The organism is Streptomyces sp. B15, from assembly GCF_018070605.1.
Lineage (GTDB): Bacteria > Actinomycetota > Actinomycetes > Streptomycetales > Streptomycetaceae > Streptomyces > Streptomyces smyrnaeus.
Genome location: NZ_JAGPXJ010000060.1, coordinates 1 through 48,251, shown reverse-complemented (window position 1 = coordinate 48,251; position 48,251 = coordinate 1). Strand labels below are relative to the sequence as shown.

The 48,251-nt window shown below is 72.2% G+C and carries 37 protein-coding genes and 4 pseudogenes; 25 read left to right on the top strand and 16 right to left on the bottom strand.

Translation table 11 applies throughout. The features are described from left to right. A pseudogene (locus KBY19_RS37600) lies at positions 1–133 on the top strand (quercetin 2,3-dioxygenase); the annotation flags it as partial. Continuing rightward, positions 111–377, top strand: a complete 267-nt coding sequence (locus KBY19_RS24400) for a prolyl oligopeptidase family serine peptidase (protein WP_307843606.1) — start codon at positions 111–113, stop codon at positions 375–377. The pseudogene KBY19_RS37600 and the gene KBY19_RS24400, both read left to right, overlap by 23 nt. Before the next feature lie 83 nt (positions 378–460). Here KBY19_RS24400 and KBY19_RS24395 read toward each other — a convergent pair whose 3' ends face one another. From KBY19_RS24395 to KBY19_RS24375, 5 genes are all read right to left on the bottom strand, one after another. Beyond that, positions 461–1,240 (bottom strand): succinate dehydrogenase iron-sulfur subunit, encoded by a 780-nt coding sequence (locus tag KBY19_RS24395; protein WP_099883580.1) that lies wholly within the window; start codon positions 1,238–1,240, stop codon positions 461–463. Continuing rightward, positions 1,240–3,003, bottom strand: a complete 1,764-nt coding sequence (sdhA, locus tag KBY19_RS24390) for a succinate dehydrogenase flavoprotein subunit (protein ID WP_099883581.1) — start codon at positions 3,001–3,003, stop codon at positions 1,240–1,242. The genes KBY19_RS24395 and sdhA overlap by 1 nt, the downstream gene beginning before the upstream one ends. 31 nt (positions 3,004–3,034) lie before the next feature. Then, on the bottom strand, positions 3,035–3,538 hold the full coding sequence (locus KBY19_RS24385; protein ID WP_221506027.1) for a succinate dehydrogenase hydrophobic membrane anchor subunit: 504 nt from the start codon (positions 3,536–3,538) through the stop codon (positions 3,035–3,037). A 6-nt stretch (positions 3,539–3,544) separates the two neighbouring features. After that, complete coding sequence (gene sdhC / locus KBY19_RS24380) at positions 3,545–3,925, bottom strand: succinate dehydrogenase, cytochrome b556 subunit (protein ID WP_099883582.1); 381 nt, start codon at positions 3,923–3,925, stop codon at positions 3,545–3,547. 229 nt (positions 3,926–4,154) lie between these two features. Further along, positions 4,155–4,679, bottom strand: coding sequence for a 2-oxo-4-hydroxy-4-carboxy-5-ureidoimidazoline decarboxylase (locus tag KBY19_RS24375; protein WP_210966718.1), 525 nt, complete (start codon positions 4,677–4,679; stop codon positions 4,155–4,157). A 164-nt stretch (positions 4,680–4,843) separates the two neighbouring features. Here KBY19_RS24375 and KBY19_RS24370 point away from each other — a divergent pair, with 164 nt between their 5' ends. Next, positions 4,844–6,508: a glycoside hydrolase family 20 protein gene (locus tag KBY19_RS24370; RefSeq protein ID WP_210966717.1), complete on the top strand. Its 1,665-nt coding sequence runs from the start codon at positions 4,844–4,846 to the stop codon at positions 6,506–6,508. 106 nt (positions 6,509–6,614) lie between these two features. Beyond that, positions 6,615–6,863 (top strand): SCO4226 family nickel-binding protein, encoded by a 249-nt coding sequence (locus KBY19_RS24365; RefSeq protein ID WP_099883584.1) that lies wholly within the window; start codon positions 6,615–6,617, stop codon positions 6,861–6,863. A 40-nt stretch (positions 6,864–6,903) separates the two neighbouring features. Here KBY19_RS24365 and KBY19_RS24360 read toward each other — a convergent pair whose 3' ends face one another. Next, positions 6,904–8,217, bottom strand: coding sequence for an SMI1/KNR4 family protein (locus KBY19_RS24360; RefSeq protein ID WP_247691364.1), 1,314 nt, complete (start codon positions 8,215–8,217; stop codon positions 6,904–6,906). Positions 8,218–8,702: 485 nt separating this feature from the next. On the opposite strand from KBY19_RS24360, the pseudogene KBY19_RS24355 reads away from it, so the two are divergent. Next, a pseudogene (locus KBY19_RS24355) lies at positions 8,703–9,462 on the top strand (RNA polymerase sigma factor). Further along, positions 9,462–10,889 carry a hypothetical protein gene (locus tag KBY19_RS24350; RefSeq protein ID WP_210966716.1) on the top strand — a complete coding sequence of 476 codons (1,428 nt, stop codon included), beginning with the start codon at positions 9,462–9,464 and terminating at the stop codon, positions 10,887–10,889. The pseudogene KBY19_RS24355 and the gene KBY19_RS24350 overlap by 1 nt, the downstream one beginning before the upstream one ends. A 237-nt stretch (positions 10,890–11,126) precedes the next feature. On the opposite strand, the gene KBY19_RS24345 is transcribed toward KBY19_RS24350, so the two are convergent. After that, positions 11,127–12,014 carry a L,D-transpeptidase family protein gene (locus tag KBY19_RS24345; RefSeq protein WP_210966724.1) on the bottom strand — a complete coding sequence of 296 codons (888 nt, stop codon included), beginning with the start codon at positions 12,012–12,014 and terminating at the stop codon, positions 11,127–11,129. Between the two features lie 171 nt (positions 12,015–12,185). On the opposite strand from KBY19_RS24345, the gene KBY19_RS24340 reads away from it, so the two are divergent. Both KBY19_RS24340 and KBY19_RS24335 read left to right on the top strand, forming a co-directional pair. After that, positions 12,186–13,796 carry a methylmalonyl-CoA mutase gene (locus KBY19_RS24340; RefSeq protein WP_210966715.1) on the top strand — a complete coding sequence of 537 codons (1,611 nt, stop codon included), beginning with the start codon at positions 12,186–12,188 and terminating at the stop codon, positions 13,794–13,796. A 150-nt stretch (positions 13,797–13,946) separates the two neighbouring features. Beyond that, positions 13,947–15,404 carry an amidase gene (locus tag KBY19_RS24335; RefSeq protein WP_099886737.1) on the top strand — a complete coding sequence of 486 codons (1,458 nt, stop codon included), beginning with the start codon at positions 13,947–13,949 and terminating at the stop codon, positions 15,402–15,404. Positions 15,405–15,429: 25 nt separating this feature from the next. Here the strand turns inward: KBY19_RS24335 and KBY19_RS24330 are convergent, their stop codons facing one another. Next, entirely contained in the window at positions 15,430–16,905 is a 1,476-nt protein-coding gene (locus KBY19_RS24330; protein WP_210966714.1) for an FAD-dependent oxidoreductase, read from the bottom strand. A 175-nt stretch (positions 16,906–17,080) separates the two neighbouring features. Between KBY19_RS24330 and KBY19_RS24325 the strand changes: the two genes are divergently transcribed. Then, positions 17,081–17,743 carry a TetR/AcrR family transcriptional regulator C-terminal domain-containing protein gene (locus KBY19_RS24325; protein ID WP_247691365.1) on the top strand — a complete coding sequence of 221 codons (663 nt, stop codon included), beginning with the start codon at positions 17,081–17,083 and terminating at the stop codon, positions 17,741–17,743. Between the two features lie 6 nt (positions 17,744–17,749). Here the strand turns inward: KBY19_RS24325 and KBY19_RS24320 are convergent, their stop codons facing one another. Both KBY19_RS24320 and KBY19_RS24315 read right to left on the bottom strand, forming a co-directional pair. Beyond that, positions 17,750–19,096: a polysialyltransferase family glycosyltransferase gene (locus KBY19_RS24320; RefSeq protein WP_210966713.1), complete on the bottom strand. Its 1,347-nt coding sequence runs from the start codon at positions 19,094–19,096 to the stop codon at positions 17,750–17,752. Beyond that, complete coding sequence (locus tag KBY19_RS24315) at positions 19,096–20,220, bottom strand: glycosyltransferase family 2 protein (protein ID WP_210966712.1); 1,125 nt, start codon at positions 20,218–20,220, stop codon at positions 19,096–19,098. The genes KBY19_RS24320 and KBY19_RS24315 overlap by 1 nt, the downstream gene beginning before the upstream one ends. 286 nt (positions 20,221–20,506) lie before the next feature. Here KBY19_RS24315 and KBY19_RS24310 point away from each other — a divergent pair, with 286 nt between their 5' ends. The 4 genes from KBY19_RS24310 to KBY19_RS24295 all read left to right on the top strand — a co-directional run bounded on the left by KBY19_RS24310 (position 20,507) and on the right by KBY19_RS24295 (position 25,953). Then, the gene (locus KBY19_RS24310) at positions 20,507–21,997 is read left to right on the top strand and encodes a DUF6716 putative glycosyltransferase (protein WP_210966722.1); all 1,491 of its coding nucleotides are present in this window, start codon (positions 20,507–20,509) and stop codon (positions 21,995–21,997) included. 146 nt (positions 21,998–22,143) lie between these two features. Further along, the gene (locus KBY19_RS24305; RefSeq protein ID WP_210966711.1) at positions 22,144–23,451 is read left to right on the top strand and encodes an acylneuraminate cytidylyltransferase; all 1,308 of its coding nucleotides are present in this window, start codon (positions 22,144–22,146) and stop codon (positions 23,449–23,451) included. A 180-nt stretch (positions 23,452–23,631) separates the two neighbouring features. Further along, the gene (locus tag KBY19_RS24300) at positions 23,632–24,603 is read left to right on the top strand and encodes an N-acetylneuraminate synthase family protein (RefSeq protein WP_180289737.1); all 972 of its coding nucleotides are present in this window, start codon (positions 23,632–23,634) and stop codon (positions 24,601–24,603) included. A gap of 267 nt (positions 24,604–24,870) precedes the next feature. Next, positions 24,871–25,953, top strand: coding sequence for a hypothetical protein (locus KBY19_RS24295; RefSeq protein WP_210966710.1), 1,083 nt, complete (start codon positions 24,871–24,873; stop codon positions 25,951–25,953). A 57-nt stretch (positions 25,954–26,010) separates the two neighbouring features. Here the strand turns inward: KBY19_RS24295 and KBY19_RS24290 are convergent, their stop codons facing one another. Beyond that, positions 26,011–26,658, bottom strand: coding sequence for an NADPH-dependent F420 reductase (locus KBY19_RS24290; protein ID WP_210957165.1), 648 nt, complete (start codon positions 26,656–26,658; stop codon positions 26,011–26,013). A 172-nt stretch (positions 26,659–26,830) separates the two neighbouring features. Here KBY19_RS24290 and KBY19_RS24285 point away from each other — a divergent pair, with 172 nt between their 5' ends. The 8 genes from KBY19_RS24285 to KBY19_RS24250 all read left to right on the top strand — a co-directional run bounded on the left by KBY19_RS24285 (position 26,831) and on the right by KBY19_RS24250 (position 36,233). Then, complete coding sequence (locus tag KBY19_RS24285) at positions 26,831–27,217, top strand: helix-turn-helix domain-containing protein (protein WP_099883596.1); 387 nt, start codon at positions 26,831–26,833, stop codon at positions 27,215–27,217. A gap of 127 nt (positions 27,218–27,344) precedes the next feature. Continuing rightward, positions 27,345–28,688, top strand: a complete 1,344-nt coding sequence (locus KBY19_RS24280) for an amidohydrolase (protein WP_210966709.1) — start codon at positions 27,345–27,347, stop codon at positions 28,686–28,688. Positions 28,689–29,001: 313 nt separating this feature from the next. After that, entirely contained in the window at positions 29,002–30,033 is a 1,032-nt protein-coding gene (locus tag KBY19_RS24275) for a BMP family protein (RefSeq protein WP_099883598.1), read from the top strand. A gap of 230 nt (positions 30,034–30,263) precedes the next feature. Further along, positions 30,264–31,982, top strand: a complete 1,719-nt coding sequence (locus KBY19_RS24270; protein WP_210966721.1) for an ABC transporter ATP-binding protein — start codon at positions 30,264–30,266, stop codon at positions 31,980–31,982. Beyond that, positions 31,979–33,214 (top strand): ABC transporter permease, encoded by a 1,236-nt coding sequence (locus KBY19_RS24265; RefSeq protein WP_210966708.1) that lies wholly within the window; start codon positions 31,979–31,981, stop codon positions 33,212–33,214. Before KBY19_RS24270 ends, KBY19_RS24265 begins: the two co-directional genes overlap by 4 nt. Next, complete coding sequence (locus KBY19_RS24260) at positions 33,211–34,506, top strand: ABC transporter permease (RefSeq protein WP_099883600.1); 1,296 nt, start codon at positions 33,211–33,213, stop codon at positions 34,504–34,506. Before KBY19_RS24265 ends, KBY19_RS24260 begins: the two co-directional genes overlap by 4 nt. A 1-nt stretch (position 34,507) precedes the next feature. Continuing rightward, positions 34,508–34,915 carry a cytidine deaminase gene (locus tag KBY19_RS24255; RefSeq protein WP_099883601.1) on the top strand — a complete coding sequence of 136 codons (408 nt, stop codon included), beginning with the start codon at positions 34,508–34,510 and terminating at the stop codon, positions 34,913–34,915. 43 nt (positions 34,916–34,958) lie between these two features. Then, complete coding sequence (locus KBY19_RS24250; protein ID WP_210966720.1) at positions 34,959–36,233, top strand: thymidine phosphorylase; 1,275 nt, start codon at positions 34,959–34,961, stop codon at positions 36,231–36,233. Positions 36,234–36,426: 193 nt separating this feature from the next. Here the strand turns inward: KBY19_RS24250 and KBY19_RS24245 are convergent. The 3 genes and pseudogenes from KBY19_RS24245 to KBY19_RS24235 all read right to left on the bottom strand — a co-directional run. Then, positions 36,427–37,233: pseudogene (locus KBY19_RS24245) on the bottom strand (type IV secretion protein Rhs); the annotation flags it as partial. A 34-nt stretch (positions 37,234–37,267) separates the two neighbouring features. After that, on the bottom strand, positions 37,268–41,353 hold the full coding sequence (locus tag KBY19_RS24240; RefSeq protein ID WP_210966706.1) for a non-ribosomal peptide synthetase: 4,086 nt from the start codon (positions 41,351–41,353) through the stop codon (positions 37,268–37,270). Between the two features lie 123 nt (positions 41,354–41,476). Continuing rightward, positions 41,477–42,850, bottom strand: a complete 1,374-nt coding sequence (locus KBY19_RS24235; RefSeq protein WP_210966705.1) for an MFS transporter — start codon at positions 42,848–42,850, stop codon at positions 41,477–41,479. A gap of 178 nt (positions 42,851–43,028) precedes the next feature. Here KBY19_RS24235 and KBY19_RS24230 point away from each other — a divergent pair, with 178 nt between their 5' ends. Together KBY19_RS24230 and KBY19_RS24225 are read left to right on the top strand one after the other, a co-directional pair. After that, complete coding sequence (locus KBY19_RS24230; protein ID WP_099886742.1) at positions 43,029–43,952, top strand: LysR family transcriptional regulator; 924 nt, start codon at positions 43,029–43,031, stop codon at positions 43,950–43,952. Continuing rightward, positions 43,949–44,866 (top strand): class I SAM-dependent methyltransferase, encoded by a 918-nt coding sequence (locus tag KBY19_RS24225; RefSeq protein ID WP_210966704.1) that lies wholly within the window; start codon positions 43,949–43,951, stop codon positions 44,864–44,866. The genes KBY19_RS24230 and KBY19_RS24225 overlap by 4 nt, the downstream gene beginning before the upstream one ends. A gap of 16 nt (positions 44,867–44,882) precedes the next feature. Here the strand turns inward: KBY19_RS24225 and KBY19_RS24220 are convergent, their stop codons facing one another. Together KBY19_RS24220 and KBY19_RS24215 are read right to left on the bottom strand one after the other, a co-directional pair. Beyond that, on the bottom strand, positions 44,883–45,653 hold the full coding sequence (locus tag KBY19_RS24220) for a hypothetical protein (protein ID WP_185017977.1): 771 nt from the start codon (positions 45,651–45,653) through the stop codon (positions 44,883–44,885). Between the two features lie 87 nt (positions 45,654–45,740). Beyond that, positions 45,741–46,568, bottom strand: coding sequence for a S9 family peptidase (locus KBY19_RS24215; RefSeq protein WP_210966703.1), 828 nt, complete (start codon positions 46,566–46,568; stop codon positions 45,741–45,743). 86 nt (positions 46,569–46,654) lie between these two features. Here KBY19_RS24215 and KBY19_RS24210 point away from each other — a divergent pair, with 86 nt between their 5' ends. Next, positions 46,655–47,785 carry an adenosine deaminase gene (locus KBY19_RS24210; protein ID WP_099883607.1) on the top strand — a complete coding sequence of 377 codons (1,131 nt, stop codon included), beginning with the start codon at positions 46,655–46,657 and terminating at the stop codon, positions 47,783–47,785. A 208-nt stretch (positions 47,786–47,993) separates the two neighbouring features. Then, positions 47,994–48,251: pseudogene (locus KBY19_RS24205) on the top strand (hypothetical protein); the annotation flags it as partial.

The window sequence follows — 48,251 nt, the reverse complement described above, 5'->3', positions numbered from 1 at the left end:
CACCGAGGGCGAGCAGCAGGAGAAGCTCCTCACCCCGGGAGACTTCGGCTTCGTCCCCAAGAACTGTCCGCACGCCTACCGCATGGAACGCCACCACAGCGTCGTCGTCGGTGTCGCCGCGGGCCAGGGCGGGGACGGTCGCCGGCCCGCTCGCCCAGGTGCACGCCGCTGCCCCACCGTTCTTCCTCGCCCACGGCACGGCGGACACCATGGTGGACTCCTCCCACACCGAGGACCTGGCGACCGCCTTGCGGGCCGTCGGCGTCCCGGCCGAACTCCGGCTGGTGTCCGGCGCCGACCACGGCTGGTACGGCGCCTCCGAAGCGGAGGTCGCCGCCGTGTTCGGCGCATCCCTGGAATTCGTCCAGGGATGCTGAAACCCCCGCCGACGGCATCGGCGGGGGTTCCGGGCTTAAGCCCTGAGGACCGTGAGGGGGCCCGCGGCCGGGCCCCCGACAGGTCAGAAGCGGCGAGTGATCAGCGCGCGCTTGACCTCCTGGATCGCCTTGGTCACCTCGATACCGCGCGGGCAGGCGTCCGTGCAGTTGAAGGTGGTCCGGCAGCGCCACACCCCGTCCCGGTCGTTGAGGATCTCCAGCCGCTGCTCCCCGGCCTCGTCCCGCGAGTCGAAGATGAACCGGTGCGCGTTCACGATCGCGGCGGGCCCGAAGTACTGCCCGTCGTTCCAGAAGACGGGGCAGGAGGACGTGCACGCCGCGCACAGGATGCACTTGGTGGTGTCGTCGAACCGCTCCCGGTCCTCGGCGGACTGGTACCGCTCACGGGTCGGCTCGTTCCCCGTCGTCACCAGGAACGGCATCACATCGCGATAGGCCTGGAAGAACGGCTCCATGTCGACCACGAGGTCCTTGAGTACCGTGAGCCCCTTGATGGGCTCCACGGTGATCGGCTTCTCGGGGGAGATGTCCTTCAGCAGCGTCTTGCAGGCGAGCCGGTTGCGCCCGTTGATCCGCATGGCATCGGAACCGCAGATGCCGTGCGCGCAGGAGCGGCGGAACGTCAGCGTCCCGTCCAGCTCCCACTTGATCTGGTGCAGCGCGTCCAGGACGCGCTCCTTCGGGTCGATCTTCAGGGTGAAGTCCTGCCACTGCGGCTCCGCGGCGACCTCCGGGTTGAACCGGCGGATCCGCAGCGTGACGGTGATCAGGTGCGCGGCGGCACCGCCCTCGGCGCCCGAGGGGTCGGCGGCGTCGTTCTTCTCCAGCGTTGCAGTGCTCATCAGTACTTACGCTCCATCGGCTGGTAGCGGGTCTGCACGACCGGCTTGTAGTCCAGCCGGATCGACTCGGTGCCGTCGTCGCCCACCTCGCGGTACGCCATGGTGTGCCGCATGAAGTTGACGTCGTCGCGGTTGGGGAAGTCCTCGCGGTAGTGGCCGCCGCGCGACTCCTTGCGGGCCAGCGCGGAGACCGCCGTCACCTCGGCCAGGTCGAGCAGGTTGCCCAGCTCCAGGGCCTCCAGCAGATCGGTGTTGAACCGCTTGCCCTTGTCCTGCACGCTGATGTCGCGGAAGCGCTTGCGCAGGGCGCCGATCTCCTCGACGGCCTCCTTGAGCGTCTGCTCCGTGCGGAAGACCATGACGTTCTTGTCCATGCACTCCTGGAGCGCCTTGCGGATCTCCACCACGCGCTCGCTGCCGGTCGCGTCCCGCAGGTTCTCGATCTCATCGAGAACGAACTTGGCGGGCTCCTGAGGCAGCTCGACGTAGTCGGCGGTGGAGGCGTACTCGGCAGCCGCGATACCGGCCCGGCGGCCGAAGACGTTGATGTCCAGCAGGGAGTTGGTGCCCAGCCGGTTGGCGCCGTGCACGGAGACGCAGGCCACCTCGCCGGCCGCGTACAGCCCGGGCACCGGGGTGTTGTTGTCCTGCAGCACCTCGCCCAGCACGTTGGTGGGGATACCGCCCATCGCGTAGTGCGCGGTCGGCTGGATCGGCACCGGGTCGGTGTACGGCTCGATGCCCAGGTAGGTGCGGGCGAACTCGGTGATGTCCGGCAGCTTGGCGTCCAGCTGCTCGGGCGGCAGGTGGGTGAGGTCCAGGAAGACGTGGTCGCCCTCGGGGCCGCAGCCCCGCCCCTCGCGGATCTCGGTGTAGATCGCGCGGGAGACGACGTCACGGGAGGCCAGGTCCTTCATGACGGGCGCGTACTTCTCCATGAAGCGCTCGCCGTCCTTGTTGCGCAGGATGCCGCCCTCACCGCGGGCGCCCTCCGTGAGCAGGATGCCCATCTTCCAGATGCCGGTCGGGTGGAACTGGAAGAACTCCATGTCCTCCAGCGGCAGCCCGCGCCGGAACGCGGCGGCCTGGCCGTCACCGGTCAGGGTGTGCGCGTTCGAGGTCACCTTGAAGAACTTGCCGTTGCCGCCCGAGGCGAACACGACGGCCTTGGCCTGGAAGACGTGCACATCCCCGGTGGCCAGCTCGTAGGCGACGACGCCGGCGGTCTTCTTGACGCCCTCGTCCTCGCTGAGCAGCAGGTCCAGGACGTAGAACTCGTTGAAGAACTCCACACCCTCCTTGACGCAGTTCTGGTACAGCGTCTGGAGGATCATGTGGCCCGTGCGGTCCGCCGCGTAGCAGGAGCGGCGCACCGGGGCCTCACCGTGGTTGCGGGAGTGCCCGCCGAACCGCCGCTGGTCGATGGTGCCGTTCGGGGTGCGGTTGAAAGGCAGGCCCATCTTCTCCAGGTCGAGGACGGAGTCGATGGCCTCCTTCGCGAGGATCTCGGCGGCGTCCTGGTCGACCAGGTAGTCGCCGCCCTTGATCGTGTCGAAGGTGTGCCACTCCCAGTTGTCCTCCTCGACGTTGGCCAGGGCGGCGGCCATGCCGCCCTGCGCCGCGCCGGTGTGGGAGCGGGTGGGGTAGAGCTTGGTCAGCACCGCGGTGCGGCTGCGCTTCGTCGACTCGATGGCCGCGCGCATACCGGCGCCACCCGCACCGACGATGACGGTGTCGTACTTGTGGATCTTGACGTTGTTCATCAGGAAAACCTCAGCCTTCAGCCCCGGTACGTCAGCGGATGTTCGGGTCGAAGGTGAAGATCACCAGCGTGCCCAGCAGGACGGTGAAGACGGTGGCCGTGTACAGCAGCATCTTCAGCCAGAAGCGGGTGTTGTCGCGCTCGGCGTAGTCGTTGATCACCGTGCGCAGCCCGTTGGCGCCGTGCAGCATCGCCAGCCACAGCATCAGCAGGTCCCACACCTGCCAGAACGGCGAGGCCCAGCGGCCCGCGACGAACGCGAAGCCGATCTTGCTCACACCGCCGTCCAGCACCAGCTGGATCAGCAGATGGCCCAGGACCAGTACCACCAGCACGATGCCCGACAGCCGCATGAACAGCCACGTCTGCATCTCGAAATTGCCGCGGGAGGCCTTCGGCGTCTTCGCGGTCCGCTTGCGCGGCGGCTCGATCACGGGGGCCGGGTGGTCCACGTCGATCCGTGCCACCTCATCGGTGGGGTCGGCGGACCCTCCGGCCTCGTTCTTCGCGGCCTCGGTCGTCTCGGTCGTCGACATCAGACATCAGCTCCCGAACAGCTCGCGCAGCGTGTGCTGCAGGACCGGGTAGAAGGCACCGGCCATGAGGACGGTCCACACGCCCAGCACGGTCCACAGCATTTGCTTCTGATACCTCGCGCCCTTCGACCAGAAGTCCACGGCGATGACCCGCAGGCCGTTGAGCGCGTGGAACAGGATGGCGGCCACCAGGCCGTACTCCATCAGATTGACGAGCGGAGTCTTGTAGATCGCGACAGTGTCGTCGTACGCCTCTGGCGAGACGCGGACGAGCGCGGTGTCGAGCACGTGCACGAACAGGAAGAAGAAGATGAGGACGCCGGTGACTCGATGAGCCACCCAGGACCACATTCCTTCCCGGCCGCGGTACAGCGTTCCAGCCGGCACGGATAAACCCTCCGGGAGCGGATATTGGGGCCTGCCGGCTTCGGTAGGTCGGGCGGGCCCGGCCGGGTACGGTCCACCGGCCTCGGTCATCGTAGCGACGGGCTGTCGGCACGTTCGCCCAGGGGTATGCAGGTGTGATCAATCAGGCACGGACGGACTATCTGCGATGTGAGGGGCGACACACGGTGTGCTGCTGCCGCGATGCACCGTTCGGCCCCTTGTGCGGGGGCTATCGCGGTGAATCGGAGGTCACCAGCCGCCCCAGCCGACCCCGCGCGAGCCGCCGCAGCTCCTCGGCCGTCACCGCCCACTCCTCGTCCGCATCGTTCTCCAACCGCAACCGGATTCCCGCCAGCACCTGATCCAGCCGCTCCTGGACGGCGAAGCCGTCCACACAGCACAAGAACGCGTGCCCGAACTTCCGCTCGTACGCCCCGTGAGCGGCCCGCAGTGCCGTGTGCGCGGCGAGCGCCCCCAGCTGCGGCTCCCCCTCCAGCGGGTGCGCCGCCGACTCGCAGACCAGCGCCTCGCGCAGGTCCGCCGAGGTCAGGTCGTAGCTCGCCTCGTCGGCCGCCGCCAGCAGCGCTTCCCGGTCCGGATAGGGCCGGTGCGCCACGATCCGCCGCGCCCAGCGGCGGCTGCCGCAGCAGCGCAGCAGCAGGGGCTCGACCGTGGTGACGGCCGCGGTGTTGAGCCGGTCCAGAGGTATCCGCTGTGTTCGCGGCTGCGACTGGGAAGGAGTGGGAAGGCTCATGCGCTCCGTAAGGTCCGAAGGATCCCGATGTCGGCCCGGTGTCGTCACCGTAGTCGCGGCCGAGGGAGGATCGGCCGTCCGAAGCGTGTTTTTCACCCGGAAGGGAACGCGCGGGAGCGCATAGCTGACGGGGAAGGGTTGAGAAGGGGAAATACCGTAGTCGTATGGGACGAAACTGGTCGAAGAAGTCCGGACGGGCCGACACCGGGGCAGCAGGCCGCTCGGGTGCTCTGTTGGCGCTCACCCTCGCCGTCGGCCTCACCGGCCTGACCGCCTGCGGCGCGAACGGCGACGGGGGCGGCGGGGGAGACGCGCCCTCCGCCTCCGCGTCCACGAACGACCGCGGCCAGCAGCCCCCCAAGGGCCCCGACCGGCTCGGCCCGACCCCCGCCGCCGTTCCCTCCGTACGCGAATGGAAGGCCGTGCGCGGTCCCGGGTGGCAGCGCACGGAGCACACCCGCGTCGTCACCGGTAGCGACTCGCTGCGTGACGAGGCGAAACTCCTCGCCGACGAACTGAAGGTGAAGGTCGCCAAGGGCCCGTCCCGCACCGGCGACATCGAACTCAAACGCGACAACGGTGACAAGAGGGATGAGAAGGGCAAGGGTGGCGAGCCCGGCAGTGGGCCGGAGGGCTACCGGCTGGTCAGCCGCGACGGCAAGGTGACCATCACCGGCAGCGACGACGCCGGGGTCTTCTACGGCACCCGCACCCTGCTCCAGACCCACCGGGCCCAGGGCCGGTTCGCCGAGGGCACCGTGCGGGACGCGCCGGACCGCCCTCAGCGCGGCTTCTCCCTCGACATCGCCCGCAAGAACTTCAGCGCCGACTGGATCAAGAACCGGATCCGCGAGATGGGCGACCTGAAGCTCAACCAACTGCAGCTGCACCTCTCCGACGACCAGGCGTTCCGCGTCGAGAGCGACACCCACCCCGAGATCGTCTCCGACCCCCATCTGACCAAGGAGCAGATCCGCGACATCGTCGAGCTCGCCGCCTCCCGGCACATCACCGTCATCCCGGAGATCGACTCACCCGGCCACCTCGGCGCCGTACTGAAGGCCCACCCGGAGCTCCAGCTGCGCAGCGCCTCCGGCCGGACGCCGCGCGGCGCCATCGACATCAGCAAGCCGGCCGCGGCCGACCTCGTCGACGACCTGCTGGTCGAGTTCGCCGAGCTGTTCCCCGGCAGGTACGCGCACGCGGGCGGCGACGAGTACCAGGCGCTGATGACGCAGAACCCCGAGCAGACCTACCCCGGCCTCGCCCAGGAGGCGCGGAAGCGGTTCGGCGAGAACGCCAAGGTCCAGGATCTGGCGACCGCCTGGCTCAACGACCGCGCCGCGACGCTGCGCAAACACGGCAAGATGCCGCAGGTGTGGAACGACGGCATGCACCGCGGCGGCGTCGTCAAGCCGAACAAACCCCGCCAGGTCGCCTACTGGACCGGGCGGGAGCAGGGGGAGCGGCAGCCCGCCGAGTATCTGCGGGAGGGCTGGGAGGTCGTCAACTTCAACGACGAGTACCTGTACTACGTCCTCGGCCAGCCCAACAACTTCACCTACCCGACCGGCCGCCGCATCTACGAGGACTGGACCCCCGCCGTGGTGCGCGGCACCGAGCCGGTGCCCAAGCAGTGGGCCGGGCGGGACCACATCCTCGGCGGCCGGTTCGCCGTCTGGGGCGACCTCGCGGACGCGCAGACCACCGAGCAGGTCGCCCGCGGGATCCGGCTGCCGCTCGCCGCCACCGCCCAGAAGCTCTGGGACCCCCAGCGGCCCGAACGCTCCTGGTCCGACTTCGTGAAGCTGGCGAACCGGGTGGACTGACCGGCACGCCCCCTCCCCTCCGGGGCCCGCATGGGCGCCGACGTGCGGCACGAAGCTGCCAGGAGCAGCATGGAAGCACGGAGCGTCCACCTCGGGAGCAGCAGCGATGACACGGTTCATGGATGTACACCACGGCATGGAGGGCATCACGGCCGAGCAGCTCAGGGCCGCCCACCAGGCAGACCAGGAGATCGAAGGAGAAGAGGGCGTGCATTTCGAGCGGGCCTGGGCGGACCCGGAATCGGGGACCGTCTACTGCCTCTCCGAGGCGCCCTCGGCCGACGCCGTCCAACGCGTGCACGACCGCGCAGGGCACCCGGCGGACGAGATCCACCCGCTGCCCCTGGCGGTGTGAGCCCGCACCGCGGGGCCGGCGCGCACCATCGGGCGGCCGGTCACCAGTAGGCGGCGTCCGTCCAGGGCTCGAAGCCGATGAAGTCGAGCGGGTCGTCGTCCTCGTCGAGCTCCGCGAAACCGGGCGCGGCGAAGTGCCCGCGAAGCCAGGCGAGCAGGGTCTCGACCAAGGTGTCCTCCAGCGGCGGGCCCTGCGGGGCGTGCCGCGGCCACACCAGCAGCGGCCACCGGTCGGGATCCTCGTCCTCGGTCAGCCAGCCGAGCACATCGCCGTCGATGGAGTTGGCGAACGGCAGAAAGCCGCCCGGCTCGGGCCAGACCGCCAGCGGATACTCCTCGCGCCAGTTGGCGCGCAGCGACCGGTAGGCGTCGTTGGCCTCCTGCACATGCCGGACGAACCCTCCCGCCGTCCCCCGGCCGTCGCCGGAGGACGGCGACCCGGGGGCGCCCTCGGCCCGGCGCAGCGGCGTGTGGAAGCGCAGCCACTGCGACCAGCAGCCCGCCCCGTAGGTGTTCAGCAGCGTGACGTACTCGCGCGGCAGCCGGGTGCCCAGCTCGGCGAAGAGGGGCTCCCAGCCGTCGGCCGCCGCGTCGCCCAGATACGGCTCCGGCGGGGGCGGGACCAGCGTGGTGAGCGCGGCCGTCCCGCTGCCCTCGCTCAGCGCGGCGCGCCGGGCCGGGTCGTGCTCGGGCTCGGGCGGCGGCGGCGTCCAGGGGGCGGCGTCGGGGAGGAACGCGGTGCGCCGGGCGGTGCCGGGCAGCGGTCCGAACCGGCCGCCGCCGTCCATGGGGATGCCCTCGGTCAGCAGCGCGGTGAGGGTTTCGGTCGCGGTGCGGCCGAGGTGGTACCAGGGACGGGTCGTGGGAGCGGCGTCCGGATCGGGGCTGGGGTAGGGGTCCCAGTCGAAGAGGACCACGGGCCACTCGTCCGGGTCGTCGGAGGCCGAGGTGTCCCAGAACAGCTGCGCGCTGCTCCGCGTCTCGCCCCACGCCAGCAGCCCGCCGGGCGCGGGGTGGAAGGGCGGCGGCCCGTCGGGGCCCGCACCGCGCGAGTTGATGCGCGTCTGCCGGTGGGTCTCGCGCAGCCAGTCGCCGTAGTCGAATCTGTCCCGCTGGACGCACGGCGCGTGCACCCAGACGTATTCGCCGATGTCGAGCGGCCCGTAGGCCGTCACCAGTTCCTTGTAGTCGCCGGGCAGCCGCAGCCCCAGCCAGGACTCGACGGCGGGCCAGTCCACCGGGACGGGGGCGGGCGCCTGTGGCGGGGCCGTCCCCGCGTCGGCGTCCGGGAGCGCGAAGTGCCGGGCCAACTCGGTGAGACGCGGGGAGGGACGGGGCGGTGTGGGACCGTTCATGCCGCCGCATCGTGGCACGGGGCCGACCCGCGGGGCCCGACAGGGTGGCGGACGAGCAGCGAGGCGCACGACCTGCGGGCAGCTGCCGGGAAAAAGCCGAAGACGACCGGGGTCGCCACCCCCCACAGGAGAGACCCCGGTCGCCGTCGGACACGGGCTCACTACGCCAGCGGCTTGCCCGTACTCCCCTCAGCGTCGATGCCCCGCAATGTGTTACGCCGGTCACCCGCACCGCCCGAACATCTGTCACCGCGCTGAGCCTGTTTCGCTGACGGCACGTGATTGAATCTTCACATACAGCGCGCTGTCCGCTCGCGCCTGACTCCGGCATGGACGAGCGTGCACATTTGGCCTTAGCGTGCTCCTCGCGTCGCGCCAGGTCGACCGAACCTGGCAGCCGGGAAGCGCATCCTGGCAGTCGGGACTCCGACCCCCGGCAGCGGCGCAGGCACAGACACCTTCGCGGAGTGGGGCGAGACACGAGCGTGCAGGGGGACGACGCGGAGCTGACCGCTGCGGTGCGCGCGGCGCAGGAGGGGGACGAGCCCGCCTTCCGCACCGTCTACCGCGCCGTGCACCCGCGCCTGCTCGGCTACGTCCGGCACGCTGGTGCCGGACGCGGACGCCGAGGACGTGGCCAGCGAGGCGTGGCTGCAGATCGCCCGGGACCTGTCCCGCTTCAAGGGCGACGCGGACCGGTTCCGTGGCTGGGCGGCGCGGATCGCCCGCAACCGGGCGCTCGACCATCTGCGGATGCGCGGGCGCCGCCCCGCTGTCGGCGGTGACGAGAGCGAACTGACCGGCCTGCCAGCGGGCGCGGACACGGCGGACGAGGCGCTGGAGGCGCTGGGCACCAGCAGCACGATGGCGCTCATATCCCAGCTCCCGCGCGACCAGGCCGAGGCGGTGGTACTGCGGGTCGTGGTCGGACTGGACGCCAAAAGTGCCGCGCAGGTGCTGGGCAAGAGGTCGGGCGCCGTACGCACGGCGGCCCACCGCGGACTGCGCAAACTCGCCGAGCTGCTGGAGGAGGGCACGCCGGGACCTTCCGGTGACGCGGCCGACGGCATCGGCGGCCCGGCGACGAGCGGCCCGATGGCCGACGGGTCGGTCGAGGGCCCCGTCGAAGGCTCCGGAGGGCGGGGCGGCGGGCCCAGGCCCGGCGGGGGCGTGACCAAGGGCAGGACGCGCGGTATGGCCCGCGGTGTGACGCATAAAGCCACACGAACGCTGAGGGAAACGTGATGGCGGACGACCGGTACAGCTGGCTGGATGAAGAAACCGCGGAGCGCTTGCTGCGCGGACTGCCGGTCGACGCCTGCGAAGGCGACGACCCGGGTACGGGCCCCGAGCAGGGCTTCGGCCCGGCCGCACCGACCGCACCGGAGCGGTCGAACGAGGCGCCGGAGAACGAGGCGGGGGCCGCCGGATACGAGCCCGGTCCGCCGCCGGAGCACACACCTTCCGCCGCACCGCAGGACCGCGCCCTCCCCCCGGAGCGCCCCGGCCCGCAGCAGCCCCCCGAGGCCGCCGTCGCCGGAGGGTCCTCGGGCCCCGGACGCCGTGGACGAAGAGCCGAGGGCCGTCTCGACGTGCCCTCCCACGACTGGTTCCGCGAAGCCGACCGTCGTACGGCGGCCCGGCTCGCCGCCGCGCTGGACGAACTGTCCACCGCGTACAGCACACCTCCTCCGGCCACCGGCCCCCGTGCCACTTCTCTCGAACTCCCCGGCGAGGCCGCGGCGCTGGACGCGTTCCGCGCCGCCCGCCTCGGCACCTCGCCCGGCGGCGCGCCCGGTCCCGCCCCGGCGACCACGCTCGGCGGTGGCGGCGCACTGGGCGGCGCCCGCGGCCGGGCCCGCCATCTGCTGACCGGCAGGCCCCTGCGCGCCGGCTTCGCCGTCGCCCTCGCGGGCTGCGCGCTCGGCGGTGTCGCGGTCGCGGCCGGTACGGGAGTGCTGCCCACGCCCTTCTCCAGCGGCGACGCGCCCTCGGTCACCGTCTCCCCGGCCGACAGCCCCGACGCCGGGAGCACCGGCAGCGGCGGAAGCGGTGACGAAGGGACCCCCGGCCGCGACACCGCCGGTGACCGGCACGACGGCCGTGACCGGTCCGACGGGAACGGCGAGGGCGGTGACGGGGAGCACAGGCGGGGCGGTTCCCGGGATCTGGCCGACTCCGGCGGCGCCGGTGGCGACGAGAACGGCAGGAACGACAAGGACGGCAAGGGCCGGGGCAAGGGCGACCCGGGCGGCGAACTCCCCGGCGACGGGCACCTCGACCCCTCCAAGAAGGACGCCATCGCCGCCGCCCTGTGCAAGGCGTACGTGGCCGACAAGCTGAAGGCCGACGACCGCAGGAAGCTCGAACGCGCGGCCGGCGGCCGGTCCGTGGTGCGCAAGTTCTGCGCCCAGCACGGCAACGGCGGCTCCGGCGGCGGTGGCGGCCAGGGCAGTTCGGGCGGCGGCGGCCAGAGCGGCGGCAACGGCGGGGGCGGAAACGGCAGCGGTGGGGGCGACGGCGGCTCGACGGGTGGTGACGGCGACCCCCCGGTCCCGGGTGACCCCGGCGGCTCGGCCACCGGCGGCGGCACGGCAGGCGGCAGCACGCCGTCCCCTTCGGCGGATCCCACGACCGACGCGAGCCGCACCGCGGCGTCCGCGCGGCCGTGACGGGCGCCACATCGGACCACTGAACCGACGGTGTGACACTTTCGCCGCGCACGGCGCTGAAGAGAGTGAGCCGACTGGTCATCGGCGGCGCGGTAGGCCCGAGGTTCCCCCCGTACCTCTGGGTTCGCGCGATGGCGCGGGCGGGACACGTTCCCCCGGTCCCGCCCGCGCCCCCTTCTTTCCCCGGAGCCCGCGAGTGCAGCAGCTCAAGAGCTCAGCAACTCAAGAGGCGCACAGTCACCTGTAGACGATGACCTTGTCGCCCGGGCGGATCTCCGCGAAGACCTTCGCGATCTTCTTCCTGTCGCGGACGTTCACACATCCGTGTGATGCTCCGGCGTAGCCGCGGGCGGCGAAGTCCGCGGAGTAGTGCACCGCCTGCCCGCGGCTGAAGAACATGGCGTAGGGCATCGGGGTGTCGTAGAGGGTCGAGTGATGGCGCCTGCTCTTGAAATCGACCTTGAACCGGCCTTCCCGGGTCGGGGTGTACGCCGACCCGAACCGCACGTCCATGGCCGTTCGCACCTTCCCGTCGACCATCCACGCCGCCGTGCGGCTCGTCTTGCTGATGCACAGCGCGCGGCCTGTCGTACAGCGCGGGTCCGGCTTGGCGGGCGGGCGGCTGGTGGGCGGATACAGCTCGGTGCGGGTGGGCTGGTGGGTGCGGGCGCGCAGCGCGCTCAGCACCGCGTCGGTGACCTTGCCCGTGCGGGGCATACCGCGCTGCTTCTGGAACGCGGTGACCGACGCGGCCGTCACCGGCCCGTAGTAGCCGGTCGGATTCCGGCCGAAGTGGCCCAACTGCCGCAGCCGCGCCTGGAGTTCGCGTACGTGTGCGCCGCGCGCGCCGGGCGCCATCCGTACGGCCTGCGCGACCGGCTGCGCGGCCTCGGGCTTCGGCGTCGGCCTGACGGGCTTCACCGGCTTCGGCGGCGTGTTGGTGCGTGCGGACGGCGCCGACGGTTTCGGTGGCTTTTGCGGTGCCTGCTGCGGCGCTTGGGAAATGCGGACAGCCGGACCACTCGCACCGTCCTTGACCTGGCATCCGGCGATCGTGCCGGCGGACAGCAGCACCGCCGCCGAGGCCGCCAGACCGCGCAGGGCCGTTGCTCCCCTCCTGTGCATCCCCACCCCCGGGAGGTTCGACGGATGTACGGGTCCATGACTGCCCAGCGCGCCGCCCTCGCGAACCTGTGGCGCTGCGGGTGATGCTGGGCGGGACGACCGCCGCGCGTCCGCGCGTTCCCAGGTGCGCGGGCTTCCACCTGGTGCGGGGCTCTTCAGGAGGCACTTGCGATGACACGTCCCACCGATTCCGGCCGACAGCTGTCCGAGTCGGGGCTGCCCGTGGAACCGGTCTACGGACCGGAGGCGCAGACGGGGTGGGATCCCGCCGCCCGGCTGGGGGAGCCGGGCGGCTACCCCTTCACGCGGGGCGTCTATCCGACGATGTACACAGGGCGGCCGTGGACGGTGCGCCAGTACGCGGGATTCGGGACGGCGGCCGAGTCCAACGCACGCTACCGCCGGCTGATCGAGCACGGCACCACGGGGCTGTCGGTCGCCTTCGACCTGCCCACCCAGATGGGGTACGACAGCGACGCCCCGCAGGCCGCCGGAGAGGTCGGCAAGGTCGGCGTGGCCATCGACTCCGTGGCGGACATGCGGGCGCTCTTCGACGGCATCCCGCTGGGCGAGGTCTCCACGTCGATGACCATCAACGCGCCCGCCGCCCTGCTGCTGTTGCTCTACCAGATCGTCGCGGAGGAGCAGGGGGTGGCGCCGGCCGCGCTGACCGGGACCGTGCAGAACGACGTCCTCAAGGAGTACATCGCGCGCGGCACCTACATCTTCCCGCCGCAGCCCTCACTGCGGCTGACCGCGGACATCTTCCGCTACTGCGGCACCGAACTGCCGCGCTGGAACACCATCTCCATCTCCGGCTACCACATGGCCGAGGCGGGGGCTACGCCCGTACAGGAGATCGCCTTCACCCTGGCCAACGGCATCGCCTACGTCCGGGCCGCCGTCGCGGCGGGCATGGACGTGGACGCGTTCACGCCCCGGCTGTCGTTCTTCTTCGTCGCCCGCACCACGCTGCTGGAGGAGGTCGCCAAGTTCCGTGCCGCGCGGCGGATCTGGGCACGGGTGATGCGCGAGGAGTTCGGCGCGCGCAACCCCAAGTCGCAGATGCTGCGCTTCCACACACAGACGGCGGGCGTCCAACTGACCGCGCAGCAGCCCGAGGTGAACGTCGCCCGCGTCACCGTGCAGGCCCTCGCCGCCGTGCTGGGCGGAACCCAGTCGCTGCACACCAACTCCTACGACGAAGCGCTCGCCCTGCCGTCCGAGTCGGCGGCCCGGCTGGCGCTGCGCACCCAGCAGGTGCTGGCCCACGAGACGGACGTGACCGCGACCGTCGACCCGTTCGCCGGTTCGTACGCCGTCGAGTCGCTGACCGACGGCGTGGAGGAGGCGGTGCTCGACCTGATGCGGCGTGTCGAGGACCGCGGCGGTGCCGTGGCCGCCGTCGAGCAGGGCTTCCAGAAGAGCGAGATCGAGCGCAGCGCCTACGCGGTCGCCCAGGAGATCGAGAACGGCGACCGCGTCGTGGTGGGCGTCAACCGCTTCCGCACCGAGGCGGCGGACGAGCAGCCGTATGTGCCGCTGACCGTCGATCCGGGTCTGGAGGCGGCGCAGGCCCAGCGGCTGGAGCGGCTGCGCGCCGGGCGCGACGCCACGGCCGTACGGTCCGGGCTGGACGCGCTGCGCCGGGCAGCCGCGCGGGAGGAGGACAACGTGCTGCCTCCGATGAAGGAGGCGCTGCGCGCCCGGGCGACGCTGGGCGAGGTGTGCGACGCGCTGCGCGAGGTGTGGGGCGCTTACGAGCCGTCGGACGCCCTGTGAGCCCGGCCCCGGGCGGAGGGGGTGCGGGCGGGGACCGGTAGCCGAGCAGCCGAGTTGTTACCGACGGGTTTCAAACGGGGTGTGGACCGGGGACAGTAGGCGCAGGCGTGACCGACGAGCGACGACCGACGAGCAGCCTGCGAGGTGTCCATGTCGACCGGTACCGGGACGGGGTCCGCCGAACAGCCGCGGGCCGGCGGCAGCGGAGCGCGGGAGCCGCTGCCCGGCCTGGCCCGCGCCGCGGATCTGCTGGCAGCCGGCGAGGTGACCTCCCGGGCGCTGGCCGAGCGGGCGCTGGCCCGTATCGAGGCGACACAGCCCACGCTGAACGCCTTCCGGCTGCTGCGCACCGAGGCGGCACTGGCCGAGGCCGACGCCGCGGACCGGGCGCTGGCGCGGGGAGAGCGGCGTCCGCTGCTGGGCGTGCCGGTGGCGGTCAAGGACGACACCGACGTGTGCGGAGAGCCCACCGCGTTCGGCTGCGCCGGAGCCTTCCCGCTCAAGACGGCCGACGCGGAGGTCGTGCGCAGGCTGCGGGCGGCCGGCGCGGTCGTCGTCGGCAAGACCAACAGCCCCGAGCTGGGGCAGTGGCCGTTCACCGAGGGCAGCGCCTTCGGAGAGACCCGCAACCCCTGGAGCCTCGCGCACACCCCCGGCGGCTCCTCCGGTGGCGCGGCGGCGGCCGTCGCGGCCGGGCTGGTGCCCGCCGCGCTGGGCTCGGACGGGGCCGGCTCGGTCCGCATCCCCGCCGCGTGGACGCACCTGGTCGGCATCAAACCGCAGCGCGGACGCATCTCGACCTGGCCGGACCCGGAGGCGTTCAACGGCATCACCGTCTTCGGACCACTGGCGCGCACCGTCGAGGACGCGGCGCTGCTGCTGGACGCCGCCGCGGGCAACCGCGAGGGCGATCTGCACCGGCCGCCGCCGGTGGATGCGCGTGCGGCCGTGGGCCGGGACCCGGGGCGGCTGCGGATCGCGCTGTCCACCCGCTGGGCGTTCACCGCGACGCCGAAACAGCTGGACCCCCGCGTCGAAGCCGCCGTCCGCACCCTCGCCGAGCGGCTGGCCGCGCTGGGGCACGAGGTGGAGGAGGCGGACCCGCACTACGGCCCGATAGGACTGACGTTCGTCCCCCGCGCCACCGCGGGCGTCCGCACCTGGGTGCGGCGCACCCCCGACCCGGGCCTGCTGGATCCGCGCACCCGGGCGACGGCCCGCACCGGACGGCTGCTGGGCGGCCCCGTGCTGCGTGCGGCCAGGGCCGCCGAGGGGCCGCTGCGCCGCCACGTCGGCCGGATCTTCCGCCGCTACGACCTCGTCCTGACCCCCACCACCGCCACCCCGCCGCCCCGGATCGGCGATCTGGCGCGGCTCTCCGGCTGGCAGACCGACCGCAGGATGATCGCCCACTGCCCGTACGCCTGGCCGTGGAACGTGCTCGGCTGGCCCGGTATCAACGTCCCCGCCGCGCTCACCGAGCCGGACCGCCTGCCGCTGGGCGCCCAGTTCCTCGGCCCCGCGCACAGCGAGCCCCTGCTGGTCCGGCTCGCCGCCCAGCTGGAGGCCGACCAGCGCTGGCACGAGCGATGGCCGCCGCTGCTGTGAGGGAGCCGTCCGCGCCGGTGCGGCCCTACCGCGGCGACGCCAGGCCGGCGACGTAGGCCGTCACCTCGCCGGGATCCTCGGTGATCAGCGCGAGGTACCCGTCCGGGCGGACGAGGTAGAGGCCGTCGGGCGCGTAAGGGGCGGTCGCGGCCACGGCGTGGGTGCGCAGATACGCGGGGAGGCCGGCGGGTGGCGCCGCGTCGCCCACCGCGAGCAGCGTGAAGTGCGGGCCGCGCAGCAGATCGAACACCCGCCGGGCGTCGCCGGGAGCGGTGTCGCCGGGAGAGGTCAGGGGCGCGTCCGGGGCGCGGTCGCCGGGTGCGAGCGGGCTGGGGTGAGGTGCGGCCGGGTGACGGGTCAGTGAACTGTCCGGGTAGGCGAGGTCCAGCTGCTGGGTCTCGCGGCCGCGGCGTGCGGCCCGCCCGTGCAACTGGGTCGAGAGGCCGAGCACCTGCGCGGCGAGCGGCGCCCGCTCCTCCTCGTAGGTGTCCAGCAGCGCCTCGGCGGCCTGCCCGCGCAGGACGAGGCCGAGCTTCCAGCCGAGGTTGTAGGCGTCCTGCACGCTGGTGTTGAGGCCCTGGCCGCCCGCGGGGGAGTGGATATGGGCTGCGTCGCCTGCCAGGAGGACCCGGCCCGCGCGGAAGCGCTCGGCCAGCGCGGCGTTGACCCGGAACTGGGAGGCGTGGACGACCTCCTTGAGCTGGTCGGGTGACAGATCGGTGCGGGTGGCGAGCAGTCGGCGGAGGATCTCCTCAGGCGGGCTGCCCTCCTCCAACCCGGCGTGCTGGGCGAAGAGCTGGAAGGTGTCGGTGCCCGCCATGGGGCACAGGGTGAGGACCCCGCGGGTGTCGTCCTGCCAGACGTGCCAGTGGCCGCGGTCGAGTCCGGACAGCCGGACGTCGGCGACGACCGACGGTTCGGGGTCGACGGTCGTGCCCGTCATACCGATGCCGAGCGCCGCCCGGACGGTGCTGCGTCCGCCGTCGCAGGCCACGGCGTACGCGGCGCGGACCGTTCCGCCGGTGGACAGCCGGGCGGTGACGGCGGTGGCGTCCTGCGCCAGTTCGGTGACGGCCGTACCGAAGACGACCTCGCCGCCCAGCTCCCGCAGCCGCGTGTACAGCAGTTCCTGGGTGCGCCACTGGGGGAGCATCCACACCTCGGCGTACGGGGAGCCGGCGCTCGGCTCGGCGCGCTCGACCATGTCGTACTCCGCGACGGGCCGGCCGGGGCGGCGTACCAGCATCCGCGGGTAGGGGCCGCCGGCCTCGCGTACCGCCGGGGCGAGGCCCAGATCGTCGAGGACCTCCATGGTGCGCGGCTGGATGCCCTTGCCACGTGAGCCGGGGGCCAGGCGGTCGGCGCGCTCCACCACGCGGACGTCGATACCGCGTCTCCGCAGGTCACAGGCGAGGGTGAGGCCGGTGGGCCCGGCGCCGACCACGAGCACCTCGGTGCTCGGTGCCCCCACAGTGCCCTTAACGTCGTTAAGTGGAGTCATGCCGGAAGGGTGCACTTAACATCGTTAAGTCGTCAAGCCTTAACGGCGATAAACTGGCGGCGTGCCTGTGAAGAGAGAGCCGAGCAAGCAAGCCCCGGAGGCGCCGGGAGAGCCCGGAGAGCCCGGAGAGCCCGGAGAGCCGGGAAGGCCGGGAAGGCGGACAGCGGCTCCCCGGCTGGATCGCACGCAGGTCGCCCAGACCGGGCTGCGGCTGCTGAACGAGACGGGGCTGGAAGGGCTCAGCCTGCGCCGGATCGCCAAGGAGCTGAACGTGAAGGCACCCGCGCTCTACTGGCACTTCGCCAGCAAACAGGCGCTGCTGGACGAGATGGCCACCGCCATGACGCGCGAACTGGGCGACCTCGCCGACCCGGTGTCCGGGAAGGCTTCCTGGGAGGAATGGTTCGCCGAGAGCCTGCGGCAGCTGCGGCGTACGCTGCTGCGCTACCGGGACGGGGCGAAGGTCTTCAGCGGCACCCGGCTGACCACCACGGAGCACGCCGCGGGGCAGGAGCGCTATCTGCGCATGATGACCGAGGCGGGCTTCACCGTGAACGCGGCAGCTCGCGCCTTCGTCACCGCCTTCAGCTACACCATCGGCTTCGTCATCGAGGAGCAGGCCGTCCAGCCCTTCCCCGACGAGCGTGCCCCCGGCTACGACCCGGCCGAACGCGCCGCGCGGATGGCCGCCTACCCGCTGGCCGCGCAGGTCTCCGCTGACCTGTTCACGGACTACGAGGCCCGCTTCGAGGAGGGCCTGCGGGCCCTCCTCGCCGGGCTGCGCGCCACGGTCCTCGCCGAGAACACGACGGTCCCGGGCGGGCAGGGCGCCGGATGACGGCCGTCAGCCCAGGGCCGCGCGCTTGAGGGCGCGGGCACGGCGTGCGACGCGGCGTACCGTGCGGTTGCGGGGGACGAACGCGAACTGCCGTGGCACCGCGCCGGGCAGAGCCAGCGCGGTCAGCCGGCGCCGCTTGAAGTAGCGACGGGTCGCCGGTGACAGGTGGGACGCCAGATAGCGCTCCACCTCCGGGCGCAGCTCCGGGTAGATCTGCGGCTGCATGCAGAAGCCGACGGCGCGCACCAGACCCGTCAGCTCCCGCCCGGAGGGCACGGCCGCCTCGGCACCCGCCGCCTCGTCGTCCAGATCGGGCAGCAGCGCGTCCACCAGTGTCACGGGCACGCGGTTGCTGTTCTGGTACGGCGCCACCCGCTCCAGCAGCAGCTCGGTGCCGGTACGTGCCACGGGCAGGCCGTAGAAGGCGGACGCCGTCAGCAGCGCTGTCGAGAAGCAGCCCACCACCAGCGCCGGGCGCAGCCGCTCGTACAGCGCCTCCGCCAGCACCGGCGAGTCCAGCACCGTCAGGGCGACGCCCAGTTCGCCCGCCTCCTTCTCCAGGGCACGGGACCAGCGCACCGGAGCCACCGGATGCGGCTTGAAGACCACCTCGCGGTGGCCGCGTGCCGCCGCACCGCGCAGCATCCGCAGATGCAGCTGCTCCTCCTCCTCGGGGGAGAGGATCTCCAGCGCGGACAGATACTGCCCCAGCAGCAACGCCGCCCCCCGGGGCGCCGCGGTCACCGACGGCGGCACGTCCTGGGCCACCTCGGCCAGCACCCCGCGGAACGCGTCCGTGGGAACGACCTCGGGCCGTACCCCGAACTCCGAGAGCAGCAACGGCGTCAGGCCCGGCACCAGATCCAGATGGAGCAGCCGGCGCGCCCGCGTACCCACCAGCGGGTCCAGCTTGTTGCGGGTGGGGCCGTAGCTCATCAGCCCGTCCGCGTACACCTCGATCGGCGCGTCCGGGAACAACCGTGCCACCGCCAGCGCGGGCTCGACCTGGATCGACTCCAGAACGAGCGTGACCTCGTCCTCCGGGCCGTCGCCCAGACCCCACAGCAACCGCAGATGCCGCTCCCACAGCGGGGCGTCGTCCCCACGCGGCGACCAGCCGCCCGGGTGGAAGGGACGGATCGTCTCGTTCCACGACAGCACCCGGTCGAAGCGGGGGCGCAGCCGCTCGAAGCCCGGCATGGTGTCGAGCGCCGCCGAGGTCTCCGGGTTGGCGGCGTTGTTGCTGACCAGCAGCAGCCGCTGGTCCGCGGGGCCGAAGTGGTCCGCGTCGACGGCCGCGGCGAGCGTGGCGGCACCGTAGAGGGTCGAGGCGAAGAACAACTGCGTACGCATCAGGCCGCCACCTCCGTGTCGCGATCCTTGCCGGGCCCGCCCGGTGCGGTGCCGTCCGGAGTGCCGGTGGCGCCTTCGGTGCCGCTGGAGCTGGTGGTGTCGCTTTCGGTGCCGGTGCCGGTGCCGGTGCCGGACGCCGGACCGGTCGCGGGCGCGGGCTGGCCCGGACGCCTGCGGAGCCGCCGCAGCCGGGAGGCCCGTTCGCTGTCCATCGAGTCCAGCGCCTCCGACAGCAGATCCGCCGGGAGCCGCTTGAGTGCCGCCGCGCTCATCGCCCGCAGCTTGCGGGCCACCTGCGGCTCGAACCTGCCGCTGGTCAAATGGTGCGAGATGATCGCGCAGTAGGTGCGGATCGCCTTGGGCAGCAACTGCTGAGCGTCCCGGTCCCGTGCGGTCTCCTCGATCACCTGGTCGAAGGCGCGGATGAAGTCCAGCTGCCGCACATCGCCGATCTGGGTGAGCGAGGAGGCGACCCCACGCCGGTAGAAGACGCCCAGCAGCCCCACGGCGGCGAACGAGCGGGCCTCCCGGTGCAGCCGCCAGATCCACGGCCGGTCCTCGGCCGTGCGCAGCCCGTCGGTGAAGTGCAGCAGCCCCTCGTCCAGCAGCCTGCGGTGGTAGATCCCCGCCCAGGCGTAGGCGTAGTCCACGGACGTGCTGCGGGTGGCGGGCAGAATCGCCGCCCGCGGATCCTCCACCACGCCCCGCCGGCCGTGCGGCACCCGCGCCAGGGTGCGGGAGCGCGCCGTGCACTGCACATGATCGGTGCGTACGAAGTCGCAGTCCAGCCGCTCGATGCACGCGAGCAGCTGCTCGTAGTAGCCGGGAGCCAGCCAGTCGTCACCGTCCAGGAACGTGACGTACTTGCCGCTCGCCCGGTCCAGCCCCGTGTTGCGCGCGGTCGCCAGACCGCCGTTGCGCGCGTGCCGTACCCGGACCACCTGCGCAACGTCCTGGAAGTCGTTTTCGGCTCGCTCCAGAATCTCCGGCGTCTCGTCCTTGGAAGCGTCGTCGACCAGAATGAACTCGAAATCCTGGCGCGCGTTCGCTCGGAGACTCCGAAGCGTTTCCGGGGCGTATGACTGCACGTTGTAAAACGGCACGATGACGGAGAGCTTGACCACCCGAGGGACCTTAGGGTTCGCGCCCCGCCCCGTCTTGACCTGCGGCGGACCTCCGGGTGAACGACGCGTGGCGGGATGGTGAACGGGGCGGCGGCGCGGGCCCGTTGGGCATTCGTCGGTGTGCTGTTAACCGGCTGTTGCCTTTACGTTGGGCCGCCTTCCGGAATCCCTTCCTAGCGTCGATGACGTGCCCTCACGAGAAATCCCCTCCGCTTCCACGAACGCACCGGACGCCGGCACCGCACTCGTCTCGCACGAGCGGTCGGCGCCACGCCGGGTAGCCGTTCTGGCGGATTCCGACACCCGGTGGAAATGGGGTGTGCTGACCGCCCGCAGGCTGGCGCCCGAGGCCGCCATCGACGGCCTCCTGCTGCGCGGCCGGGCCACGCCCACCCCGCGCCAGCTCGCCGAGGTCGGCGTCACCGTGGCCACTCTGCGCGAGGTCACCACCGCGGAGTTCCTCCGGGCGGCCGTCGCGCCGGACGCCTACGACGTGATCGTCCTCGCCTGTGTCGGCGGCGCCGTACAGGCCATGCTGCACGGGCTGGGCCGGGCCCTCACCGGCGGAGCGGTTCAGGGCGTCGGGGAAGCGGGGCGGACCGCCGGGGCGAGTGACGCGGAAACCGGCGCAGGCGCAGGCGGCGGGGCAGGCGGCGCGCGAGGTGGGGCGGGCGGCGCAGGAGGGCCTGCGCGCCGCCGCCCCGTGGTCGTCACCGGCTACGTCGGCGTCGTCTACGAGAAGCTGGCCGACGGGCTGCTGCTGCGGCACGGCGCCGACCTCGTCCTCGCCAACTCGCCGTACGACGCCGACCGCTTCCGCGCCGTGTACGAGGGCGTGGGAGCCGACGCCGACAGCGTGGTCGAGTGCGCGCTGCCGTTCCTGGAGGGGACCGGAAGCCCCAAGAAGCCGGCGGAAGGCGCCGCGGACGATGCCGCGGACGGTCCGTTCACGGTCGTCTTCGCCGTGCAGCCCTCCGTTCCGGCCGGCCGCGCCGACCGCGCCTACCTGCTGCGCCGAGCCGTCGGCCACGCACTGCGGCACCCCGAGCGCGACGTACTGATCAAGCTGCGCAGCAAGCCCGGCGAGCACACCACACATATCGAAGAACTGCCGTACCAGAAACTCGTCCGCAAGCTGCCCGGGGGACGCGACGGCGCCGACGGCGGACTGCCGCCCAACTGCCGCCTCGTCTACGGCAACATGGGGGAGATCCTCGACCGGGCACAGCACACCGGCGGCCTGCTGGTGACCGTCAGCTCCACCGCGGCGCTGGAGTCCCTGCACCGATCGCTGCCCACCGCCGTCCTCACCGACCTCGGCGTCCGCGAGGCCCTGGGCAACCACTACTTCACCGGCTCCGGCTGCCTCGCCTCCTGGGACGAACTCGACGACGGCCTGCTGCCGGAAGCCGACGAGAAGTGGGCACTGCGGCAGGGCGTACGCGGCCAGGACGGCTTCGCGACCGCACGCGAGCGTGTGACCACGCTCGTCGCCCGCTCGGCGAGCCGCGGGCTGCCGCCCCTCGCGCCGTACTACACCGTCCGGACCGCCCCCGGCTATCTGCCCGGCATCCTGCGCCGATACGGCCTCGAACCGGACGGTTCGACGTCGGGCGGCGCGGCCGGTGGCGCGGCAGACGGTCTCGAAGCCGCCGGCGGCCTCACAGCCGCCGGGCGCGGTGTCGTACGGCGCGTCGTCCGCGAAGCAGCCCGCGGCGCCTACCGGCACGGCGTCCAGCGGGTCGCTCCGCTGATCCGGAAGGCGGGCGAACTGTGATGCCGGGCCCCGGTCCTGGAGGGGCCCCGGCCGGTTCGGAGGCGTCGGGGTCGTCGGGGGCGCTGAATCCTTCGGTTTCTTCTGCTTCTTCTGTTTTGCCGGAACCCCCTGCCTTGTCCGAGTCCCTGCCTCACTCAGGAGCCAGCATGTCCCCAAACCCCGCCGTGCTCGCGGTGATACCCGCCCGGGGCGGGTCGAAGGGTGTGGCCGCCAAGAACCTCGCCCCGGTCGCGGGCGTTCCGCTCGTCGCCCGCGCGGCCCGCGAGTGCCTGGCCGCGCGGAACGTGACCGATGTCGTCGTCTCCACCGACGACACCGCCATCGCCGAGGCAGCCCGCTCCGCAGGCGCCGAGGTGGTCGAACGGCCCGCCGAGATCGCCGGCGACCTGGCCACCAGCGAGGCCGCCGTCCTGCACGCCATGGAGGTGTACGAGAAGCGGCACCGCAGGCCGCTGCAGACGGTGCTGCTCGTGCAGTGCACCAGCCCCTTCCTCGTGAGGGAGGACATCGAGCAGGTGGCGGCGGCCGTCATCGACGAGGGCGCCGACAGCGCGCTGACGGTGGCACCGTTCCATGGCTTCGTATGGCGCGACGGCACCCCGGCGTCGGACGACGGTTCGGGGGAGACGGCTGCGGGGACGGCAGCGTCCGTAGCGTCTGCGGGGGCCGCAGCCCCCGCCGCGGGCGCGAAAGGTTCGGACGGGGCTTCCGGCGTGAACGGGAGCGCGTACGGCGTCAACCACGACCGCGCCGTGCGCCCCCGACGCCAGGACCGGCCGGAAGACCTGCTGGAGACCGGCGCCGCCTACGCCATGGACGCCATGGGGTTCCGGGAGTCCGGCCACCGGTTCTTCGGGCGGACGGCCGTCGTCCGTACCGACCCGGCCCGCGTCCTGGAGATCGACGACCCGCACGACCTGGCCCGCGCCCGCGCGCTGGCGCCCCTGCTGGACGCGCGCCGTGACGGACCGGGCGCGCTGCCGACGCGTCAGGACGTGGACGCGGTCGTACTGGACTTCGACGGCACCCAGACCGACGACCGGGTCTACATCGACGCCGAGGGACGGGAGACCGTCGCCGTGCACCGCGGTGACGGACTCGGTATCGCCGCGCTGCGCCGGGCCGGCCTGGAGGTGCTGATCCTCTCCACGGAGACGAACCCGGTCGTCGCGGCGCGCGCGGCCAAGCTGCGGCTTCCCGTACTGCACGGCATCGACCGCAAGGACCTCGCGCTCAAGCAGTGGTGCGAGGAGAAGGGAATCGCGCCCGAGCGCGTGCTGTACGCGGGCAACGACGCGAACGACCTGCCGTGCTTCGCGCTCGCCGGCTGGCCCGTCGCCGTCGCCGACGCCCATGACGTGGTGCGCGCCGCCGCGCGGGCCGTCACGACGCGGGGCGGGGGAGCGGGGGCCGTGCGCGAGATCGCGGGGTGGCTGGTGGGGGCGGAGTTGTGAGGGGGCGGGCGCGCGTCTGCTCCCTGGTTGGGCCCACCCACAAAGGAAAGCCCGCGGAGCCCCCGACGCCCACACCCGCCGCCTCCTGACCAGCGCGAACCCTACCCCGATCGCCTCACCACCCACCCCCGCAGACAACCACTGACCCTCTGCACCCACCCAAGAAAGAAACCCCCGGAAATGGTGAACATGTTCAGCAACGCCCAGCCCAACAACGCCCGCCTCCGCGCCCTCGGTACGAAGACCGTCGGGCCGGGCCACCCCGTCTACGTCACCGGCGAGATCGGCATCAACCACAACGGTGACCTCGACAACGCGTTCGCCCTCATCGACGCCGCCGCCGAGGCGGGCTGCGACGCGGTCAAGTTCCAGAAGCGGACGCCGGAGATCTGCACCCCGCGCGACCAGTGGGACCTCGAGCGCGACACCCCCTGGGGCCGCATGACGTACATCGACTACCGGCACCGCGTCGAGTTCGGCGAGGACGACTACCGCGCCATCAGCGAGCACTGCGCCGAGCGCGGCATCGACTGGTTCGCCTCCCCGTGGGACGAGGAAGCCGTAGCGTTCCTGGAGAAGTTCGACGTGCCGGCGCACAAGGTGGCCTCCGCCTCGCTCACCGACGACGAGCTGCTGCGTGCCCTGCGCGCCACGGGCCGCACGATCATCCTCTCCACCGGGATGTCCACGCCGAAGCAGATTCGGCACGCGGTGGAGGTGCTGGGCAGCGAGAACATCGTGCTCTGCCACGCGACCTCCACCTACCCGGCCAAGGCCGAGGAGCTGAACCTGCGGGTCATCCACACCCTGCAGGACGAGTTCCCGAACGTTCCGATCGGCTACAGCGGCCACGAGACGGGGCTGCAGACCACCCTCGCCGCCGTCGCGCTCGGCGCCGTCTTCGTGGAGCGGCACATCACCCTGGACCGCGCCATGTGGGGCTCCGACCAGGCCGCCTCCGTCGAGCCGCAGGGCCTCCAGCGCCTGGTGCGGGACATCCGCACCATCGAGGAGTCCCTCGGCGACGGTGTGAAGAAGGTCTACGACAGCGAGCTGGCGCCGATGCGCAAGCTGCGCCGCGTCAAGGGCGTCGTGGCCGAGGAGGCTGCGGCGGCAGAGGAGACCGGGGCCCGCGAGCCGGTCACGGTCTGACGCGGCATCGCCCTGCCTCCGGCGCCCGCCTCACCCCCACCCCTCCCATCCCCGACCTCCAAGCGGAACGGAGCGTATGCGCACATGTCCCGTAGCCGCTCCGCAAAAGGAGCGCCGAACTGCTCCGGCCAAGACCCAGGCCAAACCCCAGGCCAGGACCCGGGACGGGTCCCGGGCCCAGGCCCACACCAAGGCCCCGGCCAACACCGAGGCCGAGGCCCACGTCCCGGAGCAGAGTCAGACCCCGGGGGCGGAGCCAACCCCGGGATGCGGGACGGGGCCCTCGCTTTCGTCGAGAGCCCCGTCCAGCTCCTCAACGTCCTCGAATGGGCGCACAACCATCCGGCGCCCGACACGGCAACCCCCCTCACCCTCGTGGTGCTGCCCCCGCGCGATCCCATGACCCGGGGGCAGCTGCGCCGGATGGCCGAGCTGGCCCGTGACGAGGGGATCGCGGTGAGCTGGCAGGAGGCCCGCGACGGCGTGGGGGGTGCCGTCGCAAGCCTCCTCGCGCTCGCCCGCAGGCTGCGCAGGGCCCGGACGCTGGTGATCGGCGATCCGTTCTCGCGCTACGTCCAGCTGCTGCTCGCCCTCACCCCCGCCCGCGCCGAGCGGCGGATCACCGTGGTGGACGACGGCACGGCCACGATGGAGTTCGTCGCCCAACTGGCGAGCGGTGAACGCTTCGTGCGCTGGCACAGACGCGGCATGCGGGGCGGGGCGCGCGGGCTGCTGTTCGCGCCGGTCTCCCGTCGCGCACGCCGCCGCCTCACCCCGCGTGCCGACGGCAAGCGGCCGGTGGAGGTGTTCAGTTCGATGCCGGTGGAGCCGCCCGAGAACGTGGTCGTGACGGCCAACGAGTTCGCCTGGACCCGCGCCAGGTTCGGGCCCCCGCGCCTGACCAAGGGCGCCGATCTGGTCGGCACCTCCCTGGTGGAGACGGGCGTGGTGGACACCGAGCGCTATCTGGAGGCCGTCACATCACTGGCCCGCGAGTACGGGGCCACCCGCTACTTCGCCCACCGTCGCGAGAGCAGCGAGAAACTTCAGCAGGTCAGCGCCGCCACCGGGCTGGAGATCGTCCGCCCGGACCTGCCGCTCGAACTGGTCGCCCGCCGCGGTCCGGTCGGCCGTACGATCCTCAGCTTCCCCTCCACCGTCGTCCACACCCTCCCGCTGGCGCTGGCGGGCACCGCCGTGACCGTGGCCGTGTGCGACATCGACCCGGAGTGGCTGTCGCGGACCGCCTCTCCCCGGGCCCAGGGCTTCCTGGCCGGTGTCACCGGTACGGCCCGAGGAGCCCGCCGGCTTCCGTCCGCCCTCCCTTCCCCGCCGGGCCAGAGCGTGTGAGTCCGGCGAGCGGGCCACCGCCGGCGCGAGCTGCCGGTCGGTCGCCCGTCCGGTTCGTCATCGCGGCCCGGCCGCATAGGCCAACGGCGGTGCGATCGCCTGTGCGTCGGCCCTTTCTCCGAGCCACAGCCCGATGAAGAGTGCCGCGGTCGCCTCCAGCAGCCCGGCCCGCTCCAAGCCGCCTCCGGTCACCGGTTCACAGCCCGCGTCGCGCACCAGTTCCTCGACGAGCGCCAGGGCTGCCGCGTCGTCCCCGCAGATCGGAACCGACAGCGGCCGCCCGTCGAAGACCGGCGGGCGCATGCGCCATACGTCCTCATGGCAGAGGTTGAACGCCTTGACGACATGTGCCCCGGGCGCTGCCGCCGCCAGTCGCCGAGCGGCCGAGGGGCCGTCACCGGTCAGCAGCCCGAATTCGGGCCCGACCGGGTTGGAGCAGTCGAGCAGTACCTTCCCGTCCAGGGCCGCGCGCAACTCCTCCGCGACCTCCTGCCCCGCGCCGTAGGGCAGTGCGGCCAGGACCACTTCGCCGAACTCGGCCGCCGTCCGCGGACTCCCCTGCTGTGCGCCGTGCCCTATACGCTCCGCGAGCCGTCGCGCCTTCTGTGCGTCCCGCCCTCCGACGACCACCTCGTGTCCGGCCCGCGCCCAGTGTGTGGCCAGCGCGTCCGCCATGTTCCCCGTGCCCAGTACGCCGATCCTCATCCCACGTTCCTCTCCATGTTCGGTTCGACCGCGTGCGGTCCAACCCCGTCCGGCTCAGCCGCATCCGATCCAGCCGCGTTCGGCCCGTCCCCGGTCGGCTCGACCGCTTCCGGCCCCGGCCGTATTCGGCTCGACCGCTTCCGCAAGGACACTAGGAAGTCCGTCAGGCACCATGTGGTTCGTGACGACGACCGATGCCTTCCTCGCCGACTGCCGGGCCCGCCTCGCCTTCGACCTGCTCTCCAACACCTGGAACGCCGTGGTCCTCTGGGCGCTGCGCGACGGCCCCAGCCGGCACGGTGCGCTCCGCACGAGCATCGGCGGCATCAGCTCGAAGGTGCTCACCGAGACGGTGCGTCGGCTGGAGTTCAACGGTCTGGTGGAGCGGCACGCCTATGCGGAGGCTCCGCCGCGTGTGGAGTACGAGCTCACTGAGCTCGGCCGCACCTTGCTCGGCCCCATCGGCGCCATCGGTGCCTGGGCCTTCGAACACGGGGACGAGGTCATGGCGGCCCAGGACCGCCGAGCGGACGACGCCCCGTCGAGCGGCGGTCGGTAAAACGCGTAGGTATACCCATCCGCATCTGGACATAACCGCCGCCCAGCCTAGATTTTCTTCCCCTGGGAGGTTGAACTTTGGTGGATCTCTAGTCAGTTGCGGTGTCAAGGGGCCTACTCTTCGGACCATGAACGAACTCCTGTCCCCTGCAGCACCGGAGGTAGACGCACGCGGGGCCGCCGGCGTACTTCCCGAGCTGCCCGGCCGGCTGACCGAATCCCTCCGCCGCGAGCTCATTGCTTTCCGTCGCGACCTCCATATGCACCCAGAGCTGGGCAATCAGGAGTTCCGCACGACGACCGCCATCAAGACCAGGCTCGAACGTGCGGGTCTGCGTCCTCGGGTGCTGGCCATGGGCACAGGACTCATCTGCGACATCCACCCGGAAGGGCTGCAGGAGGCGGAAGGGGCGGGGGACGATCCGGGTGCCGCCGCCCAGGGCGCCCCGCCGGGCCCCACCACGGCTCAGGCTCAGTCCCCGGCTGCGCCCGCCGCCCCGCCACCCATGCTGGCCCTGCGCGCCGACATCGACGCGCTGCCCATTCCGGACACCAAAGAGGTGCCGTACCGCTCGACCGTCCCGGGGCGGGCCCACGCGTGTGGGCACGATGTGCACACCACGGTGGTGCTCGGCGCCGGCCTGGTGCTGGCCGAGCTGGCCCGGGCGGGGGCGCTGCCCCGTCCGGTGCGGCTGCTGTTCCAGCCGGCCGAGGAGGTGCTGCCGGGCGGTGCCGCCGACGCGGTGGACTGCGGGGTGCTGGACGGCGTCGGGTCGATCCTCGCGGTGCACTGCGACCCGCGGGTCGACGTGGGGCGGATCGGGTTGCGCGCGGGGCCGATCACCTCGGCCTGCGACCGGCTGGAGGTGGTGCTCAGCGGCGCGGGCGGGCACACCGCTCGGCCGCATCTGACCACCGATCTGGTCACGGCGGCCGCCAAACTGGTCACCGAGGCGCCGGCGCTGCTGGCCCGGCGGGCGGACGCCCGCTCTGGGCTGTCGCTGACCTGGGGGCGGATCGAGTCCGGGCACGCACCGAATGTGATCCCGCAGCGTGCGGAGCTGTCGGGGACGCTGCGCTGCCTGGATCTGCCGACCTGGCGCGAGGCGCCCGATCTGGTGCACGCGGCCATCGACGAGTTGGCGACGCTGCACCGGGCCAAGTGCGAGCTGACGTATGTGCGCGGGGTTCCGCCGGTGGTCAACGAACCCTCGGCGACGGCGCTGCTGCGGGAGGCGATGGCGGCGCGCTCGGGTGCCGCTTCGGTGGAGACGACGGAGCAGAGCCTGGGCGGCGAGGACTTCTCCTGGTATCTGGAGCATGTGCCCGGGGCGATGGCCCGGCTGGGGGTGCGGCCCGTCGGTGACCGCCGTTCCCGCGATCTGCACCAGGGCGACTTCGACGCGGACGAGTCGGCGATCACCACTGGCATCGAACTGTTCACGGCTGCCGCGCTGCTGCACCGTCCCTGACCCACGGCCCGACCCGGACGGCGCCGAACGCGTCACGGCTGCTCCTCGGCCGGAGAGGCCCGGCTCAGCCGGCGAGCCCCCGGCTCCCGGCGAGCCCCCGACTCAACCGGCGAGAACCCGGCGCGGAAGAATTTCCGCAACGGGAGAAAAGGGGCAGTGACGTGGAAGTCGGCGCCGTTCGCGACGATCCGATAACAGCAGTTCCCGTCTTCTTCTGCTGGAAATCTACGCGCGTTAATCTGTGGCCGTCTCAAGGGCCGGAACCCTACTGCGGTGCCGGAACCGGTGCTCCACGACTCGAAGGGGACTCCTGTTGCGTCGGGTAACAAAGCTGGCTGCCGCCGTCACCGCCACTGCGGCTCTCGCACTGACGGCCACCGCGTGCGGTGAGAGCTCTACGGAGTCGGGTGGCAAGAAGAACAAGGGCGTCGGACTCGCTTTCGACGTCGGCGGTCGGGACGACCACTCGTTCAACGAGGCGGCCGCCCGCGGAACCGACAAGGCCGAGAAGGAACTCGGCGTCAAGACCAAGGAGATGACCGCCGGCAACAACGAGACGGAGGAGACCCGCGAACAGCGTCTCACCTCCCTCGCGAAGGCGGGCTACAACCCGGTCATCGGGGTCGGCTTCAACTACGGCAAGTCGGTCAACAAGGTGGCCAAGGACTTCCCCGACACCACCTTCGGCGTGGTGGACGAGCGGTCCCACGCGAAGAACGTCGTCGGCATGACCTTTGCCGAGAACGAGTCGTCCTACCTGGTCGGCGTGGCCGCTGCCAAGAAGACCAAGAGCAACAAGGTCTCCTTCATAGGCGGCGTGGACAACGCGCTCATCCAGAAGTTCGAGGCCGGTTACGTCAAGGGCGTCAAGGACACCAACCCGAAGGCCAAGGTTGAGGTCGACTACCTCTACAAGGACGACGACAAGGGCTTCAACGACCCCGATCGCGCCCAGAAGATGGCCAAGGGCATGCTCGCCCGCGGCAACGACGTGATCTACACGGCAGCCGGCGGGTCCGGCAGCGGCTCCATCGAAGAGGTCAGCAAGAAGAAGGGGGCCTGGGCCATCGGGGTCGACTCCGACCAGTACCGGCAGAAGGGCCTGGAGAAGTACCGGGACGCCATCCTGACCTCGTCGGTCAAGAACGTCGACGTCGCCGTCTTCGAGCTGATCAAGAGCATCAAGGACAAGAAGCCGCTCACCGGCAACCAGACCTTCTCCCTCAAGGAGAAGGGCGTCTCGGTCGCCACGTCCGGTGGCTTCATCGACGACATCAAGGACGACATCGACAAGGCCACCGAGAAGATCGTCTCGGGCGAGGTCAAGGTTCCGACCAGGCCGTGACCTGGTAGGAGCGGCACCGTACGCGCGTGGAGCAGCACTTCGCCGCGTACGGTGCCGCTCGCAGTCCCCCAGTTCCTCTCCACGAGCCGCCACGCCCGTCCGCAACGGCGGCACCACAGCGGCCGGCCTCGGCGCCGGCAAGGGAGCGCGTCAGTCAAGTGTCCAGCGAGTCCAGCGGCAGCAGCGGCGCGCCGTCCGGGGCGGACCAGGGGTCCGCGGCGGCCGTCGAACTGCGCGGCATCACCAAGCGGTTCCCCGGCGTCGTCGCCAACCGCGACATCGACATCCGGGTGGACCGGGGCACCGTGCACGCCCTTGTGGGCGAGAACGGCGCGGGCAAGTCCACCCTCATGAAGATCCTCTACGGCATGCAGCGGCCGGACGAGGGCACCATCAGCATCGACGGCGAGTACGCCGCCCTGCACAGCCCGGCGGACGCCATCGTGCGCGGCATCGGCATGGTGCACCAGCACTTCATGCTGGCCGACAACCTCACCGTGCTGGAGAACACCGTTCTGGGCGCGGAGAAGCTGTACGGCATCGGTGGCCGCGCCCGGAAGAGGATCAAGGAGCTGTCGGACGCCTACCAGCTCGGCATACGCCCCGACGTCCTCGTCGAGGACCTGGGCGTGGCCGACCGGCAGCGCGTGGAGATCCTCAAGGCCCTCTACCGCGGCGCCCGCATCCTCATCCTCGACGAGCCGACGGCCGTCCTGGTCCCGCAGGAGGTCGAAGCGCTCTTCGCCAACCTGCGCGAACTCAAGGCCGAGGGCCTGACGGTGCTGTTCATCTCGCACAAGCTGGGCGAGGTCCTCTCCGTCGCCGACGCGATCACCGTCATCCGGCGCGGTACGACGGTCGCCTCCGTACGGCCCGAGGAGACGACGCCCAAGCAGCTCGCGGAGCTGATGGTGGGCAGCGAGCTGCCGTCGGCCGAGACCCGCGAGTCGACCGTCACCGACGAGCCGATGCTGCGCGTGGAGGGCCTGCACCTGTCGGCCGCCGACCCCGACGGCGGCCGGCGCACCGTCTTGGACGGGATCTCCTTCACCATCCACAAGGGCGAGGTGCTCGGTGTCGCCGGGGTGGAGGGCAACGGCCAGGCCGAACTGGTCGAGGCCGTCATGGGGATGAGCGACCCGGACGGCGGGAGCATCACCCTCGACGGCGCGGACATCTCGCACGTATCCACCCGGGCGAGGCGCGAGAGCGGCATCGGCTACATCCCCGAGGACCGCCACCGGCACGGGCTGCTGCTGGAGGCCCCGCTGTGGGAGAACCGCATCCTCGGACACGTCACCGAGAAGCCCAACGCCAAGGGCCCGGCGCTCGGTATCCCCGGCGCGCCCCAGCTGCTCGCCCTCAAGGAGGCGCGGGCGGACGCCGAGCGGATCGTCGCCGAGTACGACGTGCGCACGCCCGGCATCGAGGTGACCGCCGCCAGCCTCTCGGGCGGCAACCAGCAGAAGTTCATCGTCGGCCGCGAGATGAGCCATGACCCCAAGCTGCTGATCGCCGCGCACCCCACCCGCGGGGTGGACGTCGGTGCGCAGGCCCAGATCTGGGACCAGATACGCACCGCCCGCCGCGAGGGCCTGGCGGTGCTGCTGATCTCCGCCGACCTGGACGAGTTGATCGGCCTCTCGGACACCCTGCGGGTGATGTACCGGGGCCGGCTGGTCGCGGACGCCGACCCGGCGACCGTCACCCCTCAGGAGTTGGGCTCGGCGATGACCGGCGCGGCCAGCGGCCACCTGGAACACCCGGAGGACGACGGCGCGCAACCGCAAGGCGCGGACGGGCCGCAGGACGCGGACGGGACGCAAGGCCCGGACGAGCCCCGGGATGCGGGCGAGCCGCAGGACGCGGACCAGCCACAGGACGCCGACAGCACCGGCAGTACCGAGAGCGCCGACAGCAACGACTCCGAGAGGGGAGGCGACAAATGAGCCGTCTCAGGGAAAAGTTCAGCGCCCAGGCCGTGCTGCAGGCGCTGGCCGCGCCGATGCTCGCCCTCCTCACGGCGTTCTTGCTCTCCTCCGCCGTCATCGCGGCGACCGGCGAGGACCCGTTCCACGCCTTCTACGTGATGATCGACTTCGGTTCGAAGAGCGACAGCCAGGTCTGGATCATCAACAAGGCGATCCCGTACTACCTGTCGGCGGCGGCCGTGGCCATCGGCTTCCGTATGAACCTCTTCAACATCGGCGTCGACGGCCAGTACCGGGTGGCCGCGTTCTTCGCCGCGGTCGTCGGCGGGGCGCTCGCGCTGCCCGGCGTGCTGCAGATCGGCGTGATCATCCTCGTCGCGATGGCGGTCGGCGCGCTGTGGGCCGGTATCGCGGGCGTGCTGAAGACCACACGCGGGGTCAGCGAGGTCATCACCACGATCATGCTGAACTCCATCGCGGGCTCGCTGATCGGCTACTTCCTCTCCGAGGACAAGCTGGCCGTCAAGGACGGCAACCTCTTCCACACGCCGACCATCCCCGAAGCCGCCCGCTTCTTCCTCATCCCGACCACCCCTGACCCGATCTACGGCACCGTGATCATCGCCGTCGTCATCGGCCTGGCCTACTGGTTCGTCCTCGGCCGCACCCGGTTCGGGTTCGACCTGCGGGCGGTGGGCCGCAGCGAGTCGGCGGCCTCCGCCAGCGGTGTCAGCGTCCGCCGGATGGTCGTCACCAGCATGGTGCTCTCCGGCGCCGTCGCCGGCCTGGTCGGTATGCCGACACTGCTGAACAAGTCCTTCAGCTACGGTACCGACTTCCCCACCGGCGTCGGCTTCACCGGCATCGCCATCGCCCTGCTGGGTCGCAACCACCCCATCGGCATGGCACTGGCCGCGCTGCTGTGGGGCTTCCTGGAGCGCACGGGCCTGCAGCTGGAGTTCGAGGGCTACGCCCAGGAGATCGTCGGCGTCATGCAGGGGATCATCGTCCTGTGCGTCGTCATCGCGTACGAGATCGTCCGCCGGGTCGTGCTGCGCAGACAGCAGAGCGCGGTCGGCGCCGAACTGAGCGGACAGGGCGGCCAGGGCGGCCAGGGCGCACCCCGTGAGCCGGGAGGGCCGGGCGATCCGGGTGGGCCGGGCGGCCCCGGTGAACAGGGCGGACCAAGCGGGCCGGGCGACAAGAGCGCAGAGAGCACCCAGGCGAAGAAGGCGGGGACCACCGCATGAGCACCACCATGTCCGCGTCCAAGAACGCCTCCGAGAAGCCCGCGGCCCCCCGCGGCAAGCGCAAGCTGTCCTACCCGCTCGTCCTGCTGCTCATCGCGGGCGGCCTGCTGCTGCTCTCGCTCGTCCGTGCCGTCACCGGTGACGAGCAGCTCAGCAACAGCCAGCAGTTCTCCTCCGCGCTGGGTGCGGCCGTGCCGATCGGGCTGGCCGGGCTCGGCGGCCTGTGGGCCGAACGCGCCGGCGTCATCAACATCGGCCTCGAAGGCATGATGATGCTCGGCACCTTCACCGCCGGCTGGATCGGCTGGCAGTACGGGCCCTGGGCGGCGATCCTCGCCGGCATCATCGGCGGCGCGCTGGGCGGGCTGCTGCACGCGCTGGCCACCGTCACCTTCGGTGTCGACCACATCGTCTCCGGTGTCGCCATCAACCTCCTCGCCCTCGGCCTGGTCCGCTACCTGGCCAAGCTGTGGTTCGGCGCCGAAGGCAGCGAAGCGGCCGCAGCGGGCGGCAACGCCAAACAGTCCCCGCCCATGGACAGCATGCCCACCCTCACCGTCCCCGGCCTCGCCGACGGACTGGGCAGCATCGAGAAGCACCACTGGTTCCTCGTCTCCGACCTGGCGGGCATCCTGCGCGCCCTCGTCCACGAGGTCTCCTGGGTGACGGTGCTGACCGCGCTGCTGTTCGTCGGCAGTTTCTTCGTTCTGTGGCGCTCCTCGTTCGGACTGCGGCTGCGCTCCTGCGGTGAGAACCCGGTGGCCGCCGAGTCGCTGGGCGTGAACGTCTACACCTACAAGTACGCGGCGCTGGCCATCTCCGGCGCGCTGGCCGGGCTCGGCGGCGCCTTCCTCGCCGTGGGCGTGCACATCTACCAGGAGAACCAGACCGGCGGCCGCGGCTACATCGGCCTCGCCACCATGATCTTCGGCAACTGGCGCCCCGGCGGCGTCGCCATGGGCGCCGGGCTGTTCGGCTTCATGGACGCGCTGCGGGTCGTCGGCGGCGGCACCACGGTGCACGCCATGCTGCTCCTGATGGCCGTCCTGCTGGTGGCGCTCGCCGTCTGGAAGCTGCGCAGCGGCGTGCGCGGCGCCCGTATCCAGGCCTCCGTCAGCCTCGTCATCGCCGTGCTGCTCGTGCTGTGGTACGCGCTGACCAACACCGTGGCACTGGAGTTCGTCGAGATGACGCCGTACGTCACCACGCTGCTGGTGCTCTCACTCGCGGCCCAACGCCTTCGCGCGCCACGCGCGATCGGCAAGTCGTACCGTCGAGGCGAGGGAACGTAGCGTGGACGCCGTGCACAAGGCGGACATCGACTGGAACACCCTGCGCGAACAGGCCCGGCAAGCCATGTCCCGCGCGTACGCCCCCTACTCCGGCTTCCCCGTAGGCGCCGCCGCCCTGGTCGACGACGGGCGCACGGTGACCGGCTGCAACGTGGAGAACGCCTCCTACGGGGTCGGACTGTGCGCCGAGTGCGGCCTGGTCTCCGCGCTCTTCGCCACCGGCGGCGGCCGACTGGTCGCCTTCACCTGTGTGGGCGGCGACGGCCACGTCGTCGCCCCGTGCGGCCGCTGCCGCCAACTGCTGTGGGAGCACGGTGGCGGCGCCCTCCTGGTGGAGGCACCCTCGGGGGTGCGGCCCCTCTCAGAACTGCTGGTGGACGCCTTCGGGCCGAACGATCTGGCCCGCTGAGCGCCCACCGGTCGCCGAAAGGAACAGGTACACATCCATGGCCATGGACGCCATCTCCGTCATCCGCGCCAAGCGCGACCGCCAGGAGCTGAACGGCGAGCAGATCGACTGGATCATCGACGCCTATACGCGCGGAGCGGTCGCCGAGGAGCAGATGTCGGCCCTTGCCATGGCCGTCTACCTCAACGGGATGACCCGCGCGGAGATCTCCCGCTGGACCGCCGCGATGATCGCCTCCGGCGAGCGGATGGACTTCGGCACCCTGGACCGCCCCACCGCCGACAAGCACTCGACGGGCGGAGTCGGAGACAAGATCACCCTGCCGCTCGCCCCGCTGGTGGCCGCCTGCGGCGCCGCCGTACCCCAGCTGTCCGGCCGCGGCCTCGGCCACACCGGCGGCACCCTCGACAAACTGGAGTCCATCCCCGGCTGGCGCGCCTCGCTGACCAACGCCGAGATGATGGAGGTCCTGCGCGACGCCGGCTCCGTCATCTGCGCGGCGGGCGACGGTCTGGCCCCCGCCGACAAGCGCCTCTACGCCCTGCGCGACGTCACCGGCACCGTGGAGTCCCTCCCCCTGATCGCCTCGTCCATCATGTCCAAGAAGATCGCCGAGGGCACCGGCGCCCTGGTCCTGGACGTCAAGGCCGGCTCCGGCGCCTTCATGAAGAACGTGGACGACGCCCGCGAACTGGCCGCCACCATGGTGGAACTGGGCCACGACCACGGCGTCAAGACGGTCGCCCTCCTCACCGACATGAACACCCCGCTCGGCCTGACAGCGGGCAACGCCCTGGAGGTCCGCGAATCCGTGGAGGTCCTGGCGGGCGGCGGCCCGGCCGACGTCGTGGAACTCACCGTCGCCCTGGCCCGCGAAATGCTCGACGCGGCGGGCCTGCCGGACGCCGACCCCACGAAGGCACTCGCCGACGGCTCCGCGATGGACGTGTGGCGCCGCATGATCACCGCCCAGGGCGGCGACCCCGACGCGGAACTGCCGACGGCGCGGGAGCGCCACGTGGTGACTGCCCCGGCAACCGGTGTGCTGACCCGCCTGGACGCCTACGCGGTCGGCCTCGCCGCCTGGCGCCTGGGCGCGGGCCGCGCCCGTAAGGAGGACCCGGTCCAGGCCGGCGCCGGAATCGAACTCCACGCCCGCCCCGGCGACCACATCACCGCGGGCACCCCTCTCCTGACCCTCCACACGGACACCCCGGAGGCCTTCGACTACGCGGAGGCGGCACTGGAGGGCGCCTGGCAGATCGCCCCCGCCGAGTCCTACGCACCGACCCCACTGATCCTGGACCGCATCGGGTAGGACGCTGACGGCGGACGGGCTCGCTGCGGGGCTACCGGCCGTCCAGGCAGTCGGCGCACGCGCCGCGCCGCTGCCACTCGTCCATTGCGCCGATGGCACCGCAGAGCGGCGTGCCGTCGCGCACCTTGTGCACGGTCGTCACGTCGTCTCCGACCGTGCCTGGCACCCAGTCGGACGCGCCTTGCACTCCGGTGGGGGAGGGGAGTGGTGTGCCGGTGGTGCGGGATTGCCAGGCGAGGGCGCCCTCGGGGGTGAGGAGTTCTGTGGGGGCGCCCACCGTGTCGGTGACTATCGCGTGGAATGCGGGGGCTCGTACGAGCGGGTCGCGGGTTGTTTGGGCTATTGGGCGGTGGGTTCCGGGGGAGTAGTCCCAAGTGGTCGTGGTGCCGTTCTCTGCCGTCTGTTCCGCCAGCCGTGTGCCGTCCCAGGTGAAGACGAGGGTGCGGCCGTCGGGGCCTGATTTGGATATGCGGCGGCCCAGTGGGGCGTAGGCGTAGTGCCACTCCTCCCCGCCGGGGTTGGTTGCCGATATGAGGCGGTCCTGGACGTTCCAGGTGTAGGTCCAGGTGCGGGTCTGGCCGTTGAGGAGTTTGCGGGTCTTGCGAATGAGGCGACCGGCGGCGTCGTGCTCGTAGGTGGTGCGGCCTGCCCGGCGGACGAGGGTGCCGTCGTGTTCGCGTTCGCCGGGGGAAGGGTGGGCGGGGGCCTCGGCGCGGGACTGGTTGCCAGCTGCGTCGTACGCGTACTTCTCGGTCCAGCCATGCGCCTGGACGCCGGTGACGCGGCCCATCGTGTCGAGGTCGAAGCGGCGGGTGCCGGAGGTCAGTTCGCGGATCTCGGTGACGTAGCCGTCCGGGCGGTAGGTGTAGGTGCGGTGTTGGAGAAGTTCTCCGTCGGCCGCTTCCACCGTTTGCCGCGTAAGGCGGTCGGTGCTGTCCCAGCCCTGTGACAGCACCACCGACTCCGCCGGCCGGCGCTGTTTCTCACGTCCCGCCGCGTCGTCCTGGTGTCGGTGGTTCTGTGGTTCTGGTGGGTCAGCGGGCCGCTGTCACTCCGTGGGTCAGTAGGGGACTCAGCAGCCGTCCGACCGTCGCCATCGCGTCCGGTTGGCCCATGGTGCCGTGGGTGCAGGGGATGTTGTGGAGGGTGAGGGTGCCGGTGAGGTGGGGGTACCAGGCTTCGGGGCTCCAGGCGTCGGGGTGGGGGGCCTGCTCGGGGGCGGTTTCGGTGGCGCGGAAGTAGTGGGCGTCGCCGTGGTAGACGGCCGGCGTGTAGGTGGGGCGCAGGGCGGCGTAGTGGCTCAGCATGCGGGTGACGGCGGACAGTTGGGCGTCGTCGGCGAGGTCGTGGCCGACGGCCTCGGTGACCAGGCGGTGGACGACGGCCGGATCGGCGTCGGGGTCGAGGCGCGGGGTCCGGTCCAGGGGCGCCGAGTCCAGCAGGGCGAGGGTGCCGACCTCCTCGCCCTCCTCCTGGAGGCGGGCGGCGACGGCGTGGGCCAGGGCGCCGCCCAGTGACCAGCCCAGCAACCGGTAGGGGCCGTGGCGCTGCACGGATCGGACGCGGGAGACGTACTCCGCGAGCAGGTCGGGGAAGGTGGTGGCGAGTTCGTCCGTCGGGCGCAGGCCCTGGGCCTGGAGGGCGTAGACGGGGATCGACGGCGGCAGATGCGGCGGCAGGGTCGCGTAGCACCAGCCCAGCCCGCCCGCCGGATGGACGCAGAACAGCGGCGGCGCCTCGCCTTGCGGGCGCAGTGGGAGCAGCATGGCGTAGGCGTCGTCGGACGGCGGGCGCGGTTCGGCGGCCCTGTCGAGCAGTTTCGCCAGCTGGCCCACGGTGGGCGCCTGGTAGAGGGCGCCGAGGGAGAGTTCGGTGCCCAGTTCGGTCTGGACGCGGGTCAGCAGGCGGGTGGCGGACAGCGAGTGGCCGCCCAGCGCGAAGAAGTCGTCGTCCAGCCCTACCTCGGTCGCGTCCAGGACCTCGGCGAAGAGCGCGCACAGTGTCCGCTCCCGGCCGCTGAGCTCCGTGCGGGGTTGCCGCTGCCGGGAGGTGCGGGTGGCCTGGGCCGGGAGGGCCGCGGTCAGGAGCGCGGCGCGGTCCAGCTTGCCCTGCGGGGTCATGGGCAGGGCCTCGTGGGCGTAGAAGGCGGCGGGCACCATGGCTGAGGGCAGTCGGGAGGCCGCCCATGAGCGCAGCTCGGCCGGGTCCAGCAGGGACTGGGCGGTGGAAGTGCGGCTCCCCCCGGTGGCGCGGCTCCCCCCGGACGCGCGGTGGTCATCCTGCGCGCGGTCGCCCTCGGACACGCGCGGGGCGGGGACGACGTGCGCCACCAGATGCACCGGTCCGCTCGTCGGGTCGTCGCCGGAGCGCTGTGCCGCGACGGCGACCTGCGCCACGTCGGGGTGCCGGGCCAGTACGGTCTCGACCTCCTGCGGCTCGATGCGGACGCCGTGCACCTTCAGCTGGGTGTCGGTGCGGCCCAGGTACTCCAGTACGCCGTCGTCGCTCCACCGCACCCGGTCCCCGGTGCGGTACAGGCGGGCGCCGGCTGCGCCGAACGGGTCCCCGGTGAACTTCTCCTCCGTCAGCTCGGGTGCGCCGAGGTAGCCGCGGGCCACCTGTGCCCCGCCCAGGCAGAGTTCGCCGGGGGCTCCGGGCGGCAGCAGGTGGCCGTGGCGATCGAGGACGTAGGCGCGCAGGTTGTGGCCGGGGCGGCCGATGACCGGGTGGGGGCCTTGCTCGTCCAGGCTGCACCAGACGGCGTCGACCGCGCACTCGGCCGGGCCGTAGCAGTTGTAGGCGCTGGTGCGGGGAAGTTCGCGCAGCCGTTTCCACAGCGCGGGGTCCAGCGCCTCTCCGCCGACGACCAGGGTGCCGGGATGGTGCCCCGCGGGGGCGAAGAGGCCGGCGGCGAGCAGTGCCCGCACATGGGTGGGGGTCAGCGCCAGCAGGTCGATGCGCTGCTCGCGGACCCGGGCCACCAATGCGGCCGGGTCGTGGCGTACCGCGTCCTCGATCAGGTGGACTTCGTGGCCGGCGGCCAGGCACAGCCACGCCTCCCAGGAGGCGTCGAAACAGAACGAGGCGGTCTGTGCTGCGCGCAGCCGGCGCCCGGCGGCCTCGGCGGCGGGGGTGAGGAGGGCGGTGAGGTGGTCGTGGTAGAGGTTGGCGAGCTGGCGGTGTTCGACCTCCACGCCTTTGGGGCGTCCGGTGGTGCCGGAGGTGAAGGCGATGTACGCCACATCGTGCGGCCGCAGCGGGCGCGGCCGGTCGCGGTCGCCCGGGTCGGTCGTCGGCTGCCGGGTCAACTCCCGCACCGTCGCCCCGGAGTCGACGTGGAGCAGCGGTGCCCCCTCCGACGGCACGCCGGCAGCCGGCCCACCGGCCGCGGTCCCGGCCGCCAGTACGCAGACGGGCGCCGCGTCCGCGAGCATCTGGCGGGTGCGCGCGGCCGGGTGGTCGGCGTCCAGCGTCAGGCAGGCGGAGCCGGACTTGAGGACGGCCAGCAGCGCGACGGCGTACTCGGCGGTGCGCGGCAGCGCGAGCGCGACGGTGGTGCCGGGGCCCGCGCCCCGCGCCAGCAGCAGGTGCGCGAGCCGGTTGGCCCGCGCGTTGACCTCGCCGCGCGACAGGGCGACCGCCTCGGCGCCCGCGCCGCACACCAGCGCCCTCGCCGCGGGGGCCTCCCGTGTCCGCTCCTCGAAGGCGGCGTGCACCGGCAGGTGGGGGAAGGCGCGTTCGGGGCCCCGCCCCCAGGCCAGTACCCGCTCCCGCTCCTCGGCCGTCGGCAACTCGATGTCGGCCAGCGGTGTCGTCTCCGTGGAGGCGGTCAGGGTGCGCAGCAGGGCGAGGTAACGGCGGTGGTGTGCGGCGATCCGCTCGGCCGGGTACACCTCGGGGTCGGCCTGGAAGTCGATGCGCAGCGAGCCGTCGCTGGGGCGGTCGTAGACGTTGACGGCCATACCGGTGACGGGTCCGTTGGACAGGTTGTGCAGCGTGGCCGGGTGGCGGCCGAAGCTGATCTGCGGGTCGTGGAGCATGACGTTGATGCCCCAGTCCTCCATCCGCCCCGCCGACGGGCGCCGGGCGTGCGGGCCGCGCACGAGGTTGACGTAGGAGTAGCGCTGGTGCCGCAGCAGCAACTTGGCCTGGGCGGCGGTCCTGCGCAGCAGTTCTCCGACGGTGCCGCTGGAGGGCTGCGGGACGCGCAGCGGCAGCACGTTGGCGACCATGCACGGTACGTCGCGGGTCGCCGGGCCGCGCGCGGCGACGGTCACGTCCACGACCGCGTCGTCCCGCTCGTCGTCGGCGAGCCGGTGCACATACAGCGCCAGTGCGGCCATGGCGACCGTCGCGATGCCGGTGCGGGCGCTGCGGGCCAGTGCCCGCAGCGCGTCGGCGGTCTCGGCGTCCAGGTGGCCGGTCTCCCGTACGAAGGCCGGCGCCGGCTTGGGCAGTCGGCCCTGGGTGGCGGGCGCGGACCCGGCGCACCTGGCCAGTTCCTCTGCCCAGTAGGCGCGGTCGCGCTCCTTGCGCTCCGAGTGCGCGTAGGCGGCCTCGTCCTCCAGCGCCTGCCGCAGCGGCGCGAGCCGGGAGGACGGCACGGGCCCGCCGCTCTCCAGCGCGGTGTAGATCTCGGCGATCCGGGGGACGAACAAGCTGGTGGCGTAGCCGTCCATGAGGATGTGGTGGCTGCACATGTAGAAGAGGAAGCACTCGTCCGCCGTGCGCAGCACGGCGAACGAGAACAGCCCCGCACGGTGCATGTCCATCGGGGTCTTGAGATCCGCCCACATCCACGCCCGCGCCGCCGCGTCCGGGTCGGCCTCGTGCCGCAGGTCGACCAGTGGCAGCGGCCAGCCCGCGCAGGGGTCGATGATCTGCCGTACGCCTTCGTCCCCGTACGGGCCCGCGGGCACGAACCGTACGCGGAGCGCCTCCGTCTCGGTGACAGCCTGCCTGAGCGCGCGCTCCAGCAGCTCCACGTCGACGGCGCCGTGAATCTCGATCACCTCGGCGGGCCGGAGGCAGGGGCTGTCCGGAGCGAGTTGCTGTGTGAACCACATCCCCGACTGCGCCGCCGTCAACGGCAGACCCTCACCGATGTCGAACCTGGCCATCCGTACCAACTCCCGATCGCAGCCTCACGTCTGGGAGCACAACGAGAAGGGCAGGGGGGAGGGCACCTTCCGAGTGCAAAGGCGCCCTCCGGAAGGGAGAGCGCCTTCAGAGTGGGGCACGTATCAGGCGCGCGCCAGCACCACCGCGCGGCGGGTCGCGTACAGGGTGATGCCGGCGGCGAGCACCATGGCGCCCAGCGCCAGGGCCACGGTGGCTCCCCACCCGCCTGCGGCGAACGCGACGGCGCCCAGCGCTCCGCCCAGCGAGCTGCCCACGTAGTAGCTCATCTGGTACAGGGCCGACGCCTGCGCGGCCCCATGGGCGGCGGTGTGGCTCACCGAGCCGGAGGCCACCGCGTGTCCGGCGAAGAACCCGGCGGTGATCAGGACCAGACCCGCGACGACCGCGGCGATGCTGTCGGCGAGGCTGATCAGCAGCCCCACCGAGGCCGTGCCGATGCCCAGATAGAGCGTGCCGCGCCGGCCGAGCCGGGCGTTGAGCCGGCCGGCCGTCGCCGAGGCGGCGGTGCCGACCAGGTAGATGACGAAGATCGAGCCCACCAGGCCCTGCGACAGTCCGAACGGCTCGGCCACCAGCCGGTAGCCGATGACGGTGTAGACGGCGCCGAACACCGTCATGAACAGCAGCCCGATCGCATACAGCCGCAGCAGCAGCGGGTTGCCCAGGTGCGCCCGTACGGTCGCCGCGACCCGCCGCGGGTGCAGGGGGCTGGGGGTGAAGTGCCGGGCCGGCGGTACGAGGAGCCGGAAGGCGACCGCGCACAGCAGCGAGGTGACGGCGACGGCGCCGAGCCCGGCCCGCCAGCCCCACGCCTCGGTGACCCACCCGGTGAGGATGCGCCCGCTCATCCCGCCGACGCTGTTGCCCGCGACGAACAGCCCGACGGCCCCCACCAGGTGCTTGGCCCGCACCTCGTCCGACAGGAACGCCATCGCCGAGGCGGGCACCCCCGCCACCGCGGCCCCCTGCAGGGTCCGCAGCGCGATCAGCACCGGCAGGCTGGGCGCGAACGGGATGACGAGGGCGAGGGCGACCGCGACCGCCATGGAGACGGTCAGCATCCGGCGCCGTCCGAAGCGCTCGGAGAGCGCCGCCAGCGGCAGTACGGCGACCGCCAGCCCGATGGTCGCACCGGAGACGGTCCAGCTGGCCTGGTCGGGGGCGGCATGCAGGGCCCGGGAGATCTCGGGCAGGAGGGCCTGGGTGGAGTAGAGCAGCGCGAACGTCGACAGGCCCGCGGCGAAGAGCGCGAGCCGCATCCGCCCGTGCCCGGGATCACCGGGGCTCAGCTTCGTCGCGTCGGCGTGCTGCGCCGCGTCGGCGTGTTGCGCGGTGCCGGTGTGCCGCGCGGTCCCGGCGCGTTGCGCGGCCTCAGGGTGCTGCGCCGCGTCGGGGTGCTCGGGGGTCGGGGAAGGGGGAATGACAGCTGAGGCGTCCACCGGTTCGGTGGACGCCCCGGTATCAAGAGCAGGCATACCTCGAACGTACGACCCGCCATTTCATCCGTCCAATGCATGAAAGTGCGAGAATCGATCCGCCCACGCATCACCGCAGCTAGCCGACGTCCCAGGGAGCCAGGTGTCACCGTCACGCAACAAGAAAGACACCTCCGTCACACCGTCACCCGGCGCTGCCCCACCCTCGGCACTCTCCCTGACCCCGCGCCTGGCGCAGTTCGCCGCGGTGGCCCGCCACGAGCACGTCACCCGCGCCGCGCAGGAGCTGGGCATCCCGCAGTCCTCCCTCAGCCGGGCACTCGCCCGGCTGGAGGAAGACCTCGGTGTCGCCCTCTTCGCACGGCACGGCCGCACCCTCTCCCTCACCCCCGCGGGCCGCACCTTTCTCGCCTCGGCCGAGCGGGCACTGGCCGCGGTCGAACAGGCGGCCGAGGCCGTACGGTCCGACGCCGATCCCGCCACGGGCAAGGTCGCCTTCGGCTTTCTGCACACCCTCGGCTGGGAGACGGTCCCCGAACTGCTCCGCGCCTTCCGGGCCGACCATCCACGCGTCCGCTTCGCCCTGGTACAGAACTACGGTGAGGCCATGCTCGACCGACTCCGCGCCGGCGAGCTGGACCTGTGCCTGACGTCCCCCATCCCGGAGGCACCGGACCTGGTCGCCCGGCGCCTGGACGAACAGCGGCTGCGGCTGGTCGTACCGGACGACCACCGGCTCGCGGCCCGCAAACGGGTGCGGCTCGCCGAGGCGGCGGAGGAGTCGTTCGTCACCTTGGAGCCCGGCTACGGCATGCGGCGCATCCTCGACACCCTGTGCGCGGAGGCCGGGTTCACCCCCCGGATCGCCTTCGAGGGCGAGGAGGCCGAGACCATCCGCGGCCTGGTCGCCGCCGGGCTCGGCGTCGCGCTGCTGCCGCCCCCCGTCTTCCCGCGGCCCGGGGTGCGCGAGCTGAGCGTCACCGCGCCGCGCGCCGTCCGCGAGATCGGGCTCGCCTGGTCCGCCGGGCGCCCCGACACCCCGCCGGTCGCCGCCTTCAAGAAGTTCCTGCTCAGCCGGAGAGGCCAGCTCCTGCGCGGCCAGTCCGCCCCCGCCCACCCCGCTTCCCAGGAGGCCCCATGACCCCGCATGCGCACAGCCACCAGCCCTCCCCTGCCCACACCCACTCCCACAGCCACGCGCACCACGCCACTGCCGAACCCGACTGGGAGGCGCTCGCCGCGCATCTCGAACGCGAGGCCGAACTGAAGTCGGGGTTCCTGGAGGAGGCCGCGGCCTGGCTGCACGACCTGCTCGGCAACCGCGCGGTGACCCGCGTCCTCGATCTGGGCAGCGGGCCCGGCGTCACCACCATCGCGCTCGCCCACGCCTTCCCCGGCGCCGAGACCGTCGCCGTCGACAGCACCTACGGGCTGCTGGAGCGCGCCCGCGCCCGCGCCGAACGTGAGGGCCTGGCCTCCCGCATCACCACCCGCGAGGCCGAACTCCCCGCCGGCCTGCCGGACCTGGGCACCGCCGAGCTCATCTGGACCAGCAACGTCGTCCACCACCTCGGCGATCAGCGCGCAGCGCTGGAGACCTTCGCCTCGGCGCTGCGCCCCGGCGGCGTGCTGGCGGTACGCGAAGGCGGCCTGCCCACCCGCTTCCTGCCCCGCGACATCGGTGTCGGACGCCCGGGACTCCAGGCGCGGCTGGACGTCGCCGAGGAGGACTGGTTCAGCGCCATGCGCGCCGAACTGCCCGGTCACACCCGCACGGTGGAGGACTGGCCCGCGCTGCTCGTCGCCGCCGGACTCGCGCCCACCGGCAGCCGCACCTTCCTCACCGACCTGTCCGCGCCGCTGGACCCTGTCGCGCGCGCCCATGTACGCGCCCGCGTCGAACGCTTCCGCGAGAACCTTGCCGACGATCTGGCTGCCGAGGACCTGGCCACCCTCGACACCCTCCTCGACGACGCCTCCCCCGACGGCATCCTCCGCCGCCCCGACGTCTTCCTCCTGACGGCGACGACGGTGCACACGGCGGTACGCACCTGAGCCGCCCGCCCGGGAGTCAGGCCCGCAGGGTCATCTCCCAGTAGGCGGTGTCCCGGTGGACGGTGGAGTGCTCGCCCCCCGGCAGGACCGCGACGGTCAACGGGGCCTGGTGGCCGTCGCCCGGGCGGACGGTCACCCGTACGGGGACGGTGACGCTCTCGTCCTCACCCAGCGGCTCGCTCAGCTTGCGGCCCACGGCCCGGCTGTTGTGCCAGTCGCTGGTGCTGCCGTCCAGGGACGTGTCGTCGAGGGAGTCGCCCGCGCGTACGACGAGGGGCGCGTCGCCGTACTCGGAGACGTTCGCCACCGCGTCCCGCGCCCCGATCCGCAGCTCGCCGTCCGCGTCGTTCTCGTAGGTGACGGTGAAGCGGTACGTGCCCCGGGCGGCGCCCGCCACGCGCTCCGCCTCGCCGACGGTCACGCTCAGTCCGTCCTCGTACCGCGCGGTGGCGCCCGCGGCGAGGGGAGCGGCGACGGAGGCGGTGGTGCCGTCGGCGTCGCCCTCGATCTGCCCGTAGCCGTCGAGTCCCTTCTCCAGCTCCGCCAGCAGCAGCGCCCCGAGGATGAACAAGCCGATGCCGGTGAGGAGCGCGACGAGGCAGCCGATCTCCCAGCCCGACATCCGCTCGCCGGTGCCGCTGCCGGGCTCGCCCTCGGCAGTCCCGGCGTCCTCGGTGTCACCCCGCGCCGCGCTCTCGGCCGTCGGCTGCGGCGCCGCATGCTGCTGCGCCGCCGTTTGCGCTGCCGTCTCCTGCGCCACCTGTCCGTGCTCGTCCGTGTCCGCCATGTCCGGCACGCTAGGCGGCGCTTGAGGTGCGGGGCATGAGCACAGGTACTCACCGCACCGGGCAGATCCGCCCCGAGCGGTCCGGCGCTACCGCAGGTTCTTGCCGAAGCCGCTGGCCAGCGGCATCCGCAGCCCCAGCGGCGGGGGAGCGGCGAGGGCGTCGGTCAGCGGGCGGCACAGATCGCCACCGCAGAGGGTGCCCAGGACGAAGTCCTGAGTCAGCGCGGCCACTTCGGCGGCGTACCCGCGCAGGCCGTGCCCGTCCGTGTGCACCTCGAAGCGGCACACATCGGCGTTGAGCTTCTTCGCGCGCTCGGCGAGACGGAAGGAGAGTTCGGGATCGCACCGGGTGTCGTTCGTGCCGTGCACGAGCAGCACATGGCGGCCGCGCAACTGCTGTACGGGCTCCTCACCGCCCGCGGCCGGTCGCGCGCCCACCGCGTCGCCCACGCACTCGTCCGCCGCCGACAGCAGCGGCCCCAGGGCCACCACCGAGGCGACGGCCTGGTGACCGGCGGCGCGCAGTGCGGCGACGCCGCCGATGTCGGCGCCGACCAGGCAGACGGGCACGTCCCCGTAGCGTCGCACCACTTCCTCGACCGCCCACTCGGCGTCGGCCGCGCAGTCCGCCGTACGGCTCGCGCCGCCGCCCGCCGCGCCGCCGTCCCGGCCCCGGGCACCGTGGCGGTAGTGCACGATGTGGGTGACCAGGGGGTCGTCGTCCGAACTGGCGCGCCCCAGCCGACGGGCCAGCGGTACCGCTGAGGCCGCCGCCACCAGTTCGGTGCCCCGGCGGACGCCGCCGGCGGTCCCGCCGCCCGGCAGTACGAGGACGACGGCGTGCGGGGCCCTCCCCACGGCTCCCCGGGGCCGTCCCAGTCGTGTTTCCCTCTCGGGCAACGCTCGCTGAGCCATGGCGCAACAATGGCACGCCCGCACGCGTTCGTAAGGCAGTTGGGAAAGCACATGCGTTCTACGCGCGTAGGAGCTAGAGTGCCGTGATGGTAAGCGAATCTTCGAGCACCGTCCCCACCAGCGAGCAGATCCGCCGCGCACCCAAGGTTCTGCTCCACGATCACCTCGATGGCGGGCTGCGCCCCGCGACCATCGTCGAGCTGGCCCGCGAGACCGGCTACGACGCGCTGCCGGAGACCGACGCGGAGCGGCTGAAGGTCTGGTTCCGCGAGTCCGCCGACTCCGGCTCCCTCGAACGCTATCTGGAGACGTTCACCCACACGGTCGGCGTGATGCAGACGCGTGACGCGCTCTTCAGGGTCGCCGCCGAGTGCGCCGAGGACCTGGCCGCCGACGGCGTCGTCTACGCCGAGATCCGCTATGCGCCCGAGCAGCACCTGCTCGGCGGGCTCACCCTGGAGCAGGTGGTCGAGGCCGTCGACGAGGGGTTCCGCGAGGGCGAGCGCCGCGCCCGCGCCGCCGGCCACCGCATCCGGGTCGGCGCGCTGCTGACCGCCATGCGGCACGCGGCCCGCGCCCTGGAGATCGCCGAGCTGGCCAACCGCTACCGCGATCTGGGCGTGGTCGGCTTCGACATCGCGGGCGCCGAGGCGGGCCACCCGCCCACCCGGCACCTGGACGCCTTCGAATACCTCAAGCGCGAGAACAACCACTTCACCATTCACGCGGGCGAGGCGTTCGGACTCCCGTCCATCTGGCAGGCCCTGCAGTGGTGCGGCGCCGACCGGCTCGGGCACGGGGTGCGCATCATCGACGACATCCAGGTCGGCGAGGACGGCGCCGTCAAGCTCGGCCGCCTCGCGGCCTACGTCCGGGACAAGCGCATCCCGCTGGAGCTGTGCCCCACCTCCAACCTGCAGACCGGCGCCGCCCCGTCCTACGCGGAGCACCCCATCGGGCTGCTGCGCAGGCTGCACTTCCGCACGACGGTGAACACGGACAACCGGCTGATGAGCGGCACGAGCATGAGCCACGAATTCGAACAGCTCGTGCGGACGTTCAACTACACGCTGGACGACATGCAGTGGTTCACGGTCAATGCGATGAAGTCCGCGTTCATTCCTTTCGATGAACGTCTCGCCATGATCAACGACGTGGTGAAGCCCGGATATGCCGCGCTCAAATCCGAATGGCTTTTCCAGGAAGCTCCCCGCTGACCCCCTGTGACCAGCGGTTCAGCCGTCACCGTAGCCCGGATGCGGGGCGGCTGAACCCTCTCGGGAAACAGCCGCCATTCGCTGGGAAACGGCGACTTACGGCACTGCCGACGTGTTTGCGACTCCTCGGAACACCTGGCTACGTTCGCCAGGCTGCTCAAGCCCCGTCGGGCTGCTCCAGCCCCCCATTCCGAGGACGTAAACACTGATGAAGCAGGTAGCCAAGAAGACTCTGGGTGTCGCCGTGATGGGCGCGGCGGTCGTGGTGGCGGGCGCCGGCACCGCCTCCGCGGCCCCTTCCCTCGGGCTCGGTGGTGCCCCCACCGAATTGCTCGGCGCCGACGCGGTGAGCACCGGCAGCCGGGCGCTCGGCCCGGTCGCCAAGTCCGCCAGCAAGACAGTCGGCAAGACCGTCGGGGAGCTTCCCCTCAAGGAGGCCGCCCAGGGCCTGCCCGGGAACCTCTCC

Coding starts and splice junctions, on each gene's coding strand:
- KBY19_RS24395 (WP_099883580.1), bottom strand. CDS start 1,240: ATGAGCACTGCAACGCTGGAGAAGAACGACGCCGCCGACCCCTCGGGC.
- sdhA (WP_099883581.1), bottom strand. CDS start 3,003: ATGAACAACGTCAAGATCCACAAGTACGACACCGTCATCGTCGGTGCG.
- KBY19_RS24385 (WP_221506027.1), bottom strand. CDS start 3,538: ATGTCGACGACCGAGACGACCGAGGCCGCGAAGAACGAGGCCGGAGGG.
- KBY19_RS24375 (WP_210966718.1), bottom strand. CDS start 4,679: ATGAGCCTTCCCACTCCTTCCCAGTCGCAGCCGCGAACACAGCGGATA.
- KBY19_RS24370 (WP_210966717.1), top strand. CDS start 4,844: ATGGGACGAAACTGGTCGAAGAAGTCCGGACGGGCCGACACCGGGGCA.
- KBY19_RS24365 (WP_099883584.1), top strand. CDS start 6,615: ATGACACGGTTCATGGATGTACACCACGGCATGGAGGGCATCACGGCC.
- KBY19_RS24360 (WP_247691364.1), bottom strand. CDS start 8,217: ATGAACGGTCCCACACCGCCCCGTCCCTCCCCGCGTCTCACCGAGTTG.
- KBY19_RS24350 (WP_210966716.1), top strand. CDS start 9,462: ATGGCGGACGACCGGTACAGCTGGCTGGATGAAGAAACCGCGGAGCGC.
- KBY19_RS24345 (WP_210966724.1), bottom strand. CDS start 12,014: ATGCACAGGAGGGGAGCAACGGCCCTGCGCGGTCTGGCGGCCTCGGCG.
- KBY19_RS24340 (WP_210966715.1), top strand. CDS start 12,186: ATGACACGTCCCACCGATTCCGGCCGACAGCTGTCCGAGTCGGGGCTG.
- KBY19_RS24335 (WP_099886737.1), top strand. CDS start 13,947: ATGTCGACCGGTACCGGGACGGGGTCCGCCGAACAGCCGCGGGCCGGC.
- KBY19_RS24330 (WP_210966714.1), bottom strand. CDS start 16,905: ATGACTCCACTTAACGACGTTAAGGGCACTGTGGGGGCACCGAGCACC.
- KBY19_RS24320 (WP_210966713.1), bottom strand. CDS start 19,096: ATGCGTACGCAGTTGTTCTTCGCCTCGACCCTCTACGGTGCCGCCACG.
- KBY19_RS24305 (WP_210966711.1), top strand. CDS start 22,144: ATGTCCCCAAACCCCGCCGTGCTCGCGGTGATACCCGCCCGGGGCGGG.
- KBY19_RS24300 (WP_180289737.1), top strand. CDS start 23,632: ATGGTGAACATGTTCAGCAACGCCCAGCCCAACAACGCCCGCCTCCGC.
- KBY19_RS24295 (WP_210966710.1), top strand. CDS start 24,871: ATGCGGGACGGGGCCCTCGCTTTCGTCGAGAGCCCCGTCCAGCTCCTC.
- KBY19_RS24290 (WP_210957165.1), bottom strand. CDS start 26,658: ATGAGGATCGGCGTACTGGGCACGGGGAACATGGCGGACGCGCTGGCC.
- KBY19_RS24285 (WP_099883596.1), top strand. CDS start 26,831: ATGTGGTTCGTGACGACGACCGATGCCTTCCTCGCCGACTGCCGGGCC.
- KBY19_RS24280 (WP_210966709.1), top strand. CDS start 27,345: ATGAACGAACTCCTGTCCCCTGCAGCACCGGAGGTAGACGCACGCGGG.
- KBY19_RS24265 (WP_210966708.1), top strand. CDS start 31,979: ATGAGCCGTCTCAGGGAAAAGTTCAGCGCCCAGGCCGTGCTGCAGGCG.
- KBY19_RS24260 (WP_099883600.1), top strand. CDS start 33,211: ATGAGCACCACCATGTCCGCGTCCAAGAACGCCTCCGAGAAGCCCGCG.
- KBY19_RS24250 (WP_210966720.1), top strand. CDS start 34,959: ATGGACGCCATCTCCGTCATCCGCGCCAAGCGCGACCGCCAGGAGCTG.
- KBY19_RS24240 (WP_210966706.1), bottom strand. CDS start 41,353: ATGGCCAGGTTCGACATCGGTGAGGGTCTGCCGTTGACGGCGGCGCAG.
- KBY19_RS24235 (WP_210966705.1), bottom strand. CDS start 42,850: ATGCCTGCTCTTGATACCGGGGCGTCCACCGAACCGGTGGACGCCTCA.
- KBY19_RS24225 (WP_210966704.1), top strand. CDS start 43,949: ATGACCCCGCATGCGCACAGCCACCAGCCCTCCCCTGCCCACACCCAC.
- KBY19_RS24220 (WP_185017977.1), bottom strand. CDS start 45,653: ATGGCGGACACGGACGAGCACGGACAGGTGGCGCAGGAGACGGCAGCG.
- KBY19_RS24215 (WP_210966703.1), bottom strand. CDS start 46,568: ATGGCTCAGCGAGCGTTGCCCGAGAGGGAAACACGACTGGGACGGCCC.
- KBY19_RS24210 (WP_099883607.1), top strand. CDS start 46,655: ATGGTAAGCGAATCTTCGAGCACCGTCCCCACCAGCGAGCAGATCCGC.